This is a genomic window from Absiella sp. AM09-50, from assembly GCF_003433845.1.
GTDB lineage: Bacteria > Bacillota_I > Bacilli_A > Erysipelotrichales > Erysipelotrichaceae > Hoskinsella > Hoskinsella hominis.
Genome location: NZ_QVFI01000020.1, coordinates 416 through 58,086 on the forward strand (window position 1 = coordinate 416; position 57,671 = coordinate 58,086).

Annotated in this window: 60 protein-coding genes, 1 riboswitch and 1 other annotated feature (1 of these 62 cut by a window edge); of the genes, 7 read left to right on the plus strand and 53 right to left on the minus strand. The window is 36.4% G+C overall.

Going from position 1 to position 57,671, the window contains the following annotated elements; genetic code table 11:
* Window positions 1-244: 244 nt before the first annotated feature.
* The 4 genes from DW114_RS15015 to DW114_RS15030 form a co-directional block, all read right to left on the minus strand.
* Window positions 245-1,696: a glycoside hydrolase family 1 protein gene (locus DW114_RS15015; protein ID WP_117454558.1), complete on the minus strand. Its 1,452-nt coding sequence runs from the start codon at window positions 1,694-1,696 to the stop codon at window positions 245-247.
* 115 nt (window positions 1,697-1,811) lie between these two features.
* Window positions 1,812-3,017: an ABC transporter permease gene (locus DW114_RS15020; protein WP_117454559.1), complete on the minus strand. Its 1,206-nt coding sequence runs from the start codon at window positions 3,015-3,017 to the stop codon at window positions 1,812-1,814.
* The gene (locus DW114_RS15025; protein WP_158552297.1) at window positions 3,018-4,151 is read right to left on the minus strand and encodes an ABC transporter permease; all 1,134 of its coding nucleotides are present in this window, start codon (window positions 4,149-4,151) and stop codon (window positions 3,018-3,020) included. It lies immediately after the preceding gene.
* Window positions 4,152-4,162: 11 nt separating this feature from the next.
* On the minus strand, window positions 4,163-5,095 hold the full coding sequence (locus DW114_RS15030; RefSeq protein ID WP_117454561.1) for an ABC transporter ATP-binding protein: 933 nt from the start codon (window positions 5,093-5,095) through the stop codon (window positions 4,163-4,165).
* A 161-nt stretch (window positions 5,096-5,256) separates the two neighbouring features.
* Between DW114_RS15030 and DW114_RS15035 the strand changes: the two genes are divergently transcribed.
* Together DW114_RS15035 and DW114_RS15040 are read left to right on the plus strand one after the other, a co-directional pair.
* Complete coding sequence (locus DW114_RS15035) at window positions 5,257-6,315, plus strand: sensor histidine kinase (protein ID WP_117454562.1); 1,059 nt, start codon at window positions 5,257-5,259, stop codon at window positions 6,313-6,315.
* Window positions 6,312-6,929 (plus strand): response regulator transcription factor, encoded by a 618-nt coding sequence (locus tag DW114_RS15040; RefSeq protein WP_117454563.1) that lies wholly within the window; start codon window positions 6,312-6,314, stop codon window positions 6,927-6,929. Before DW114_RS15035 ends, DW114_RS15040 begins: the two co-directional genes overlap by 4 nt.
* Before the next feature lie 19 nt (window positions 6,930-6,948).
* Here DW114_RS15040 and DW114_RS15045 read toward each other — a convergent pair whose 3' ends face one another.
* The 11 genes from DW114_RS15045 to DW114_RS15095 all read right to left on the minus strand — a co-directional run bounded on the left by DW114_RS15045 (window position 6,949) and on the right by DW114_RS15095 (window position 16,615).
* A complete protein-coding gene (locus DW114_RS15045) occupies window positions 6,949-8,580 on the minus strand; it encodes an AAA family ATPase (protein ID WP_117454564.1) in 1,632 nt (543 codons plus the stop codon).
* A gap of 352 nt (window positions 8,581-8,932) precedes the next feature.
* Entirely contained in the window at window positions 8,933-9,271 is a 339-nt protein-coding gene (gene rbfA, locus DW114_RS15050; protein ID WP_117454565.1) for a 30S ribosome-binding factor RbfA, read from the minus strand.
* 14 nt (window positions 9,272-9,285) lie between these two features.
* Window positions 9,286-11,139 (minus strand): translation initiation factor IF-2, encoded by a 1,854-nt coding sequence (gene infB, locus DW114_RS15055; RefSeq protein ID WP_117454566.1) that lies wholly within the window; start codon window positions 11,137-11,139, stop codon window positions 9,286-9,288.
* Between the two features lie 8 nt (window positions 11,140-11,147).
* Window positions 11,148-11,435 carry a L7Ae/L30e/S12e/Gadd45 family ribosomal protein gene (locus tag DW114_RS15060; protein WP_117454567.1) on the minus strand — a complete coding sequence of 96 codons (288 nt, stop codon included), beginning with the start codon at window positions 11,433-11,435 and terminating at the stop codon, window positions 11,148-11,150.
* Window positions 11,428-11,688 carry an RNase P modulator RnpM gene (gene rnpM / locus DW114_RS15065; RefSeq protein ID WP_117454568.1) on the minus strand — a complete coding sequence of 87 codons (261 nt, stop codon included), beginning with the start codon at window positions 11,686-11,688 and terminating at the stop codon, window positions 11,428-11,430. Before rnpM ends, DW114_RS15060 begins: the two co-directional genes overlap by 8 nt.
* 23 nt (window positions 11,689-11,711) lie before the next feature.
* Window positions 11,712-13,397, minus strand: a complete 1,686-nt coding sequence (gene nusA, locus DW114_RS15070; RefSeq protein ID WP_117454569.1) for a transcription termination factor NusA — start codon at window positions 13,395-13,397, stop codon at window positions 11,712-11,714.
* Window positions 13,398-13,413: 16 nt separating this feature from the next.
* Entirely contained in the window at window positions 13,414-13,881 is a 468-nt protein-coding gene (rimP, locus tag DW114_RS15075) for a ribosome maturation factor RimP (RefSeq protein WP_117454570.1), read from the minus strand.
* Window positions 13,882-14,076: 195 nt separating this feature from the next.
* The gene (locus DW114_RS15080) at window positions 14,077-14,682 is read right to left on the minus strand and encodes a hypothetical protein (protein WP_117454571.1); all 606 of its coding nucleotides are present in this window, start codon (window positions 14,680-14,682) and stop codon (window positions 14,077-14,079) included.
* A gap of 152 nt (window positions 14,683-14,834) precedes the next feature.
* Window positions 14,835-15,005 (minus strand): 50S ribosomal protein L32, encoded by a 171-nt coding sequence (gene rpmF, locus DW114_RS15085; RefSeq protein WP_117454572.1) that lies wholly within the window; start codon window positions 15,003-15,005, stop codon window positions 14,835-14,837.
* A 15-nt stretch (window positions 15,006-15,020) separates the two neighbouring features.
* A complete protein-coding gene (locus DW114_RS15090) occupies window positions 15,021-15,530 on the minus strand; it encodes a YceD family protein (protein WP_117454573.1) in 510 nt (169 codons plus the stop codon).
* A 155-nt stretch (window positions 15,531-15,685) separates the two neighbouring features.
* Window positions 15,686-16,615 (minus strand): alpha/beta fold hydrolase, encoded by a 930-nt coding sequence (locus DW114_RS15095; protein WP_117454574.1) that lies wholly within the window; start codon window positions 16,613-16,615, stop codon window positions 15,686-15,688.
* Between the two features lie 99 nt (window positions 16,616-16,714).
* Between DW114_RS15095 and DW114_RS15100 the strand changes: the two genes are divergently transcribed.
* Window positions 16,715-17,791, plus strand: coding sequence for a nucleotidyltransferase family protein (locus tag DW114_RS15100; RefSeq protein ID WP_117454575.1), 1,077 nt, complete (start codon window positions 16,715-16,717; stop codon window positions 17,789-17,791).
* The gene (locus DW114_RS15105; protein WP_117454576.1) at window positions 17,788-18,360 is read left to right on the plus strand and encodes a YdcF family protein; all 573 of its coding nucleotides are present in this window, start codon (window positions 17,788-17,790) and stop codon (window positions 18,358-18,360) included. The genes DW114_RS15100 and DW114_RS15105 overlap by 4 nt, the downstream gene beginning before the upstream one ends.
* A gap of 24 nt (window positions 18,361-18,384) precedes the next feature.
* On the opposite strand, the gene DW114_RS15110 is transcribed toward DW114_RS15105, so the two are convergent.
* The 7 genes from DW114_RS15110 to DW114_RS15140 form a co-directional block, all read right to left on the minus strand.
* Window positions 18,385-18,885, minus strand: coding sequence for a helix-turn-helix domain-containing protein (locus tag DW114_RS15110; RefSeq protein ID WP_117454632.1), 501 nt, complete (start codon window positions 18,883-18,885; stop codon window positions 18,385-18,387).
* Between the two features lie 110 nt (window positions 18,886-18,995).
* Window positions 18,996-19,481 carry a GNAT family N-acetyltransferase gene (locus tag DW114_RS15115; RefSeq protein WP_117454577.1) on the minus strand — a complete coding sequence of 162 codons (486 nt, stop codon included), beginning with the start codon at window positions 19,479-19,481 and terminating at the stop codon, window positions 18,996-18,998.
* A complete protein-coding gene (locus DW114_RS15120; RefSeq protein WP_117454578.1) occupies window positions 19,481-21,682 on the minus strand; it encodes a RelA/SpoT family protein in 2,202 nt (733 codons plus the stop codon). Before DW114_RS15120 ends, DW114_RS15115 begins: the two co-directional genes overlap by 1 nt.
* A 41-nt stretch (window positions 21,683-21,723) precedes the next feature.
* Window positions 21,724-22,239 carry an adenine phosphoribosyltransferase gene (locus DW114_RS15125; RefSeq protein ID WP_117454579.1) on the minus strand — a complete coding sequence of 172 codons (516 nt, stop codon included), beginning with the start codon at window positions 22,237-22,239 and terminating at the stop codon, window positions 21,724-21,726.
* A gap of 53 nt (window positions 22,240-22,292) precedes the next feature.
* Complete coding sequence (locus DW114_RS15130) at window positions 22,293-23,903, minus strand: single-stranded-DNA-specific exonuclease RecJ (RefSeq protein WP_117454580.1); 1,611 nt, start codon at window positions 23,901-23,903, stop codon at window positions 22,293-22,295.
* Window positions 23,904-23,996: 93 nt separating this feature from the next.
* Complete coding sequence (secD, locus tag DW114_RS15135) at window positions 23,997-26,282, minus strand: protein translocase subunit SecD (protein WP_117454581.1); 2,286 nt, start codon at window positions 26,280-26,282, stop codon at window positions 23,997-23,999.
* On the minus strand, window positions 26,279-26,569 hold the full coding sequence (locus DW114_RS15140) for a post-transcriptional regulator (RefSeq protein ID WP_117454582.1): 291 nt from the start codon (window positions 26,567-26,569) through the stop codon (window positions 26,279-26,281). The genes secD and DW114_RS15140 overlap by 4 nt, the downstream gene beginning before the upstream one ends.
* 196 nt (window positions 26,570-26,765) lie before the next feature.
* Here DW114_RS15140 and DW114_RS15145 point away from each other — a divergent pair, with 196 nt between their 5' ends.
* Complete coding sequence (locus DW114_RS15145) at window positions 26,766-28,067, plus strand: oligosaccharide flippase family protein (RefSeq protein WP_117454583.1); 1,302 nt, start codon at window positions 26,766-26,768, stop codon at window positions 28,065-28,067.
* Here DW114_RS15145 and DW114_RS15150 read toward each other — a convergent pair.
* Window positions 28,048-28,710, minus strand: a complete 663-nt coding sequence (locus DW114_RS15150; RefSeq protein WP_117454584.1) for a DUF421 domain-containing protein — start codon at window positions 28,708-28,710, stop codon at window positions 28,048-28,050. The genes DW114_RS15145 and DW114_RS15150 overlap by 20 nt on opposite strands.
* Before the next feature lie 60 nt (window positions 28,711-28,770).
* Between DW114_RS15150 and DW114_RS15155 the strand changes: the two genes are divergently transcribed.
* Entirely contained in the window at window positions 28,771-29,127 is a 357-nt protein-coding gene (locus DW114_RS15155; protein WP_117454585.1) for a TIGR04086 family membrane protein, read from the plus strand.
* On the opposite strand, the gene ruvB is transcribed toward DW114_RS15155, so the two are convergent.
* From ruvB to DW114_RS15245, 18 genes are all read right to left on the minus strand, one after another.
* The gene (gene ruvB / locus DW114_RS15160) at window positions 29,124-30,137 is read right to left on the minus strand and encodes a Holliday junction branch migration DNA helicase RuvB (protein ID WP_117454586.1); all 1,014 of its coding nucleotides are present in this window, start codon (window positions 30,135-30,137) and stop codon (window positions 29,124-29,126) included. The genes DW114_RS15155 and ruvB overlap by 4 nt on opposite strands.
* A gap of 3 nt (window positions 30,138-30,140) precedes the next feature.
* Window positions 30,141-30,722, minus strand: a complete 582-nt coding sequence (ruvA, locus tag DW114_RS15165; RefSeq protein WP_117454587.1) for a Holliday junction branch migration protein RuvA — start codon at window positions 30,720-30,722, stop codon at window positions 30,141-30,143.
* A 16-nt stretch (window positions 30,723-30,738) separates the two neighbouring features.
* Entirely contained in the window at window positions 30,739-32,133 is a 1,395-nt protein-coding gene (locus DW114_RS15170) for an MATE family efflux transporter (protein WP_187426208.1), read from the minus strand.
* Between the two features lie 76 nt (window positions 32,134-32,209).
* The gene (locus DW114_RS15175) at window positions 32,210-32,776 is read right to left on the minus strand and encodes a hypothetical protein (protein WP_117454588.1); all 567 of its coding nucleotides are present in this window, start codon (window positions 32,774-32,776) and stop codon (window positions 32,210-32,212) included.
* Complete coding sequence (locus DW114_RS15180) at window positions 32,773-33,363, minus strand: hypothetical protein (RefSeq protein WP_117454589.1); 591 nt, start codon at window positions 33,361-33,363, stop codon at window positions 32,773-32,775. Before DW114_RS15180 ends, DW114_RS15175 begins: the two co-directional genes overlap by 4 nt.
* Window positions 33,364-33,438: 75 nt before the next feature.
* The gene (locus DW114_RS15185) at window positions 33,439-33,996 is read right to left on the minus strand and encodes a nucleotidyltransferase family protein (protein WP_117454590.1); all 558 of its coding nucleotides are present in this window, start codon (window positions 33,994-33,996) and stop codon (window positions 33,439-33,441) included.
* Window positions 33,986-36,262: a xanthine dehydrogenase family protein molybdopterin-binding subunit gene (locus tag DW114_RS15190; RefSeq protein ID WP_117454591.1), complete on the minus strand. Its 2,277-nt coding sequence runs from the start codon at window positions 36,260-36,262 to the stop codon at window positions 33,986-33,988. The genes DW114_RS15185 and DW114_RS15190 overlap by 11 nt, the downstream gene beginning before the upstream one ends.
* A complete protein-coding gene (locus tag DW114_RS15195) occupies window positions 36,259-36,723 on the minus strand; it encodes a (2Fe-2S)-binding protein (protein WP_117454592.1) in 465 nt (154 codons plus the stop codon). Before DW114_RS15195 ends, DW114_RS15190 begins: the two co-directional genes overlap by 4 nt.
* Window positions 36,714-37,484 carry an FAD binding domain-containing protein gene (locus DW114_RS15200; RefSeq protein WP_243205884.1) on the minus strand — a complete coding sequence of 257 codons (771 nt, stop codon included), beginning with the start codon at window positions 37,482-37,484 and terminating at the stop codon, window positions 36,714-36,716. Before DW114_RS15200 ends, DW114_RS15195 begins: the two co-directional genes overlap by 10 nt.
* A 5-nt stretch (window positions 37,485-37,489) precedes the next feature.
* Window positions 37,490-38,260 carry an ABC transporter ATP-binding protein gene (locus DW114_RS15205; protein ID WP_117454594.1) on the minus strand — a complete coding sequence of 257 codons (771 nt, stop codon included), beginning with the start codon at window positions 38,258-38,260 and terminating at the stop codon, window positions 37,490-37,492.
* On the minus strand, window positions 38,257-39,225 hold the full coding sequence (locus DW114_RS15210; RefSeq protein WP_117454595.1) for a FecCD family ABC transporter permease: 969 nt from the start codon (window positions 39,223-39,225) through the stop codon (window positions 38,257-38,259). Before DW114_RS15210 ends, DW114_RS15205 begins: the two co-directional genes overlap by 4 nt.
* A gap of 1 nt (window position 39,226) precedes the next feature.
* Entirely contained in the window at window positions 39,227-40,222 is a 996-nt protein-coding gene (locus tag DW114_RS15215; RefSeq protein ID WP_117454596.1) for an ABC transporter substrate-binding protein, read from the minus strand.
* Window positions 40,219-40,737, minus strand: a complete 519-nt coding sequence (locus DW114_RS15220; protein ID WP_117454597.1) for a nucleoside-triphosphatase — start codon at window positions 40,735-40,737, stop codon at window positions 40,219-40,221. Before DW114_RS15220 ends, DW114_RS15215 begins: the two co-directional genes overlap by 4 nt.
* Window positions 40,727-42,046: a uracil-xanthine permease family protein gene (locus DW114_RS15225; RefSeq protein ID WP_117454598.1), complete on the minus strand. Its 1,320-nt coding sequence runs from the start codon at window positions 42,044-42,046 to the stop codon at window positions 40,727-40,729. Before DW114_RS15225 ends, DW114_RS15220 begins: the two co-directional genes overlap by 11 nt.
* Window positions 42,047-42,102: 56 nt before the next feature.
* Window positions 42,103-42,204, minus strand: a riboswitch (purine riboswitch).
* 30 nt (window positions 42,205-42,234) lie between these two features.
* Window positions 42,235-42,987 (minus strand): exodeoxyribonuclease III, encoded by a 753-nt coding sequence (xth, locus tag DW114_RS15230; RefSeq protein ID WP_117454599.1) that lies wholly within the window; start codon window positions 42,985-42,987, stop codon window positions 42,235-42,237.
* 115 nt (window positions 42,988-43,102) lie between these two features.
* Window positions 43,103-43,711, minus strand: a complete 609-nt coding sequence (locus tag DW114_RS15235) for a DUF4352 domain-containing protein (protein ID WP_117454600.1) — start codon at window positions 43,709-43,711, stop codon at window positions 43,103-43,105.
* A 91-nt stretch (window positions 43,712-43,802) separates the two neighbouring features.
* Window positions 43,803-44,510, minus strand: coding sequence for a protein kinase domain-containing protein (locus tag DW114_RS15240; RefSeq protein WP_117454601.1), 708 nt, complete (start codon window positions 44,508-44,510; stop codon window positions 43,803-43,805).
* A gap of 97 nt (window positions 44,511-44,607) precedes the next feature.
* Window positions 44,608-45,663: a serine/threonine-protein kinase gene (locus DW114_RS15245; protein ID WP_117454602.1), complete on the minus strand. Its 1,056-nt coding sequence runs from the start codon at window positions 45,661-45,663 to the stop codon at window positions 44,608-44,610.
* A 65-nt stretch (window positions 45,664-45,728) separates the two neighbouring features.
* Here DW114_RS15245 and DW114_RS15250 point away from each other — a divergent pair, with 65 nt between their 5' ends.
* Complete coding sequence (locus DW114_RS15250; protein WP_117454603.1) at window positions 45,729-46,148, plus strand: hypothetical protein; 420 nt, start codon at window positions 45,729-45,731, stop codon at window positions 46,146-46,148.
* Between the two features lie 38 nt (window positions 46,149-46,186).
* Here DW114_RS15250 and DW114_RS15255 read toward each other — a convergent pair whose 3' ends face one another.
* The 12 genes from DW114_RS15255 to ftsY form a co-directional block, all read right to left on the minus strand.
* Window positions 46,187-47,953: a DUF885 domain-containing protein gene (locus DW114_RS15255; protein WP_117454604.1), complete on the minus strand. Its 1,767-nt coding sequence runs from the start codon at window positions 47,951-47,953 to the stop codon at window positions 46,187-46,189.
* Window positions 47,954-48,051: 98 nt separating this feature from the next.
* The gene (obgE, locus tag DW114_RS15260; RefSeq protein ID WP_117454605.1) at window positions 48,052-49,341 is read right to left on the minus strand and encodes a GTPase ObgE; all 1,290 of its coding nucleotides are present in this window, start codon (window positions 49,339-49,341) and stop codon (window positions 48,052-48,054) included.
* Between the two features lie 60 nt (window positions 49,342-49,401).
* Window positions 49,402-49,686, minus strand: coding sequence for a 50S ribosomal protein L27 (gene rpmA / locus DW114_RS15265; RefSeq protein ID WP_117454606.1), 285 nt, complete (start codon window positions 49,684-49,686; stop codon window positions 49,402-49,404).
* Between the two features lie 2 nt (window positions 49,687-49,688).
* A complete protein-coding gene (locus DW114_RS15270) occupies window positions 49,689-50,003 on the minus strand; it encodes a ribosomal-processing cysteine protease Prp (protein ID WP_117454607.1) in 315 nt (104 codons plus the stop codon).
* Window positions 50,004-50,006: 3 nt separating this feature from the next.
* Entirely contained in the window at window positions 50,007-50,318 is a 312-nt protein-coding gene (gene rplU / locus DW114_RS15275) for a 50S ribosomal protein L21 (RefSeq protein WP_117454608.1), read from the minus strand.
* A 13-nt stretch (window positions 50,319-50,331) separates the two neighbouring features.
* Window positions 50,332-50,406: a sequence feature (ribosomal protein L21 leader region), on the minus strand.
* A 108-nt stretch (window positions 50,407-50,514) separates the two neighbouring features.
* On the minus strand, window positions 50,515-50,994 hold the full coding sequence (locus tag DW114_RS15280) for a GNAT family N-acetyltransferase (RefSeq protein ID WP_117454609.1): 480 nt from the start codon (window positions 50,992-50,994) through the stop codon (window positions 50,515-50,517).
* A 6-nt stretch (window positions 50,995-51,000) separates the two neighbouring features.
* Window positions 51,001-54,072 carry a DNA polymerase III subunit alpha gene (gene dnaE, locus DW114_RS15285; protein ID WP_117454610.1) on the minus strand — a complete coding sequence of 1,024 codons (3,072 nt, stop codon included), beginning with the start codon at window positions 54,070-54,072 and terminating at the stop codon, window positions 51,001-51,003.
* A 50-nt stretch (window positions 54,073-54,122) separates the two neighbouring features.
* A complete protein-coding gene (locus DW114_RS15290; protein ID WP_117454611.1) occupies window positions 54,123-54,773 on the minus strand; it encodes an HAD family hydrolase in 651 nt (216 codons plus the stop codon).
* Window positions 54,774-54,821: 48 nt separating this feature from the next.
* Complete coding sequence (locus DW114_RS15295; protein WP_117454612.1) at window positions 54,822-55,769, minus strand: DHH family phosphoesterase; 948 nt, start codon at window positions 55,767-55,769, stop codon at window positions 54,822-54,824.
* A complete protein-coding gene (locus DW114_RS15300; protein ID WP_117454613.1) occupies window positions 55,769-56,965 on the minus strand; it encodes an acetate/propionate family kinase in 1,197 nt (398 codons plus the stop codon). Before DW114_RS15300 ends, DW114_RS15295 begins: the two co-directional genes overlap by 1 nt.
* A 14-nt stretch (window positions 56,966-56,979) precedes the next feature.
* Window positions 56,980-57,294, minus strand: a complete 315-nt coding sequence (gene ylxM / locus DW114_RS15305; RefSeq protein ID WP_117454614.1) for a YlxM family DNA-binding protein — start codon at window positions 57,292-57,294, stop codon at window positions 56,980-56,982.
* Window positions 57,287-57,671, minus strand: the final stretch of a protein-coding gene (gene ftsY / locus DW114_RS15310; protein ID WP_117454615.1) for a signal recognition particle-docking protein FtsY. It continues 593 nt past the right edge of the window; only the last 385 of its 978 coding nucleotides appear in the window; its start codon lies off the right edge, out of view; it ends in the stop codon at window positions 57,287-57,289. Before ftsY ends, ylxM begins: the two co-directional genes overlap by 8 nt.

Consider the following 57,671-nt stretch of genomic DNA (forward strand, 5'->3'; position numbering starts at 1 on the left):
ACAAAAAAAGCCGATTTTCATCAGAAAACCGACTATATATTATCCTATACATTATGAAACATATAATTGTAGAGATACATCTATGACTCCCATGTAACGTTTATTATAATACTACATTTGTGGTCTTTTATCAACCAAAATATTACATTATTCTATTCATTTTTAGACCGATAAGATATTCTTATGATGTAAGCGGTTTAAAATAGTGCAAAAAGAAAAGGTCTGTAATTAGACCTTTTACGTGTTATAAATCTTTCCCATTGGTTTTTATGACATTTTGATACCAATAGAAGCTGTCTTTCTTATAGCGGTTCAATTTAGCGGTTGTATCATCTTCTTCACGATCAACATAGACAAAGCCATAACGTTTTTGATATCCGTTTAACCAGCTCAACAAGTCTGTAAATGACCATGTGCAATATGCCCATACATCACAGCCATCATCAATTGCTTTCTTTAATTCTTTTAGATGTGCTTCTAAGAATGCAATACGATATGGATCATGGATGACATTGTCTTCTTCTAATTTATCAAAAGCACCTAATCCATTCTCACTGATGACGATTGGTAAATCATAACGTGATGTGATATCTCGACAACACATACGAATACCCATTGGATCAATTGTCCAGTCCCAATCTGTTTTCTCCAGATATGGGTTAGATGGTTTCTTGTATAATCCAGGAATGCCTTCTTCTTTGGCAGTTCCCTTTTTTCCTGTCGTGTTGACTTCGGTACTCATACCAACACCATCGATTGGGTTATATTCTATAGCTGCTGTTTGATAATAGTTTACTCCCATAAAATCGATCAGTGCTGCGGCCTGCTTCATGATTTTTTGATCCTCAGCTTCCATTTGGATATGGATACCATTACTTTCTAAATAACGAATGGCTGCTTTTGGATAACGGCCATATGCATACACATCCATCCAGAAATAGTTCTGTAAATCATCATAATCTGCTTTTGCCATTGCGTTAATTGGTTTACAATCCCATGCATAGCCTGGTGTATACGCAAAGCTTGCGCCTACATGTGCATCTGGATAGCGTTTCTTTAATTCTAGTACACTGTATGCATGTGCCATATTCGCATGGTGGTTTACCTGATAAAACATCTTCTGGTCCATGACTTTTCCAGGAGGATGCATACCTGTTAACCAGCCTAAGGATGTAAATACGTTTTGTTCATTCATCGTGATCCAGTAGTGTACACGATCTCCAAAGTGCTCAAACAGGGTTGTTGCATAACGAACGTAATCTTTTACAATCTGACGATTTTCCCATCCCCCATATTGATCCTGTAATGCCTGTGGCATATCCCAATGATATACAGTAACCATTGGTTCAATACCATATTTGATACATTCATCAATGATGGCATCATAAAATGCCAAGCCTTTTTCATTCACTTCTCCATTTCCATCAGGTATGATTCTTGTCCATGCGATGGAGAAACGATAGGTCTTTAAGCCTGCTTCTGCCATTAAGGCAATATCTTCTTTAAAACGATGATAATGATCTACCGCAAGATCACCGGTGGTAGCCTTAAAGGTTTTGCCTGGAATCCTTACAAATTGATCCCAGTTACTGACACCTTTTCCATCTTCACTTGCGGCCCCTTCTATCTGATAAGCAGCACTTGCACTGCCCCATAAGAAGGTTTCAGGAAAACCATTACTTTCTTTAAAATACATGATGTAACTCCTCCTTTTTCCTCTTAACGAAATGATAGCATTTTCATTTGGTGCTTTTCAAGTAGGTTATGCATTTTTCTATAAATTATACAAAAAAGAAGCAGTTGCCTGCCTCTTATGCCTGTTCTCCTGCACTGATAAATGCTTCCTGGGTTTTACGATTTCGCATGATCAATAATGCAATCATAAAGCATGCGATTAAGAATAATACTTCTATTCCCATATAGGATAATATATCATAAAACTGTTGTCCATTAAAATCGTTTAAGTTTGCCAAGGTATCATTTGTTTTTACATACCAGTAGGTCGGGATAAAATGTGAAATCGTCAATATGGACTCACTAATCAACGATTGTGGCACAAACGCCCCACCTAAGAATGCACTGCCTAAAGATACGATATTGGTAAGTCCATTTAATGCCTGTCCAACATGTGCTTTATTTGACAACAAACAGCTGAACAAGAAACCAACGCTGACACATAGCATACCATAGATATACAGATTCAATCCATAAAAGAACCCTTGTAAAGTCCACATATCACTATTTGGCAGAAACATGATCACAACCATAAAGACTGCCCATAGTGCACTGCCAAATAAGATGTTCGCAACAAATAATGAGAAGTTTCGCTTGTTGCTGCTGATGGGTGATACCAGATCTCTTTTTTGAAGATTTGATTTAAAGATTGTTGTCATAATCAGACCAACACTCAACATGGTTAAAGCCATAAAGATATAGGATGCATAATTAAAGAAGCCGCTGCGAAGTGTTTGAGATATATTCAATTCTTCATTAGAACGCATGGAGATATCTAACTTGGTATCCACACTTTGTCTGGCTTTTTCATTTAGTTGTGATACTTTTAAAGCAGGATCACTTTCATGATAGATGTGCATGGTGGATAGATAGGATTCTATTTTCATTTCCAGCATGCTTGCATTTACTTCATCTGGTCTGGATGTACAAGCGATATTGGTATCTTTACCTGCTAATAAATTATCTTCAAAACCTTTCGGTACTTCTACGATAAAAGACACAAAGCCATAAAACAAAGCATCTTCATGATCTTTTTTTGTATCACCTACATCTTTGATTTCTGCGATATCCTGCATATAGCTCTTTAAAGCATTGCTGGCTTCACTTTGATCATGATCTACCCATACGATATCCGGCTCAACTTCCTGAAATATCGTTGTTTGTTTACTATCTCCCAGAAAACTTGCATAGATGAAAAATACAGTAATAAAGATAGAAAAATAAATCATCAAAGGCTTTCTACAAGATTTTACCAGTTTCCAATATAATTTTAAATGACTCATTTATCTCGCCTCCAGACTTTGATAACTCTTTTTGCGTATCAAGAAGAAACTTATGCTGTAACATACAATGATCAAAATGATAAGGGAAAAAACATTTGTATAGAAGCGCTCATCAATTCCATAGTAATAGATACTATATAATCCATCAGTAATCATTGCGACTGGATTGATATAATTCACAAATGGAATATATAACTGTACTAGATATTTGATTTGTACCATCATCATACCCGAAAGAAAACTGCCCAGCATCGTAATAGAAGTCAATAATCCATCTTTAAATCCAAGTGTCTGAGTAGTTGCACATCCAATCAAAGTTCCTAAGGCATTGCCACTTAAACATCCTGCCAAAAGGATTGCTAATATCGCAAATACATGTTCTCCAAATGCGATATCCAAAACACCTGCCATATAAGAATACACGATTAGGATAAATACCATTTCAAACACCATACATAACAGAAAATCTGTAAATAGATATTGTATCTTATGAATCGGTGTCATTGCCAAACGGGCTGCCCTGCTGGATTGATTGGCTTGTATATCATAGATGGCATACATAGACCATTGTCCACCAAATAAGCAGACCATCGCTAGTACTGTATAGAAGAATACAGAACTTAAATCGTGATCTTCAATATCATTTTGTGTAATATAATTTTGTGTCTGATGAAATAAATTCATGATTTCATCAACACTTTTTCCCTGCATCATCAAATCCTTTACAACCTCTGCTTTTTGCTCGTATTCGGTAAAGAAAGATTTAATGATCGTTGTATTGATATTATTTTTATTGACTTCGATTTTTATACTTTCTCCATCAGAAATCACACCATCCACTTTTTTATCATCCAGCAATTGTTTTGCTTCATTTTCTGAAACGATCTGCAAATCAAACATTGATTTATCGTTCATCTGTACAGAAGACAACGTATTTTTTAATGTTTCATCCTTTTGATAATATGCTGAATCCACAACTGCCAAAGAAATGGTTTTAAATTCATCGGGATCATACGCACCCCTTAATACACTGGCGAATAAGGTCGTTAGGATCAAAGGAAATGCCAATGTCCAAAACATCAGTGATTTATTTTTTATCATGCAAAGAAATCGATATTTCATAAGAGATAACATTTCCATCACCTCTAATCACGTAGCTGTTTTCCGGTTATTTCAAGGAAAACATCATTCAGGGTTGGTAATTGGGAATAGACTTTTCCAAAGCTGATTTCATGTCCGGATAGATAATCCAGCAGATTCATTAGATTATGCTTGCCTTCCATAAACTTCACCTGTAAATTATGTGCGTTGTATTGTACAGCAAATACGTTTGCGATTTCTTTGATTTCAGATAACTGTTGTTCATTTAATTCAATTTGTTCAATATCTATGCGTTCTTTTAATGTAATACTTGCTTTTAGCTGCTCATTGCTGCCTTCTGCGATGACTCTTCCTTTATCCATAATGATGATACGACTACAGATTTCTTCTACTTCTTCCATATAGTGTGATGTATAGATAATGGTCGCTCCTGCATCATTTAATTTACGGATACCTTCCAGAATAGAATTACGACTTTGTGGGTCTACGGCGACAGTTGGTTCATCCATAAAAATTAATTTCGGCTGATGTGCAATACCACATGCAATATTTAATCGTCTAAGTAACCCTCCACTTAGCTTGCCAGGGCGAAATTTACGGAAGTCTTGTAAAGACACAAAATCAATGGCTTCCTCTACTAATTGTTTACGTCGTGCTTTATCTTTTACATACAACCCACAAAAATAATCAATATTTTCATATACCGTTAATTCATAAAATACCGCGACTTCCTGGGGAACGATGCCAATCATTCGCTTGCTTTCTATTGCATCTGGATGCATGGGTTTATCAAATAACTGGATTTCCCCTTTATCATATTTTAATAAAGACAACATACAGTTGATAGCTGTTGTTTTCCCGCTGCCATTTGGTCCTAACAGTCCTATGATTTCCCCTTCTTCTACTTCCATATGGAAATGATCTAATGCAATCACATCTTTATATCGTTTGACAAGATTGTTTATTTTAATAATCATGTTGATCTCCTCACTTTCTGATTCCAGTATACAGGATAATCTGGATATATCATAGTGAAGGAAAGCATGAGTTGAGATGACAAATGTCACAAAATCTTCATGCAGATTGTCTGTATTATGAAAACATGATAAACTAATAGCAAGTGATAGGAGGTGGGCCCATGAATGAAATTATTAATTTAATCATCTTGTTTTTTTATGGTTTCATCTTTATGTATATGGATAACCTGCAATTATATTCTATACTGCCACTACTTTGTGCCATCATCTTATGTAGTATTGGTTTGTTGTATCCTAAATATAAAAAATTATTGCTTTTATATTTGATCATAAGTTTTATCTTTCCAGACTTTATATATTTTGTGCCCTGTACTTTCTATTTATGGATCAAAGATCGTAAGCTACATCCAGATGAAATTTTATTTCTCATTCCTTATCTTATATCCTATTCAAAAATACATCATATCTTCCTCTTAGCATGTGCCTTATGTTTATCTTATATTTTAAAGGTCCGCTATATTGAAAATGAAGAATTAAAGAAAAGCTATTTGAAACAGCGTGATGCGACAAAGGAATTGGCAAATTTGATTGAAGAAAAGAATAAAAATTTATTATTAGCCCAAGAGCAGGATATTCATATCGCTATATTAAATGAACGAAATCGTATTGCCAGAGAGATCCATGATCATGTTGGACATTTATTAAGCAGCTCCCTCTTACAGATTGGCGCATTACAGGCAATCAATCAACAAGACAATATGAAAGCTCCTTTACAAGATTTAAGAAGCACAATATCACAGGGCATGGATAATGTCAGAAACAGTGTACATGATTTACATGATGATGCATTGGATTTACATATCGTTCTACAAAAGCTTTGTGAAGAGTACACCTTTTGTAAGATACAGTTAGAATATGATATCGTACATCCATTTGGCAATACCATGTATTATCATATCTTAGCCATTATCAAAGAAGCCTTACACAACATTACAAGACACAGCAATGCCAATATGGTATCCTTAACATTAAGGGAACAGCCTGCTTTTTATCAGTTGATCATTCACGATAATGGCACAGATATTTATATCAAAAAAGAAGGAATCGGCCTTCAAAACATGAAAGATCGCGTAGATCAGATGCATGGCTTTTTCAACATTTTAACAGATGATGGATTTCAAATATTTATCACGATACCAAAGGAGGATAAAACAGTATGAATGTATTAATTGTAGATGATGATAAGCTGGTGTGCAGCTCATTAAAAACGATATTAGAGGCCAAAGGTGTCACAATCGTTGGTACTGGAAATAATGGACAGGAAGCTATCGCTTTATATGATGAGTTTTTACCAGATGTATTATTGATGGATATTCGTATGGAAGGGATGAATGGTGTAGATGCCAGTGAAACAATACTAAAACAGCATCCTGAAGCAAAAATATTATTTCTGACAACTTTCAGTGATGATGAATATATTGTAAAAGCCTTAAGCCTGGGTGTCAAAGGCTATATACTGAAACAAAATTTTGATAGTATTATTCCTGCGCTTGACGCAGTATTCTCTGGTCAAAATGTATTTAATACAGAAATCATTAGTAAACTTCCTTCCCTGCTGGCGAAGAAAAGCGATGCGTCTTTTACTTATGATTTAAGCGAACGAGAACTAACCATTATTGAACTTGTCGCAAAAGGACTTAATAATAAAGAGCTGGCAGATACGTTGTTTCTTAGTGAAGGAACGATTCGCAATTATCTGAGTACATTATTAAATAAATTAGATTTGCGTGATCGTACACAATTAGCAATTTTCTACTATCAGCATTTACAGTAAAGGAAGCCATGGCTTCCTTTTATCTGATTTGAAATATTATTTCTGCTTGTTTACCTCTTTGTCCGATTCCAACATATATAACCTCACCATTTAATTCTGTCGCATAATTTAAATCTATTATTTGTTGTATTGCTTCTTGTGCTAAAGTTTTCAAGCACTTATCCTTTTCTTTTGTATATTTAAATTCAAGAATATAGTTTGGAAAAGATATGTTTTTACTTTCTAAAAGAATATCATATCTTCCTAGTCCAGCTTCACGATTAGAATTAATCTTATAACTATTGTATAAATAAGCACAAAGACCAAGAAATAACATATGGCAACTATTTTCATCAATAAAATCATGATATGATGAAGTTTCCATGATATATGTTTGATAATATACTCTTATCTCATCGAAATTTTTCATCTTAAATGCTGTTTCTAATCCAAATAAAATTTGATTATCTATATGTAGATAATGTGCAGTAATATCTTTAAAATCTTCTCTTACTTCTTCATTAGGTATTTTAACTTTATAAGTATCCCGATCAATTGTTTTAATAATTGTTAGATAACCACTATTTATTAAAAGTGCCCAAAGTGTTGCATCTTTTATATCTTCATAATATGATGTACTCAAATCTGCATTTACTATAGTTTCTCCGTTCGCAATTAATTCATTATATTTCATTGAGAATATCGTACTACAACAACCTAATGCCTTTTTTACCATAACATTATTACTACTATTTTTCCAATAGGTATCTAATTTTTTTTCACTAGCATAATTAGAGATAGACCATGGGTTATATATTTCAATTCCACCTATACGATATCCATCATATAAATCCTTTACTTCTTTTGTAAAATCTAATCCAAAATACTCCAAAAACATTTTTGCTTCATTTTCCAGCAATCCGAAATATATTGCATATTTTTCATGATTCACTCCATAAACAGACAGATTATTTAAACCACTAAAAATATTTTCTTTGGCAATTCTTTGAATTCCAGTCAACATAGCCTTTTTTAAATAATCATTTCCTTTTAATGAAGTTATCAAAATAGCTGCTAACCCACTATGAACTTCATCATAATAACCGTGATTATGAGCTTCAATAAATGGTGTATCATATTCATCAATTAATAGAATAACTTTTTTTCCATAATATTCATATAAAAATTGACATAGTAGTTGTAAACAATCATTGATATCTGTTAATTCCATATTGTTTTGATTTTTTAAGCCTTGCCATACCAATTTATATTCTTCTTTTGTATTATTTGATAAATGTTCATATATAAAATCAAAACGTTTATATTCATCAAACAAGGCCTTTTTTAATAATTTAATGGCATCTTCTTTCTCACCTTTTGCATTTTTAAAACTCACAAAAATAACAGGATATTGATTTATCTCATTTGCACATGCTGTTTGCATGATTTTCTTATCTTCAAATAAAGATTTAGTGTTTTTCGTGATATCTAAAAAACTAGCAAGCATAGACATATTTAATGTTTTTCCAAAACGCCTTGGTCTTGTAACTAAAGCCACTTTTGCATCACTATTTAAAAATTCTTGAATAAACAATGTTTTGTCAATGAAAAAGTGATTTTCTTCTATTAATGTTTGAAAATTATCTTCACCTAAACCAACTGTTTTTCTCATAAACTTACCACCTCTTTACGCATTATATCACAATTCATATACAGTTTTCTATTGCTATTATTTTATTTTCTATTTATGTTAGTGAACTACTCCCTGCTTTATAGCTGTGGGCTTCTGGCTTATCCATTATTTGTATAAGCTAGAATTTTTTTGTATCTGTATCTGAAACATTTTTACATAAGATACACATAACTGGTACGTTCACTGTACCTCTAAAGTCATATTTAGACTGTAATCAGATATTTTCATTTCCAAAATATAATCCTTTAACATCTCATCTCTTTCATTTGTAATAATCTTATTTGCTCATGCAATTATAAAAAAACGCATAGCTATTGCCATGCATTTTTCATTACTTATTCATCTCATACAAAATCTTCTCGATTTTATTTCCTCTTTCCAAAGAATCATCAATCTTGAATTGCAGTTCAGGAACTTTTCGCAAAGTCATACGTTTCGCAAGATTCGTACGAATAAATCCTTTACTACGCTCCAATGCTTTCATACCAGCTTCTTCTCTTGCTTTTTGTCCAAGGAAAGAAACATATATTTTTGCGATAGATAAATCATTTGTGACGGTAACATCTGTAATGGTAATAAAACCGATTTTTGGATCTTTTAATTCAAATTGAATAATTTCACTGACTTCCTTTTGGATAATGCCAGCTACTTTTTCTGCTTTTAATGTCATATTATCACCTAATGTTATTCTGGATCAACCTGCTGGTCTTCATACGCTTCAATGATATCTCCAACTTTGATATCGTTGAAGTTTTCAATTGTCAAACCACATTCAAATCCACTGTTTACTTCTTTTGCGTCATTCTGGAAACGTTTTAAAGAACCAAGTTTACCAGTGTAAATAACAACACCTTCACGTATTAAACGTACACCACATTCTTTCTTTAAGCTTCCATCAGTAACCATACAACCTGCAATGGTACCGACTTTAGAAACTTTATAGATTTGACGTACTTCTGCCTGTCCGATAACGACTTCTTCATATACAGGAGCAAGCATACCTTTCATGGCACTTTCCATTTCTTCCAATGCTTTATATATAATGTTATGCAGACGAATTTCTACGCCTTCTTCTTCAGCTTTTTTACGAATATTCGCACTTGGACGTACATTAAATCCATAGATTACTGCATTAGATGCACTCGCAAGCATAATATCAGATTCTGTGATAGCTCCGGCAGTTGAACGAATAACGTTTACCTTAACACCCTGTACATCAATTTTTTCCATACTTGCACGTACGGCTTCTGCACTACCCTGTACATCCGCTTTGATAATGATGTTTACTTCCTGGATATCACCTTGTTCGATCTGACGGCTTAAGTCTTCCAAAGACATTGCACTGGAAGAATTACGTTCCTGATCAATACGTTTTGTTAATCTTGTTTCCGCAATCTGACGGGCTTTCTTTTCAGAGTCAAATGCTTTGAAAATATCACCTGCGATAGGTACATCATTTAAACCAATAATTTCAACTGGTGTTGATGGAAGTGCTGTTTTAATTTCACGTCCACGATCATCTGTCATCTTACGTACACGACCAAATGCTGTACCAACAACGATGGCATCACCTGTGTGTAATGTACCACTTTGTACAAGCAATGTTGTTACCGGACCTCTACCTTTATCAAGTTTCGCTTCAATTACAGTACCTGTTGCTAATTTGTTTGGATTTGCACGGAAGTTATATACTTCAGATACAACCAATACAGTTTCCAATAAATCACTTACACCTGTACCAAACTTCGCACTGATATCCGCATAAATTGTATCTCCGCCCCATTCTTCAGGCATCAATCCAAGTTCACTCATTTCAGATACGATACGTTCTCTGTTTGCTGCTGGTTTATCAATTTTATTAACAGCAACGATAACAGGAACACCTGCTGCTTTGGCATGGTCAACTGCTTCTTTTGTCTGAGGCATTACACCATCATCAGCCGCAACAACGATAATTACAAGGTCAGTAACCTGTGCACCACGCGCACGCATTGCTGTAAATGCTTCATGTCCTGGTGTATCTAAGAATGTAACTTTTTTACCTTTGACATTTACCTGATAAGCACCAATATGCTGTGTAATACCACCAAATTCACCTTCTGTAACATGTGTTTTACGAATGGTATCCAATAATGTTGTTTTACCATGGTCAACATGTCCCATAATTGTTACAACTGGTGGACGTTCTACCAATAAAGATTCATCTTCTTCCACGTTATTGATCATTTCTTCAAAATCACTTTCTTCAATAACGATTTCTTTATGGCATTCTACATTCCATTCCATACATACAAGTTCGATGGTTTCATCATCTAATGTAGAGTTGATGGTAACCATGGTTCCCATCATAAACAATAATTTAATAATCTCGCTGGCGTTGCGATTCAATTTTTCCGCAAGTTCTCCAACACTCAGAGGTCCACTATAAGTGATTTCCTTTACTTCAATACGTTCTTTCTTTGGAGCAAAGTTATTGTTCTTTCCTCTGTTATTGTTGTTCTTTCTGTTTCCGTTTCCTTTTTTCTGTTGTCTTGCCATAGTATCACCTAGCCTTTCAAGCAAGTATGAAGCTGCTGCGCTAAGCCTTTATCCAAAATAGCGACTGCTTTACGATTTCCCATCAATTCCGCAAATTCAACTGCATCCATGAAGGAATATGGAACACCATAGTATTCACATTTATTCAACAGCTTATTCTTTGTATTTTCCCCGATATCCTCTGCCAGAACGATCAACTTGATTTCATTTTTAGGAAACTTCTTAAAAATGATTTCCCCAGTCGCTGTTTTTCTGGCACGCTGCGCGATTCCTAAGTATCCGCTGGCATTACTCATGAGAGAACATGCCTTTCAATGTTTCATAGATTTCATCAGGAATTTCACATTCCAGTGATCTAGCCAAAGATTTCTTTTTTTTCGCTATTTCTACTGCTTCTACGCTTCTTTTCAAATATGCGCCACGTCCGTTTTTCTTTCCGGTTTCATCTATTTCAACGACACCTTCAGGTGTACGAACGATACGTATCAATTCTTTTTTCGGGAGACTTTCAAGGGTTGCTACACATTTACGCATAGGAATCTTTTTCATAAGTATGCTCCTTTCTCTATGAATTACTTATCGTAGTATTCATCGTATTCATCAAAATCGATATCATCATGAATCCAGTCGTTTTCTTCTTCTTCCATCTGTTCACGCTCGATTTCCGCAAGTTCTTCTTCAGAATAAATTGGTTTCATTCCATAATCTTTCTTGTTTAAATCGAAAGTAGCCTTACGACGTGGTTCTTCTTTTTCTTCATATTTCTTATATTTTGGTTTTGCTGCAACTGCTGGTTCTTGTTTCGTTTTTGCATCTGCAAGCTCTTCAAATTTAGATTTGTATTCTTGTTTTTCTTTTACATTTAAACCTTCTAAACGCTGTTTTTCTTTTGCAATACGTGCAGCCTTTTCTAATTCTGTTTCTTCTTTTTCTTCTTCTGGTTCCACATATTCATCCATGATTTCTGCAGTATCTTCATCCATCACGATATCAGCTTTTTCTGGTTCCACTGTAGCTTCTACAGTATCATCGATTTCTTCTTCGATTTCATCTGCTGCAACATCAAACTGTACACCTGCTTCATCGATATCCACAGCATCCTGTTCTTTGCTTTCTTCAAACATTTCCTGTTGTGCAGCTGCTTTTTCTTCCGCCTGACGAGCCAAGAATTCTTCTCTTTGTTTGATTGCGATATTCTTCCAGTCAATACCCATTGCATCTACATCACTCTGTGCTTTGATATCAATCTTGCTGCCAGTTAATTTTACTGCAAGACGGGCATTCTTACCACGTTTACCAATGGCAAGTGATAATTGATTATCTGGAACAACAACCAATAATCCACCTTTCTTTTCTTCACTTGGAATAACAGCTAATACTTCAGCTGGAGATAATGCATTTTTGATCAATTCACTAACATCTTCGCTCCATTCAAAGATATCAATTTTTTCACCATGTAACTCATCAATGATGACCTGTACACGCTGTCCTCTAGGCCCAATGCATGCGCCAATTGGATCAATGTTTTCATTGTGTGAATACACTGCCATCTTTGTTCGTTCTCCGGCTTCACGTGCAATTGCCTTTATTTCAATAATACCCTGATAGATCTCAGGAACTTCTTTTTCAAACAAACGTTTTACTAAAGTCGCATCGGCACGAGAAACTAATACCTGTGCTCCTTTGGTTTCCTTATTTACTTCTATAATGACGACACGGATCATCTGTCCTTCTTTATAGCGCTCATTTGGAATTTGTTGGTTCTTTGGCATCAATGCCAATGTTTTTCCAATATTTACAACACAGAATTTTTCTTCGACAGATTCGATAGTACCAAATACCATTTCATCAACTTTATCACAATATTCTTCATAAACAACTAATTTTTCAGCTTCACGGATTTTTTGTTTCATAACGTTCTTCGCTAAAATAACAGCTGCTCTACCTAAATTAGCGATACTTACTTCTGTTTCTACTAAATCACCAAGTTCAAATGCCTGATTGACTTTTTTAGCATCTTCTAAAGAGATTTCTAATTCATCATCTTCCACTGTTTCTACAACTGCTCTTTGCTGATAAACCTTAATATCTCCTGATTTTTCGTTAACATCTACACGTACCAATGCATCAGGAATTTCTATGTGTTTACGGTATGCTTTTGACAATGCTTCCTGTAATGCTTCAATAACGATTTCTTTTGATAATTTGCGATCACTTTCAATTGCCTGCATGGCAGCCATAAAATCTTTTAACTTCATTTTTTTGCTTTCCTTTCTAAATTTTTACAGATAAACGAATCAATGAAATGTTATCCAGTTCGATTGATACTTTTCGTTTCACAGCTTTATCCATATATTCAATCAGCACTTCGTTTTCTTCCATAGATTTCAGATAACCTTTTACCTCATCCATGCCAGCCTTTGGATTTCTCAGTTTTACATAAACGTACTCTCCAATCGCTGCTTTGATTTGTGCTTCATCCTTTAATTCACGTTCTGCGCCAGGTGAACATACCTCCAGGAAGTATTCTGCGGATATCAGATCAGCTTCATCCAGACATTCAGAAATCTTTTCAGACATGTCTGCACAAGTATCAATATCCATGCTGCCATCATTTCGCATAATTGCGATCTGTAAGATACGCATGTTTCCTTCGTTATGCCACAGCACTTCATATAGTTGGATTTCTTCTTTTTCAAGAATCGGCGCTACAAGCTCTTTGATCTTTTGAATCTGGTCCATCATGTTACCTCCTTTACAAACATAATGAAGGAGTGGGCATGACCCACTCCGTTTGAAGTATCTGTAGATAATATACCACGGTTATGAAAAAACTTCAAGATTTTTTCATAAATTGCCGATATTTTTAGACTATATTTCCTTTTCTAATCCTGATTATGTCAAATCATGCATGAATCTAGGACTTTATCACTATTTCTATGACACAAACGGCTGTAATCCTGTATGAGGCTGATTAAGCACTTCATCAAAAATAATCTGGTCAAAATCAAGTACCAGAGTTTCTTTTTGATGGTCTTGATAAGCTATTTCTATTTTCAAATGCTTCATCCTTTTCTCTATCGTTGGTTCATCATTCATGACATCCATACAGATATCATATTGAAATGCTGTATAATCTTCTATATTTTCCATAGCAGGATAGGAAACATTTTGAAAAATCTCATTGCTTTGTGACAAGGTTATCATACCGATTTTGGTATCATTCATATAGGGCAAAACAGATGCATCAGGTGAAAAATATATATCGCCAAATCTTTTTACCTTTGTAGAAGATGGCGCAATAATGATTTGATATACATAAACATCATATCCTGATGTTTTACGATAAAGCTTAGCTGCCTTTAACAGCTTTGCCTGAAATGCATCACCTTGTGTTTCTGCTAATGCTTCCGCATAGAAATACTGTTTCATTGATGTAGATAATTTTCCTGTATCCACATGGATCCTTGTGTAAGTTTCTTCCTTTTTTTGACAACTGCTCATCAAACATAACATACAAATCAAAATCATCATTTTCTTCATAAGTCTTTTCCCCTTTTATATCTTTTATTATATAAAGAAGATATCACATTAACAAGCATGGAAATGTATGACTTTTGTATCACCCTAACACAAAAAACATACACTGCATATCAAAAAAGGGTAGAAAAAAACCAGATTGCTCTGGTCCCTTACTATTTTTCAACGATTGTTTTTCCGTTGTACTCACCACATGAACACATTTTGTGTGGTTGTTTGTATTCACCGCACACTGGACATTTCACCAATGTAGGTGCAGCTAATTTATAGTGAGTTCTACGTTTTGCTTTTCTTGTTTTTGAATTTCTTCTCTGTTGTACAGCCATGTTAGCACCTCCTACTTAATCTTCCAATTTGAATTCTTTCAACTTTGCTAAACGAGGATCGATTTCATCCTTTTTGGACAATTCATAGTCTTCCTCTTTGACAACTTCCCAACCGTCACCTTTAGGATACTGTTTTAATCCCTTTTTGACAACCTTTAAAGGAACCTCCATCAGTATCAATTGAAAGATCACCGGTAATAACTCTACGACATCACCTTTAACTTCGTGTACATCTTCATCATTTGTTTTATCAAAAGAGAACACTTCTAAAGATTTTGTATGGAAATCATATTCTACATCCTCTAAGGTTATAGAACACGGTACTATCATCACTCCACTGATATCCAGATCTGCAAATACCCGATCACTTTCTGTATCGTAATGAATATTTCCTGATACCGTAACATCTTGTAATCCCCTGATCTGATGCATTTTCGCAAATACTGTCGGATCAAATGAAATCGTATCATCTAGTTCAATGGTACCATTTGGTGCCTGTAACAGTTCAGCTTTGCTCCATTTCAAAAGAATCACCTCGTTGTCTGACCTACCCTATTATAAGGAAAATCTTGCATAAAGTCAACTAATTTCGCATATACATAGGCTAGCTTATATATTAAATCACAAAAATAAGGTAAATGAAAGACTTTTTTTCATTTTTTTCAAGAATTTCTTATCATTTACTGTTTGCGTACCAGTTCATAGAATGCCAAAACATCTTCATAGACTTCTTCTTTGATATCTTCATTCAATATCTCATGACGTTTTCCTTCAAATAATCGTGCGCTCACATTTGTATAGCCACGCTCTTTCATAAAACCGGCAGCTTGTTTAAATTTCGTTTCATTTCCAATACATGGGTCCTCACTGCCTGCGATAAAGCGGATTGGTAAATCTTTATGTTTCATTGCCCAGCCATTTGCATCGTATACATCCATCATGATCGTAAACAGATTTTCAAAGCCGTTTAATGTAAAGATAAATCCACATAATGGATCTTCATCATATGCCTTTACCACGTTTTGATCACTACACAGCCATACGTTTTCACTGCCATCTTCTGAAAAAGCTTTATTATTAGAACCAAAGGCCATCTTTTGAATCAGTGGACTGCGATAGTGCTCGCCTTTTATCTTTTCCATCGCTTTCACAAGCAGTTTGCCAGCCTTCGCTGCCTTATTTTCACTTGGAGAGCCACAAACCACAAGTGCGTCAATATCATCATCGTATCGTTTACAATAACAGCGTACCAGTAAAGAACCCATGCTGTGTCCAAACAGGAAGAATGGAGCATCTGGATATTGTGTTTTTAAAAGCTTGGTGAGCTGATGAATATCTTCAATTAAATAATCCCCTGTTTTATCATGAAAATAACCCAAATCATCTTTAGAAGCTATACTTTTTCCATGACCACGATGATCATGCATCACACATACATAGCCATGTTGTGCTAAAAACTGCATGAATGGCAGGTAGCGTTCTTTATGCTCCGCCATCCCATGTACCATCTGAATCACACCAACAATCGGTGTATCCGGTACAACTTTTACAGCTGAGATGATTAGTTGATCCTGTTCGCTTGGAAATGTAAATCCTTGTATCTTTGCCATAGAGAATCCTCCTTTTGTTTCATTGTATCATAATTGTAAAAGTTATGATATAATTTCGGGTAGTGTGGTACCCTATTTTAGACGAACAGGAGAAATTGTATGAAAGTTACAGGTATTGTTAGTGAATATAATCCTTTCCATTATGGACATCAATATCATATCCATAAGACAAGAGAACTTACTCAATGTGATGTGCTCATCAATGTAATGAGTGGACATTTTGTGCAAAGAGGAGAAGCATCCCTTGCTTATAAGTGGGATCGTGCACGCAAAGGGATTGAAGAAGGTTGTGATATCGTTATCGAACTTCCTTATATCTATGCGACGCAGAGTGCGGATGGTTTTGCCTATGGTGCGATTCGTTCTTTACAACTGGCAGGTGTTGATCATATCGTGTTTGGCAGTGAAAGCAATGATCTGGATGCATTAAAACAGATGGCAGAAATCACCCCAGCATATGATCCCAGTAAATCTTTTGCGCAAAGCACACAGATGCAAAGCAATGATATATTAGGTGTTGCCTATATGAAAGCGTTAAAGGATACAAACATCACACCATTATGTATCAAGCGTACAAATGGGTATCATGATCTTGCAGTCAAAGGCAATATCGCAAGTGCTACAGGAATCAGACAGCGGTTTCTTCAAAAAGAAGATGTAAGCTTTTTAACCCCGTTATCAGAAGCATTACACGCATGCTTTGCGATGGAGCATTATTATCCTTATTTACAGATGTTGTTATTCACACAGGCAAAACAACATTTAGAAAGCATTTTCTTAATGGAAGAAGGTCTGGAAAACCGTATGATTACATGTGCAAAACAATGTACAACGATGAAATCTTTCGTGGATGCCTGTATCTCAAAACGATATACCCGAAGCAGAATACAGCGAACAATTCTTCAGATATTGACCCAGACAACAAAGCAAGAAGTAAAACAGCTGTCGGATTTACAACATATTCGTATATTGGCAATGAATGAAACCGGCCGTGCCTATATAAAACAATTGAAGAAAACAGAAGTCATAATTGCCAGTCGTTTTAATCAGATTCCAAAAGCGTATCGAGAAATGGATTTAAGGGCAGCATCTGCGTATGCTATTCCTTTGTCTAGTGAAGAACGTTTAAGCTTCATAAAAAAAGAACTACAGTCTTTTATACAGGTGGGCTTATGATGTGGTTATATATCTTCATTGTATTGCTTGTTTTACAGTTACCTATCTTATATTTCTTTCCAACACCGCCAAAAATGAAAAAGGGTGTGATCTATGATGTATGCATCGTGTTAGGCTGTCCAACCAAAGATGATGGCAGTATTTCCCGTATGCAGAAAAGCCGTATGGATAAAGCAATTGCCTTATATCAGGAAGGAAATGTAAAGCGCTTATTGATCAGTGGTGCTGGTGTACGCAATCATTTTGTGGAAGCAGATGTGATGGCAGATTATGCACGCAGCTGTGGAGTACATGCATCTGATATTCTAAAAGAAAAGAATGCACGTAATACATATGATAATCTTCGATATGCGAAGATGTTGTGTAAGGCGCATGGCTATCAGCACATCGTGGTCGTATCCAGTTGTTTCCATATACGAAGAAGCAGTTTCTTTGTGCGCAAGTTCTTTAATGAATTTGCGATGTGTCCAACGGATGGGAAAGAAAAAATAAAGCATTATATTTCAGAGTATTTCCGTATGTGGAATACCTTGTATTTTGAAATCAAATTAAAGATAAAAAACAGGTGACACATTGATACGTGTTACCTGTTTTTATAGTATTCCCTGTTTCCATAAATATAAGCCAATGACACCACCAATCCCTGCGCCAATCACACGAACACAAAGCTTTGTTCGATCAATGGATGCTAGCTTGTTTTTTAGTTGGGTGATGTTTATAGCCATCGGTTTATGATGGGGATATTTTATCAAATAGAAGCCAGCGATAGGTATCATGGCGCCACCTATCAAGCCTCGTATAAAGCCTCCATCTAATACAAACTGGATGGCTGCGCCAATGAAAGAGCCACAAGCAATGATATCTGCTTCACGCAATGTTTTGTGTGTATGAAGATCTGATTCCTCTTTCAGCAAAGTATCAATAGAAACATCAAAAAGCCTTGAGATGGCAATGATGTTATTGATATCCGGCATGCCATTGTTTCCTTCCCATTTTGCGATTGCCTGTCTGGATACATGTAATACTTGTGCCAGTTCTTCTTGAGAATAGCCTTTTTGAGAACGTAATGTTTTTAACTTTTCTGCAAATGTCATTTTTATCACCGCCATTATTTTAGCATATCCCCTCATTTTTTGTCAGCAACCATACGTGGCATTTGCGCTACCCTTTGTGGACATAAGAAAAGATGCAGATAATTCTGCATCTAAAATGGGTAATGATAAAGTGCGGTTGTAAATTCAGAAACAAATTGTCCTGTTTTCAATAATTTGAAGCCATTTCGTTCATACATCGCACGAAGCTTCGTTTTCTTTTCACGTACGTCAATCCGTACTTCTGGATAGCCTTCTTTTCTTCCCTTTTCCTTGAAAAAGGTAATCAGCGCATCCGCATATCCTTTACCGGAATGATGGGGATGTACAACGATTTTATGAAGATAAAGGGCAGCCCCTTTTGGCTCATCTGGCCAATATAATTCATCGATATCAACGATAAAGCATCCGCCAACAATTGTATTGTTTTCTTCTGCTACATAATAATCGTCAATCGTATATAATTGTGAAAAGCATTCCCAGCTTACCTGTTCTAAACGCCACTGATGCATGTCATGGCCATCGTTATATAATACACGATCATGATACATGGCTTCTATTGCGGGAATATCTTTTGTTGTCGCTTTACGAATCTGCATTACTGAATCACTCTTTCTACGGTGCGTACACTATTGATTTTTCTTAAATTTGCCATCAGTGTATGAAGATGTTCGGCGTTTTCTACAACGACCGTCATTTTTGTGGTAGCACTGATCTGGTCTTCATCTACAGTAGAATCTACATGTTGTAGACCTGCCTTGCATTGTGATACCACTGTCACAATATCACTTAACAGATAATTACGGTCGCTGGAATGAATGATCAGCTTGACTTCATAAGTTTTCTGTTCAAGATTTTCATCCCATTCCACGGCAATCAAACGTTTCTTTTCATTGATGACGTTTGGACAGTCGCTGCGATGTACCTTGACACCGGCGCCTTTGGTGATATATCCAACAATATCATCTCCTGGTACAGGTGAGCAGCAATTTGCCAGTGTGATTTTCATCGAATCAATGCCAGCCACTCGAATACCAGTACTGCTGACTTTACGTTTACGATCCTGTCGGTTAAACATACGCTGTAATTCTTCATTATCAATCGGAACACTTGTTTTGTGTTTTACCAAACGATCAATAACCGCTGGCAAAGATACCTGTTTTACCCCAATCGCAAACATCAGATCCTGATAAGAATTAAAGCTTAAGCTTCCGGCGATACTTTCTACTTTCTTTTGATCGGTATAAGTTTCTACATCAAGATTACGTTTTTTCAGTTCATCCTGAAGCATTTCTTCACCTTTTTTGATATCCAGATTGCGTCGTTCATTTTCCTGTTTTTGGAAGAAGGAACGTATCTTATTTCTGGCATGTGCACTTTTAACAATTTTGATCCAGTCTTCACTTGGCCCAGGTGATTGTTTACTTGTACGAATGGATACAACATCGCCTGTTTTCAATTTGGTATTTAAAGGTAACAGCACTCCATTGATGGTTGCGCCAACGGTATGATGCCCCACCTCTGTATGTACACGATATGCGAAATCAATCGGTGTAGAACCATTTGGCAAAGCAATTACTTTTCCTTTTGGTGTCATACAGTATACATTCGCTTCAAAGATATCCTTTTGTAGAAGATTCATATACTCCATAGAATCATCATTGACATCATCACTCATCACACTGAAATCTTTCAGCCAGTGCAATTGTTCTTCGATTTCTGACTGGTTGACTTCACGTCCGCCATTCATATTTTCCTTGTAACGCCAATGTGCAGCAATCCCTTGCTCCGCTACTTCATCCATCGATTCTGTACGTATCTGTATTTCAAATATATTGCCATCATCCGCAACGATGGTACTGTGTAAGGATTGATACATATTCATCTTTGGCATAGCGATATAATCTTTGAAACGACCTGGTATCGGGCGATATTTCGCATGTATATACCCTAATATTTCATAACATGCCGTATCACTGTCTGTAATGATACGAATCGCCAATAAATCTAGAATTTCTTCAAACCGTTTGTTTTTGGTTTTCATCTTTTTATAAATACTGTACAGATGTTTACTACGTCCAAAGATACGATATTGAATATGATGATCATCCAGCAGATCACTGATTTCTTTGATCATCCGCTGTACCTGTTCATCACGCTCTGCTTTACGTTTTTCTACCAATCGCGCAATTTCATAGTATTTCTCTTTATTTAAGTATTGAAATGATAAATCCTCCAGCTCATTTTTGATATCGCTGATACCTAGACGATGTGCAATTGGCGCATAGACATCCAATGTTTCTGCGGCAATCTTTTTCTGTTTTTCCGGCGTCATATATTGTAATGTTCGCATATTGTGCAAACGATCTGCCAATTTAATCAAAATGACACGCACATCTTTTGCCATCGCAATAAAAATCTTTCGATGGTTGCTGGCAAGATATTCTTTTTCATCCTTAAATTTAAGATTCCCTATTTTTGTGACAGAATCAACTAAAGATGCCACTTCATTTCCAAACATCTCTGTGATTTCTTCTAGTGTAACATCGCAGTCTTCCACCACATCATGTAAAAGACCAGCCGCTATCGTTCTAGGCCCTGTCCTTAACAACGACAAAATGTACCCGACTTGTATCGCATGGATAATATATGGTTCTCCACTTTTACGATATTGTCCGGTATGATTCTTCTCAGCACATAAATATGCCCGTGTGATCAGATCGATGTTTTCTTCTTTTTTGATGTACTTTTTAACTTCCGACATCATTTCGTCAAAAGTTACCACCTGACTACTTACCATACACTTATCACCCACATTCTAAAAAAGGGGAACACCCCTTCTTATTCGTAAGACATCAAAGCAAATACAGGATATTCCTTTAAATGCTCTCTGCCGTTTAATCCAGCCAGCTCTATCAAAAAGGCACATCCGGCAACGACACCACCCAGCTCTTTTACCATCTGAATGGTTGCATCCACAGTACCACCGGTTGCAAGCAGATCATCAACGATCAATACACGCTGTCCTTTTTTGATACTGTCTTTATGTACCTGCAGCTCATTGCTGCCATATTCCAAATCATAAGAAACACTGACTGTTTCTCTTGGAAGCTTTCCTGGTTTACGAACAGGAACAAAACCGATTCCAAGTTCATAAGCAACCGGACATCCAAAGATGAATCCTCTTGATTCAGGTCCAACCACAACTTCTGCATTTACTTCTTTTGCGAATGCAATGATTTCATCACATGCTTTTTTAAATACATCACCATCTGCCATTAATGGTGTTACATCACGAAATAAAATGCCATCCTGTGGAAAATCTGGAATATCCGCAATATAATCTTTATAATTCATAAAGTAATAGCCTCCTTAAAATACTTCTTCATTATAGCAAATTTAAAAGGCATTTAAAATGCCTCTCTTACAAAAATATTCACTTTTTTCTTTCCCATGAAACGATTTATGGAAATTGTTCCAATAAAATTCATAGATTTTCTTTCAAAAAATGTATCATATGCTGTCTTATCATGAAACAATACTGCTTCTACTGTTTCATTGATGACCCATTTGACATGCTCTCCATTTCCCATTGGCTTGATTTGTTCAACCGCTACATTTTGAAGATAGAATAATGGTTCATCAAAGCCATGACCAAAGGGTGCCAGTTTCTGCAGGCTTTCTACCTCCAGAATACTGACCTCCTGAATTGTTAAAGGAATGACTTCATATTCATCTTCACAAGGTGTGATACAGGTTTTGGCTTTTTCATTTAAATAATCCTGTACATCCTGTTTATTTTCAATTCGAAAGCCAATACCAGCTGCTGCTTTATGTCCTCCATAACTGTCTAATACATCCATACATTCATCAAAAAATGTGGTTAGATCCAGATACCCTTGTGATCGGATACTGCCTTTTAATAATTCTTCATGTCTGCTTAATACCATGACCGGCTTTTTGATCTCTTCTGAAAGTTTTCCTGCCACAAGGCCTACAATACCTTCATGGAAACTGTCATGATACAACATCTGAAAATCATATTCGGGATGAATTAATGATTTAGCTGTTTCTACCATTTCATCACTCATTTTTTTACGATGTTCATTTAACTGCTGGATTTGTTTGGACACACGCTGTATTTCTTCTGCATTTTGAAGCAGTAAATATCTGACCATATTATTCACATTGACCTTATCTGCTAAACGCCCCATGACGTTTAATTTTGGTACGACCTGAAAAGCAATCAATGTTTCATCCCATTTGGGATAACGATCATTTGCTAATGCCTGAATTGGTTTACAGACACCCTGTTTTAAATACTGGATTCCAATACGTACAATATCTCGGGTTTCATTTTTTAATGTCATTACATCCGCAATAGAGGCAACTGCTGCCAGTACAATGTGTTCTTTGATATCTCCCAATAAAGCACGGGATATCTCTAAAGCCACACCAGCACCGCTAAGATATTGAAATTCCTCGCCCATTGTAAATGGGTGTAGCAGTAAAGAAGCTTCTACTTCCGCTTCTTCCATATCGTGATGGTCAGTGACAATGACATCCAATCCCCGCTTTTTTGCCTCTTGTAAAGCATCAAAAGCTTTCACTCCATTGTCTACTGTAATCAATAAGCGATATCCTTTTTCATCTGCCATCTTCACGGTATCAGGATGTAAACCATATCCTTGTTTAAATCGATCAGGTATATAAAAGCCACAGGCAATGCCAAACTGGCGCAAGGCATCAAATAATATCGTCGTCGCACAGATGCCATCTGCATCATAATCGCCACAGATCAACACTTTTTCATGATTGGCTTTTGCCTGCTTAATACGTGCAATGACTTCTGGCATATGTATCGCACACATCGGATCATGTAGGATGGGGGCAGATAAAATCTGGGATATCTGTGTATAGTCCAACTGTTTAGCGGACAACACTTTCGCACATAAATGGGAAAGATGTAAGGTATTTTGTATTTCTTCTGTTTTTGATATATCTTGTAATGTTATTTTCATGTAATTTATCACCTTGTCTATTGTATCATAATTCTTACAAAAACTCGTCAGAAATGCTAAAAGAAAAGATGGCGCATGTCCATCTTATTCGTTTTAGTAATCATTCATTCCTGGAATGATCATTTCTTCTATATCTTCTTTTTTACGTTTTTTCTTTGTATGCTTCTTAGGCTTGTGGTGGATACGAATCTGATACCACAGCTGTGCTGCGATAAATAAAGATGATCCAGCACCAAAGAACAATCCTATGAATAACATCAAACAGAATGTATTGATGGCATTACTTCCCATCAACAACAATGTGATAACTGGCATCATCGTTGTTAATGTAGAAAGAATAGAACGTGTTGCTGTCTTCTGCAATGCATCATTAACAATTTCTTTATATCTTTCTTTTGTGATAACTTCATGCTTATTAGCTTTTACATTGTCACGTATTCTATCAAATACAACAATTGAGTTATTAATAGAATAACCAATGATCGTTAGTAATACCGCGATAATTTCTGTATTCATTTCCAAACGCAGAATTGCACAGAATGCTATCATGACCAACAAGTCATGAATCAGGGCAACGATACCACTGATTGCATAATCCCATTTGAAACGGAATGAGATATAAATCATAATACCGATCCATGCCAGAATAGAAATCAAGAATGCATTTTTCACTAACTGACGTCCAATAATTGGTGTTACGGTATTGTCATTTACATCATGATGATAAATATCTTTCAGACTTGCTTTAACGCTGTCCATTTTTTCTGTTTCAATTGCTTCTTTTACGAATACAGTTGCAGTTGTATCGCCTTTTCCATTGATCTTAATACTCTTAGTATTGATACCAAGATCTTTTAACTGGTCTTTTAATGTAGATGCGTTAATTGCATCATCACTTACCACTGTGATTTTTGTACCACTAGTAAAGTCAATGCCAAGATTTAAAGCTTCATTGCCATTAAAGCCATTGAAAGCCATAAAGCCGATACCAATCACCAATACACTGATTGTCACAGTAATAAAGTATCTTGCTTTTCCAACAAAATCAAATTTTGCGAATTTTCCATAATAGAAACGTTCTTCACCTTTGTTTACATCTGGTACACGTGTTTCTTTTACACCAAACAGTTTTAATTTACCATCCAGACATCCACTGTCAACCAACATCTTTAAGAAGAATTTTGCCACAAATACGATCAATAACAATGTAGAAATTGTAGATACAATCAACATTGTCGCAAATCCTTTGACACTTCCTGTACCTAATAAATACAGAATCAGTGCGGAAATAAAAGTTGTGAACTGAGCATCAAAAATAGTAATAAAAGATTTACTTGTTCCTTCATAGAAGGCTGTTTTTACACTTCTTCCAGAATACAATCCATCACGGATTCGTTCAAATGTTAAGATATTGGAGTCTGCCGCCATACCAACACCCAACACTAATGCAGCAATTCCAGATAGTGTAAATACACCACCCATCAGATTATAAATCAGGAATACAACAAATACATAAACAGCAATGGTGATTGCGGAAATGATTCCTGGTAACTGATAGTATAAAATCATAAACAACATAATGGCAATTACACCTACTGCACCAGCCATCATTGTGGATTCAAAAGCATTCATACCATAGTCTGCTGTTACTGCATTGGTATATTCTTCACTCATCTTCACTGGCAAGGAACCAGAATTGATCAAATCTTTTAATTCTGTTGCCTCTTCTTTTGTAAAGTTACCAGAGATTTGTACAGTATTGCTGTTTAATCCTTCTTTTACAGTTGCCGCAGAAACATAATTTGGTTTTTCTGTCTTGCTTTCTGCTGCATAGGAATCTTTTGTTTCATCAAAGTCTAACCATGTTACCATCAGATTGGAGCCAGTGCCCATTGCAGCAACCTTCTTTGTAGCTTCATAGAATTTCTCTGTATCTTTTACTTTTAGATTTACAAGATAACGGCCGTACTCATCTGTTCCAAGTGTTGCGCCGCCTTCTTCAAGTACGCTGGCATCCATCAACAGATTGTCGTTGATATCACGGAATGTCAGGTTAGCTGTTGTTGAAATGATACGTCTTGCTTCATCTGCATCTTTAACACCAGCCAATTGTACACGAATCTGATCATCACCTTCGACTGTGATTTCAGGTTCGTTGACACCTAATACGTCAATACGCTTGTTAATGGATTCTGCTACAGCTGTCATATCCGGCAATGTTTTGCCTTCTAACGGTGTGATTTTATAAAGAATTTCAAAACCACCCTGCAGATCCAGTCCCAATCTCATATTTTTTGCAATCCATGGACTTCCAAAAATCATCATTACCACAACGGTCACAATGGAAATACCAAAGACTACCAAACGGGATTTTTTCATTGCTTATCTCCTCCAAACAAGTCATCAAAGTCATTAATCTTCATTTTAGAACCCGCAATGATCGCCTCCGTAGACAAATAGGCAACCACTTCGTTTGCATCGATTTTCATTACATCATCTATGGCTTCATGAAAGCTTTTGGGCTTTTGAAACTTCCATTTTGCGATTAATGCACTTTCTACATGCTGATATGTTAAAGAAGACAACTGAGTTCTCTGAAGTTCGCTTGTTTTCAGGGTAATCGCTAATTTCAGATATTTATCATCAATGTTATTCTGAATCTCCATAGTCTCCTCCTCAATATCGCTGTTTAATATTATAGCATTATTTTATTTGATTGCACATTGTTTTTTTAAATTTTACATATCCTTATGTATCTTGCCCTCATGTACCATCCTATGTATACACACTTTCTTTTATGTATATGTGCCATTTACATATTTTAAAAATCTGTTCATATACTGTATCGAAAGCAGGTGCTTTATGAAAAAAACGATCATCCGATCTACTTTCTATCTTGTCATATTATCCGTTATCGCCAAGGCATTATCCTTTATTGTCCGTATCCTATTAGCCCGCAAGTTAAGTGGCGATGCTATGAATTATTATTCTCTCGCCTCTTCTACCATGGTATTTATGATCACCCTTGCTCAAATGGGTATTCCCAATGCCTTAAGCAAGGTCATTGCCCAAAGTCACAATCCTCATAAACCATTAAAGGCAGCTATCTTTTTATCTGTCTGCAGTAATGTGATTATTATCATGTTGTTTCTGTTTGCCATTCCTTTTATGGCACATGTGATATTAAAACAGGATGTGATTCTGCCTGTTTTATATGCGATATTGCCTTTGATTCCAATTGTTACGATATCCGGCATATTAAAAGGGTATTTATTTGGCATACAGCGTCATATGTCTGCGACTGCATGCCAGTTGTTTGAAGAAGGCAGCCGTATTATCTTTCTGTTGATCATCTTTGATCGATATCCTTTGCTGGATGCTGTATCCATGGCACGTTTGGCGATGATATCCATTAGTGTTGGCGAAGTATTTAGTTCTATCTACATGTTGTTATCATTATTGATAAAAAAAAGAACACCGCTTCATGTTCCTGCCTTATTCCATGATCTGCAACGAAAAAACTTTGATGAAGTCTTACATGTATCCATTCCTATGACAGGCAGTCGCCTGATTGGTTCGCTTACCTATTTTTTAGAACCGATTGTCATGGTTTATGGTTTATCTGCCCTACAATCCCAGGCGATGATCAATGCTTATGGTTCTGTGAATGGCTATATTCTTCCCATCATTACCATGCCTTCCTTTTTGACCATTACCTTAAGCAACTTTTTATTGCCTTCTTTTACGTATCATTATACAAGACATCATGAAGCACAGGCGAATAAGCTGTTTACCACTATTTTAGGATGTTGTTTTCTTGTGGGGATGGGATGCAGTGTCATTTGTTATTTTTATAATGAAGAATTGTTACAGCTGTTTTATCATACAAATAAAGGCGCATTATTGTTGAAACAGATGGCTTGGCCTTTTGCATTATACGCCTTGCAGCCACCTTTATCCAGCATGCTTCATGCCCTCTCTTTAAGTAAAAAAACCGTATCAGATACCCTGGCAGGTTCCCTGATACGGATTGGCTGTGTTGCTTTTCTTTCTTCCCAGATTGGTCCTGCAGCATTAAGTATAGGGATCACTGCTGGTATGCTAGTCACAACCCTTATGCATGCATTTCGTTTGTTCTTTGCTTTTAGAAAAGCGTATTCCTAGATTTTATTTCTTTTTTAATCACAAAAAAGCCATTCTTCTGCCAAAGGCATAAAAACACATCAGACATGTTTTCTATGCCTTCTTTTTCCAGCTCTCGCTTTAACCAGGCACTGTCTTTATGTAAATCCTTTAATGCTTTCTCATTCACGGTTCCATCACTGATCAAAGGATCTGGATGTTTGACTTTACATTTATCCTTGGCAAGAATGCTTAATGTACCATTATTTTCTAATACCGCAAAAGCTACTTCATCTGGAGAACACAGATCCTTGCTTCTGATCTGACTCATTAAATCATCCATGCTGTAACGATTTTTCTGCATAGCTTCCTGATTTATATGACCATTATGAATCAAAATAACATCTTTACCATCAAATACATCTCTGGCTTTTTTACTTTTCAATAAGAACCAGGAAATAACAATTTGTAAAAACGCCAGTGTAAAGATAGGTACTAGTGATTTCATAATACTTTCATCCGCATCTGTAATACTGATAGCTAGTAATTCACTCATAACCAGATAAATGACGATATCAAATACACTCAATTCCCCTACCTCTCTTTTACCCATTAAACGTAATGCAATCACGATGACGATATACACCACAAAACATTTGACCATTAAATTAAGATATTCCTGCATTTGTCTTCCTCCTTGCATAGTTGACCACATTCACACATAGAATACATTGAGGTGAAACACTTGAAACAGATATGTAAAATATCATTGGAGTCTGTTGCACTCCTTTGTGCATCCACATTGTTATTTTCTCTTATTTTTGCGGCTTTATACTATTTTATGCTGATATCTACTTCCACCTTCCATATGGCTAACTGGATATGTGGGGTAATTGCATTTGTAATCGGTGGTGTTTTTCTGGGGATATTGGCACAAAAAAAAGCGTTGTTACACGCTTTTGTGATTGCTTTATTGCTTTTTATTTTATGTATGTTGCTTTCTCATAGCTATGAATTTATGTCTATTTTACAAACATTGAGTAAATGTTTGGCATATATTATTGGCTGTATGATTGCCTATGCAAAGTTTAAAAAAGCTTAATCCTCCAGCACAAACAGACCTTCTCGTAAGTCATAGCCTAAATGCTGGTATGCTTTTTCCGTCACAACACGTCCTCTAGGTGTACGGTTGATAAAACCAATCTGTAAAAGATATGGTTCATACACATCTTCCAGTGTCATTGTTTCTTCTCCAATACTGCTGGCAAGAGCATCCAGACCAACAGGTCCACCTTTGAAACGTTCAATGATACCCTTAAGATATTTATGGTCAACGGCATCTAAGCCTAAGTGGTCAACTTTCAGTTTATCAAGTGCCATTGCGGCAATCTCTAATGAGATATAGCCATCATTCATCACCTGTGCAAAATCTCGCACCCTGCGAAATAAACGATTGGCGATACGTGGTGTTCCTCTGCTTCTTCTAGCGATTTCCAAGACTGCTTCTTCATCGATATCGGTATCCATGACACGAGCAGTTCTTCTTAAAATCTGCATCAGTTCCTCCAAGGTATAAAATTCCAATTGGGAAACGATACCAAAACGATCACGCAAGGGAGCTGTTAAATCACCTGCACGTGTCGTTGCACCTACCAATGTAAACGGTGGTAAATCCAAACGGATGCTTCTTACGGATGCACTGTCTTTTCCTACCACGATATCAATGCAGTAATCTTCCATGGCAGGATACAGAATTTCTTCTACCTGTTTAGGAAGACGATGAATTTCATCGATGAATAACACATCTCCAGCTTCTAATGTAGATAAGATTGCGGCTAAATCGCCGCTTTTTTCTATGGATGGTCCACTGGTTGTTTTGATATTGCCACCCATTTCATTTGCTAGAATATAGGATAAAGTTGTTTTCCCAAGTCCTGGAGGACCATACAACAATACATGGTCCAATGCTTCATTTCGCTGTTTGGCTGCTTCAATAAAAATTGACAGATTTTCTTTTAACTGTGTCTGTCCGATATATTCCTTCAGGCTTTGTGGACGCAAAGACGCATCTTCATCAAAGCTTTGATGTTCATTTGATAATACTCGCTCCATTTGCTAGACTCCTTTTCTTTTCGCTAACATTGTCAAAGCGCTTCTTACATACTGATCAGAAGTTTTATGATCTAACGCTAATAATTCTTTTTTGATGCTGTTTAATTCACTTGTCTTATATCCCAGTGCTTTTAAAGCCTCGATTGCATCCGCAAGTTCCAAGTTTTCTTCTACTTCGATTTCACTTACTTCTTCCACTAATTTGCCTTTTAAATCTAATACAATCTGGGAAGCTGTTTTTGCGCCGATGCCAGGCAGTGATTTCAATTTCTTCACATCATTTTGTTCGATTGCCATGATCATTTCCTTCGCAGGACATACGCCCAGCATTGCTAAAGCGGTTTTTGGTCCTACTCCCTTAACTGATATCAGCTGTAAGAATAAATCATGTTCCTCCATCGTTGTAAACCCAAACAGGGTCAGTGCGTCTTCACGAACATGCATATATGTATACAATGTCACTTCGGCGTTTAATTTCACTGCCGCTGGATTAGAGATATATACACGATATCCCATCCCGTTATTTTCAATAATCAAAGAATCATTGGTATAGCTGTGTATTACACCTTTTATAAATGCTATCATACTTATCACCTGCCCTTTATTGTACCATAGACATCTCTTCAAGACTAGCGATTCTGTCATCTCTTGCTGGAAGTTTTCGATACACACTGACAAGCATCGTAAGAAAGCTTGCACTTCCTCCTATAAAATTACTGATCGGTTCTGCCAGAAATACGCCCATCACACCAAGGGATGGTATGGTAGGAAGCCATAAAGTCAATGGCACTACGATGATGACTTTACGAAATAAAGAGAAGAAGATTGCCTGTCGGCTTTTATTTAAAGCCACAAAGCTTGATTGTCCACAGAATTGAAAAGCCATCATAAAATAGCCAAAATAATACAACCGTACTGCCGGTACACCTTTTTCAAGCAGTAATGCATCATCATTAAATATTTTAATAAAGATATCTGGTATCGCCAGAGTGATTAACCACATGATCACCATATAGCTGACACAGACGACACTCATAAAGCGAATACATTTTTTTACCCGTCTAAAACATCCTGCGCCATAATTAAAGCTCATAACCGGTTGGGAACCATTGGTGATTCCACTAACCGGCATCGTGATGACTTCACGGATGGAATTTAAAACGGTCATGACACTGATGTAAATATCCCCGCCATATTGTTGTAAGGTCGCATTACATACAATTTGTACAAGGCTGTTTGTGATAGCCATCACAAAACCAGACATTCCTAGTGTTATAATTTCTTTAACAAGACAAAGCTTTAAATGCATGGATTCACGTTTTAGTTTTATAATCGTATCCCCACCGCTTAGAAAATACAATACCCATAGCGCAGATACAAATTGTGAAATAATTGTCGCAATCGCCGCACCTTTGACACCTAAATCAAAGACAAAGATAAATAATGGATCTAATACCAAATTTAAAATGGCGCCTATGAGTACCGTATACATACCCGTTTTGCCAAAGCCCTGTGCATTGATAAAACTATTCATACCCAAAGAAATCATCACGAAGATACTGCCACATAAGTATATAGAAATATAATCGTTGGCATATGAGAATATCGTATCACTCGCACCAAATAGATAAAGGATTGGCTCCTTAAATAAAAAGATCACAATGGTCAATATAATACCACATATAATTAATAACGCAAATGAATTCCCCATGATTTCTTCTGCTTTACTCTGATTGTTTTTTCCCCGTTCAATGGAAAACAGTGGTGCACCACCCATACCAATCAGATTCGCAAAAGCTATGACAATTGTGATAATTGGAAATGTGATACCCACCCCAGCTAATGCATGGCTGGCCACATGTGGCAAACGACCGATATACACACGGTCAATGATGTTGTATAACACATTGATGAGTTGTGCTAATGTCATCGGCACTGCTAGATTCAGTATATTTCTTGAAATCTTTCCTTTTGTAAAATCATTTTTTTCCATCATAAAACACTCTTTTCTATCCAAATTTACGTTTATTATATCACGTATGTCAATCGTATGATAAGGAAAGAAAAAAGTGTTACAGTGAATCAATGATCATTTCAAATAGCTGGCCCAGGTGAAATATTCCTTTCGATACGCCATAAAAGAAGTTTATGATCAAAATCATGATTGCCCCCAGCATCAAACTACCTGCAAGTGAGCTTGGCAGTTTACAGAAAAAAGATATACACAATAAGATCATCATGGCGATATTGACACTGATCAGCTTACGATATAAAGTTTCTTCATATCTTCTTAACACATGCAGAAAATTGGTTAGATTTCCATATTGGTCTTCAATACCCAGACTTGTAATATCCTTTGTATCAAATGGATGCTGTGTTATAATCACTGTATCTTTTATTTTGCGTTTATGATTATGTAAGTCTGTTTCAATTGCTTCTATCCCTTTATGATATACAACATCATTTATATATCCATAAGCTTTTAAGCTTTTTAAACGTTCTAACTCCATAGCAGATTCGACACATACGATCATTTTTTTATGATGATCTGCGAAATACTGGAATAATTCCTCTACTTCTTCACAATGCATGATATAGGCATCGACATATATCCATTGTTTCCACGTAAAGTTGATCATGAAAGCTCCCACCAATCAAACATTTCCAATAGAAATGCACCAATGGTATACACACCGCGATACAAACCAAAAAGAAAACTTATGCCAATGCAGATTGCGCACATAACGATATATAAAGGACCATTTGGCATTGTCAATACTCCATGATATACAATCTGTGTGATGATAAATACACAAAGCAAGACAATGGTTGTCAAAATGGTAAACAACATACGATCATACAAAAATTTATAATGAATAAAACGTTCCGGACTGCCATATTCCACAATGGTATCCACCTGTTCAACACCAGGCATCCATTCATGTGGATCACCCATAATCGATACACACAGCGATTGTTTAATCTTATGATATTTTGCGATATCAGGTGTCATTCCCCATATTCCAATATCCATATTCTGAACAGCATATGCCATATAATCAAATAACTCATGCTTTCTCATTTCTTCTTCCTCTTGTTCATCCTTGACTACTAATACCATTTGTATGTGACGTTTGGCAAACAGCTGAAATAAATCTTCTGCATTGGATGCTAAAAATACATCCACACCAATATACGCACGTTTTTTCCCAGCAAAGTTAATCATACCCGACCCTTCTTTCTGCTTTATATAAAGTATATACCATAAATAGCATATGCACAACAAAAAAATCTGAAGACTTTAAAAAATCTTCAGATTTGCTTTTGTATCAACATCATATAGCTCATGTTCATCCACTTCCCACAATATGCATGCTTCTTTATGACGGTGCACCACTTTTTTTCCACCAACATCTCCCACCAGCGATAAAAGCTCTTCATAATACGCAGCTGGAAAAATAATTGGGTTTTTTATAATACCATGTGTAGATGCACACAAAATATGGGTGCCATCAAAATGCTCACATAATGCTTTGATGCTGTCGGTCTTCAACCATGGCTGATCTCCTGCCAAAAACATACAGCCATCAGATGTTAGACTTGCTTCTAATCCAAGATGCAGGGAATATGAGATTCCTTTTTCAGGACTTGGATTATATACCACAACAAAGTCGTATTGTTTCGCTAATGCTTCTACTTTTTTATATTGTGTCACAACAATAACTTGATCAAAACATGCTTTGGGGATATGTTGAAACACATGCTCCACAAGAGCGATTCCATGATATGGATATAACAGTTTGTTTTCCTGAAACCTTGTACTGTTTCCAGCAGCTAAAATGACTAAATTAATCTTCATCCTGTTTCAGTAATACTTTTTCAGCAGTGATTGGCAAGGTTCTTACATGCATGCCGCTTGCATGGGCAACAGCTGAAGCAATCGCAGGAGATGGTGTATTGATGACAACTTCTCCAATGGATTTTGCGCCAAATGGACCACTGTCTTCATAGCTGCTTTCAAAATCTACACGAATTCTTCCTACATCCAAACGTGTCGGTATCTTGTATTGCATAAAGGAATTATTACGCATTTTTCCTGTATCGCTATAGGTAACATCTTCATATAAAGCCATTCCTATTCCTTGTGCGATACCACCTTCTACCTGAATTCTGGCAAGGTTTGGATTGATGATAGTACCACTATCCACAACCGCAACATAATCCACCATAGTGATTTCACCTGTAAGTTTATCCACGTCAACCTCGGCAATACCTGCCATAAAAGGAGGTGGAGATGTTGGTGAACAATGGGATGCATTTGCAATCAGACAAGCACCTTTGCCACCCGCAAAACAGATATTCGCAAAATCTGACAAGCTCATTTCTTTACCATCTTCAATTGCATATATTTTTTTACCATCAAAGCTGATATGTTCTTTTTCTACCTCCATCAATACAGCTGCTTCTTCTATGATTTGTTTCTTTAAGACTTCACAGGCTTTTACCACAGACATTCCTGTCACATAAGTAGTCGCAGAAGCATAAGAGCCGGTATCATATGGGGATGCATCGGTATCTACACCTTGTGTTACAATCTGATCAACATCACATTCTAAACATTCTGCGGCCATCTGTGCCAAAATTGTATCACAGCCCGTACCCATATCTGTTGCACCGATTGCCAGAGTATAAAAGCCATCATCCTGTAATTTGATAATAACAGAAGCGATATCCACATTTGCAATTCCACTTCCCTGCATAGACAAGGCAACCCCTAATCCACGCATCTTATCTCCCATATCACGCACGATGCCTTTTTCTTTCCAGCCAATCATATCCATGGCTTTCTTCAGGCAGCGATCTAATGCACAGGCATTTAATTGTTCTCCATAATACTGTGGCATGACTTCGCCTTCTTTAACCATATTCATAAAGCGTAATTCACATGGATCCAAATGCAAAGCTTCCGCAAGTTCATTGACTGCGGATTCCACCGCAAACTGTCCCTGCGTTGCGCCATATCCTCGATATGCCCCTGCCTGCATCGTATTGGTATATACAACATCAAAGTGGAACCGTGATGCTAGCATATGATTATAAATTGGCAAGGATTTATGACCACTTAATCCAACGGTTGTAGAACCATGTTCTCCATAAGCTCCGGTATTGGACAACGTATGTAAATCAATCGCAAGGATTTCTCCGTTTTGTTTTGCGCCAATCTTTACATGCATTTTCATTTCATGACGAGAATTGCTGGCAGTAAAAGTTTCTTCTCTTGTATAAACGATTTTACTTGGTTTCTTTAGTTTCCATGTCACAAATGCCGCAAAGATTTCACAACAGCCTGTCTGTTTTGCGCCAAAGCCTCCACCGATTCTTGGTTTTACAACACGTATCTTTGTTTTAGGAATACCCAAAGCATTTGATAACATACGGCGAACATGGAAGGGCACCTGCGTAGAGCTGACAACATTCAAACGATCAAATGCATCTACATAGGCATAAGAACGAAATGTTTCCATCATTGCCTGCGCATTGGCTTTGGTATGGTAATCACGTTCAAGGATAATATCACACTGATCAAATGCAGCATCTAAATCACCAACAACACTTTCATCGTGTGAACAGATATTACGCATCCGCTCATTTCCAATTTCACAAAGCGTTTTATAATTATCTTCTGGATGTACGATGACTTCATTATCGATTGCTTTTGTAAAGTCAAGAACAGCATCCAGCACTTCATATTCTACTTTGATTAATTTTAATGCTTTATTGACACATGCTTCATCTTTCCCTGCAACGATAGCAACTTCATCCCCTACATAACGAACAACATCTTCCAAAATCTGACGATCATATGGAGATGGTTCTGGGAAGGTCTGCCCAGCTAGGGTAAAACGCTCCTGTGGTACATCTTTATAGGTATAAACAGCTTCAATACCAGGCACTTTTTCTGCAAGTGTGGTATCGATCGATTTAATTTTTGCATGGGCATGAGGAGAACGTAGTAATTTAATGATCAGACAGTCTTTTAACGCAAGATCATCACAATAAACCGGCTTCCCGCTTAATAATGCATACGCGTCTTTTTTTACGATGGGCTGATTCACATATTTCATGCTTTCCCCTCCTTATCTCTTGCCAGGTATTTTTCAACAGCACGCAGCTGTCCCATATATCCTGTACAACGGCATAAGTTTCCGGCAAGGTAATGATTGATTTCATCAACATTTGGATGATCTAATTCTTTATCCATGGCAAGTACGTTCATGATAAGTCCAGGGGAACAAAAGCCACACTGTTCTGCGCCTTCATTTGCCATAAATACCGCAAACTCATGTGCTTCCTTTTCCAAGCCTTCCAATGTTGTGATTTCATGCCCGTTTGCACGTGCCACAAGCATGCCACAGGATAGAATCGGTTTTTCATCCATCCAGACAGTGCATAACCCACAATTACTCGTTTCACAGCCTCTTTTCACACTGTAACAGCCATGATCTCTTAAAAAATCTAGCAGCAGCATATCATCCTTGATATCCTCTTTGATCATGGTACCATTCACTTTGATCATTACCTGCATACACATCCTCCTAACTGCTTCATTGCTTTTTCCAAGAATGCATTTTTTAATGCTATACGATATGCCTTGCTACCACGCATATTATCCGCAAACAAATCATCACAAATACTTTGTTTCATCGTTTCTACATCACAATCCAGCGGGAAATCAAAACGCATGGCACGTTTTGGTCTTGCGCCAATACTGATACGATAAGCATCTTTTGTCTTTGCGATTGCCATATTCAAGGTAGAAATATCTGTCGCACTTTTTCGCATACACAGAAATAATGTTTCTAATTGCTCCTTGCGAATATAAATATGTGTTAAGATATCACGTTCATATTTCATTTGAGCATAGTCTTTGATATTGACTTTTCCTGTATGATACAGATATACATCACAATCCAAAACAAGTAAAACACTTAGAATATCAGAGAATCCAAAACGTGAATACAGCGAACCACCCAAGGTTGCCATATTACGAAACTGCACCCCTACGATATCCTGAAATGCACTTTGAAACAGCCCGTCGGTAAGTGCATTAAGACCTGGATGTAATTCCAGTTCACGAAGCGTTGTCATTGCGCCGATTGCAAAGCCATGTTCATCTTCTTTGATTTGATCCAGTCCTAAATCAGATAAATCAATACCTGTTGGAATACTTCGCTCCTGCATCTTCAACCACATCATTCCGGCGATGATCTGATTGTTTTTGTTTTTGGTTAAAAGCGTATATGCTTCTTCCAGACCTTTTGGTTTTACATATTGTAAAATTTGCAAATCACTCACTCCTTCCATATTAGAAATCCTTTTTCTATCATATTGCTCATTGTAAAATGATTGCCATATAATTCATTATAATATCGCAGACATTCTTTTTCCATATCATTTGTTTCTTTTTTTAAATGTGCCTTTAATTTACCTTTATGTAACAGGATGATTTCATCCCCATATTGCAAGGCAAGGTTAGGATCATGAATCGTTAATACAATGGTTTTTCCTTCTTTACATAATCGCCTTGTTTCCTGTAAGAACATATGCTGACGTTTAAAATCCAGATAGGTGCATGGTTCATCCATAATCATTACACAGGCATTTTGAAGGAAAGCTCTGGCAACATAGACCATTTGTAACTCTCCACCGCTGATTTCATCCAGACGTTTTCCTTTGATATGTGTTAAATGAAATTTTTCCATCAAAGCATTTACCTGTTCGTATTGGGCATTTGATGGAACCTCAAAAATTGATAAATGACGTGAACATCCTGCCACGATACAATCCTCTACACGCATATCCATTGCCAGTTCTTTGATTTGGGGTACATATGAAAATATCTTAGCGCGCTCTTTTTCTTGCATATGGGATATATGCTGATGCTGATACAGGATATCTCCCGTATACGGAAGCTGTTGCAGCATACTCTTGATCAAAGTTGTTTTCCCACTGCCGTTTTCACCCAATACCATTAAGATCCTGCCTTGTGGTATTTGAAAACTGATATCTTGTAAAATCTTTTTGTCAGAAAGTGTGACAGAAACATGTTTTACATCGATCATATAGGAAACCTGCCTTTCACAAATAAAACGATCAAAAAGACTGCCCCAAAGAAACTTGTCAGGATACTGATGGGCAGCTCCATCGTAAAAAGACTTCTTGCCAGCGTATCACATAACAATAAAAAACAAGCACCACATAAGAATGTGATTCCCATATTCTGATAAAGTGCTTCCTTGCGCAGCAATCGGATAATATGTGGCACTAGAAGTCCCACCCAGCTTACCATGCCGGCAATCGATATCACACAGGATACCATTAAAGTTGACAAAAGCAATGCCGTAAAGCGAATACGTTTTGCGTTGATACCAAGCGTATTTGCTTCTTCTCCAAATGATAACATTTGAATCTGCCAGCGCAAGATGTACACCCCAAGAAAACTAAGTGATACGATAACTGCCGTGATACCTACCTGTGTCCATGACGCATCATTAAAGCCACCCATCAACCAGTATTCAATACTTGCTAACTCATGCATAGGATCTGCATTGATTTTTAAAACCATTAAAGCACTGGTCATCATCGCCTGCATGATCAATCCGGCTATCACCAGATTTAAAATACGATTTCCTTTGACTTTGCCTGCCAGATAAATTGTAAATAATACAGTCGCAAGTCCTGTGATAAATGCAGATAGTTCAATCAGATAAGTGTTTTGGGAAAACAATATCGCAATAACTGCGCCAAGAGAGCACCCAGAGCTGGCACCAATCACATCACCTGATGCTAAGGGATTCTTAAAAATCGTCTGATAGATGATACCCGATAGAGCCAGAGCACCTCCACATATACAAACAAGCAGGATTCTTGGCATACGGATATTCCAGATTACACTTTGTATCATGGCATCCCCTTGATGAAACAACGCTTCTATCATCTGAGAAAGTGATAAAGGATAACGCCCACAAGCAAAAGATACCAGTATCAACCCTGTCAATAGCGCAAGAAATCCTGCTTTCTGTTTCATATTATAAGCCTAAATCCTTTGCGTCTACATCGATCTGATAAAACTTTTGATAGAAGACTTTCGCTTCCTTGATCACATCCTCTTTAGAAACCTTTTCTGGATATAATACGGATGCCATATATAATTCTCCTAAGCAGGAAGAAAGATTTGGTGTATCCCATGTTTCCAGTTTGCTTGGAAATTCATATACCTGTTTATCTTTCACTGCCTTTATATCACGATACGCTTCATCATAGAAGCCATTGATATCTGCACCTTTATTCTCCACAAAGATATATGCTGGATTTTTCTTCAATAATTCTTCCTTATTGATTTTCATCCATGTACTATCTTTTCCTTCCTTCATCACATTGACACCGCCAGCTTTTTTTATCAGTTCTCCCTGAAACATGTGTTCCCCACTTGCTTCCAACAATTCACTTCCAGCAAAATAAACAAGCTTATCTGGAGTTGTATCCAATTTTAGATATTTTGCTTCTAATTCATCACGGTATGTAAAATATGCATCTGCTTCATCTTTTGCGCCTGTTACAGCAGCAATGATCTTGATTGCTTCATCATAATCACTCATTGTTTCTGGATTCAGAATAATGACCTTCATACCTAATTCTTCCAATTTATCAATATAGCTGGATAAGCTGTTTGGTAAAAAAACAACATCCGGTTTGGCTTTCGCACATTCTTCTACGTTGAATGATTTTTTATTGCCCATTGCTGGTAAGTCTATGACCTGAGGGGCTGCTTTTTTATAAATCATACGTTTATCTGCTTTCATTTCCACACCGACTAACTTATCTTCCTGCCCTAGTCCTATCAATGTAGAAGTAGCGATATAGTATCCGCTGACTACTTTTTCAGCTGGTTTTTCCAATGTTACTTCACGACCCGCCTGATCTGTAATCGTAATATTGGATGCTTTTGAAGCCTCGCTTTTCCCACATGCTGTTAATGTCAACAATAAACAAACAGCGAATAGTCCTTTACATAATCGTTTCATGATCTGTCCTCCCAAATTCTTTTTGCACTTGCTTTGATATCCTGATATGACAATTTATCAAAATCCAGAATAACAACATCATCACGCATTTTTATTTCCTGTATATATTGTATCTCACATTTCTTTAAAACACCAAAGATATCTCGTTTTTCTGCGATGCTTTTTTTTAATTCAGATAGAAACAGCTGTTCATCTTTTTCTAATCTTCCTATTTCATCTAAAATCAAAACATGAGCAGGCAGCTGTCTGCTTTTTCTTAAAATTTCTGTGCCAAAGGTGTCAAATATTCCAGGAATCACTTCATTATATGTATCATGTTGAATAGAAAAACGCTGATTATTTTCTTCAACATCTACAAATGCATGAAGATAAAACCCCTTCCGTATGCCTTGTTCATAAAAAGGAAGTGTCTGAAAGCCACATGTGCTTAACTGACACTCCTTGATGATCTCATTGATACAGAAAGACTTGCCTACGCTCTTCTCTCCTGTCAAAAAGACTTTTTTATTCTTCATTTGAAACTTCGTTTTTATCCTTTGGCAAAATCAAATTCAATATGGTTGCGATCACAAACGTCATAATGATACCATTCTGTGCAAAGATATTTCCTACCCAGCTTGGCAATTGATCCAATACTGCAGGTACATTACCAATACCAACACCCAAACCAATCGCTAATGCGATGATCAAACCATTACGTTCATTTAAATCACAACGTGCAAGTGATTGGATACCACTTACTAAAATCATAGCGAACATGATAACTGCAGCACCACCCAATACAGATTGTGGCATGATAGAGAATAAAGCACTTAGCTTTGGACAGAATCCACAAAGAATCAAGAATACTGCGCCCGTCATGATGACAAAACGATTCACGACTTTCGTAACTGCGACAAGGCCAACATTCTGAGAGAAAGAAGTATTTGGTAGTACCCCAAAGATAGAACCTAATACACTTCCCAAGCCATCTGCCATAACACTTCCCTGTAATTCTTCATTGGTTGCTTCACGTCCCAAACCACCATTGGCAACACCACTAGTATCACCGATAGTTTCAACAGTTGTCGCAATAAACATGATACCCATGGCGATAATAGCCTGTGCATTGAATTCAAACGCAACTGGCATAAAGGCAGGAACAGCGATCCATGCAGCTTCTTTTAACTGTGTGAAATCTACCATACCCAAACAGATTGCTAAAATATATCCGGCTACGATTCCAATCAGAATAGAAGCATTATTGATAAAGCCTTTAAACTGTTTTGCAATCAGAATAACAATAATAACGAATGTACCTACCATCAAATGGTGAACACTTCCAAAATCAGCAGCTCCATTGCCACCACCAAAATAATTGATACCTACTGGCAATAATGATAAACCGATAGAAATAATTACCAGACTTGTCACGATTGGTGGAAACAGTTTACGAAGCGGTTTGATGAAATATCCCATTACCATTTCAAAGATACCGCCAACAAAGCTTGCGCCCATCAGTGCACCATACCCAAATGCAGCACCAATTGCTTTCGCAGTACCGATAAATCCTGAACTAGTACCCATAACGATTGGCAATCCACTACCAATTTTCCAGAATGGATATAGCTGAATCAATGTAGCTACCCCGGCTACAAACATTGCATTCTGAATCAATGTCATCTTTAATGCACCACTCATCTGTAACATACCACAAATGATAATTAGTGGTGATACATTTCCCAAGAACATTGCCAGAATATGCTGAATACCTAACGGCAGTGCCTTTCTTAAAGGGACTGTCCCATCTAATTCATAGATGGTGTCTTTTTTCTTTTCTTCCATATTTTCTCCTTTACACATAAAAAATTCTCGTACACTACGAGAATCAACACATCTTTATAAAAAAAGCGTTGATCCATAGTCCTCAAAAGTACGGTCTGAGGGTAGAAACGCTTGCACCATCACAGCAAGCTTATACGAAACAACGCAATTTTACCATAGATTGTAAAAAAACTCTACTGCTTTATTGTTTAAAAATCAATTTCTAAAGAAACCGGACAATGATCACTGCCAAATACATCTGTATGAATTTTTGCTTCTTTTATTTTATCTTTACTTTCTTCACTGACAAGGAAATAATCAATTCTCCATCCAGCATTCTTTTCTCTTGCTTTAAAACGATAACTCCACCAGGAATATTCTACTTTATCTGGATATAAGTAACGATAGCTGTCCACAAAACCACTATTCTGTAAGATTCTCATCTTCTCACGTTCTTCATCAGAGAATCCTGCATTTTTACGATTTGTCTTAGGGTTTTTTAAATCAATTTCTTCCTTGGCAACATTCATATCACCACATACAATAACTGGCTTGGATTCATTTAATTTATGCAGATATGTCTTAAAATCATCTTCCCATACCATACGATAATCTAAACGTAATAAACCATCTTTTGAATTTGGCGTATACACTGTCACAAGATAAAAATCTTCATATTCACATGTAATCACACGACCTTCATGATCATGTTCTTCAATACCTAAACCATATGTCACATGAATTGGTTCCTTTTTTGTGAAAACCATTGTACCGCTATATCCTTTTTTCTCAGCACTGTTCATATATTGAAAATATCCTGGTGTTTCAATTTCCAATTGACCCGGCTGCATTTTTGTTTCCTGTAAGCAGAAGATATCTGCATCTATTTCCTGAAAGAAATCCATAAACCCTTTACCCATACAGGCACGAATTCCATTCACATTCCATGATACCATTTTCATAAAGTCTTACCTCCATCATCTGGTATTATGATAACGGATTTTGATTAGAAATGCCAGTGTTATACATAGAAAAAATCCGCTATTTATTTCATTCAATAGCAGACTTAAGCTTTTTCTAATTTAATTTAAAATATCCTTTCTCAGTTCCCCATGCACCTGTTTGAACTTGAAGTTGTAAATTAGATGATTTTACTGTGTTTTCTGAGATATCAAATATCACTTTTCCTGTTAAAGAAGCATCTGGATTGATTTCCTTAAATATAATACTGTCATCTTCAAGATAAATTGCATCTCCTGAGTCAGTTTTAAATGTTTTACTACCATCTACTAAGTTGAAGAAAGAATCTGCAACTGTCAATGACTTATCTCCATGATTTGTGATTTTTACAGTAAGTATCATAAATTCATTTTGTGCAGCTACTCCAAAATATTCATCACCAATATGATCTGTAACATCTTTTGATACAACTGTATATTCTACTTTTCCAACCTTCTGAGTATCGCCAATCCCATATACTTTTTCTTCTTTCTGTTCTTCTTTTTTTTCTTCTTTCTGTTCTTCTTTTTGTTCTTCTTGGTTATCTTTTTTATCCTCATTTTTTGAAGTTTCTTGTTGCTTTTCTTCTTCCTTTTTTTCAGAATCGCCTCCTCCAGCAGCACCACCAATTACACCGATTGCTAATAAAACAATTAATGCTATTTGCCATTTCTTTAATTTTTTCATTTCATTCTCCTCGCTTTCCTTTGATGAAAAAACTTTTTACATGATTAGTATAATAAGTTGTTGATTTTTTTTGGTATGCCATTGGCATACTTTACCATTTTTTATGATGAAAGCTTTGTAAGAAATCTTTTTTCATATCCTCCACACAAAAATAACGCTTTGATATATCTAACTGTGTACTGATATTCACAACAGGAGATAACACTTTTTCTATCTGATTTCTCTCTTCACTGACTTCTATTATTTCCTTCAACAATATTCCCAAAGCATAAATATCACTTTGTTGGTTTGATTTTCCCTGATATTGTTCTGGTGCAGCATAGCCAATGCTTCCTCGTTTTAATATATCCAGACAATCTGCATAATAGAGTTTGGAAATCTCAAAGTCAATCAATGTGATATGTCCCTGATAAATCAAAATATTTTCTGGCTTGATGTCACGATGAATGATTGGTGGAGAAAGATTATGAATGTGAGAAATCACAGAGAATAGCTGAAGCATGATGGATTCCACTTCTTTGGGATAAAGTTTTCGCTGACTGATTTGAAAATCCAAGGTACACCCATTGATGAATTCTTCGATTACAATAGTTTTATCATAGCTGTAAGTATAATCCATGACGTTTGCTAAATTTCTGTGTGGGTCTTGTTTCAAAGCTTCATATAATTCAAGATCTTGATGATTACGAATAACCTTTTTTACATAGAACAGATTTTCAATCATATGTTGTACCAAAAAGATATCCTTTTCTTCACTATGAAATAGCAAAGCAACTTCATCATATAATTCCTGCCTCATCACACAACCTCATTTCATACCTTTGAAAGTATAATCAATTATTTCCATAATTTGGTATGCTCAAAGCAGACAAAAAAAGCCTGTATCAACGTACAGGCTAGATTATGTTATCCAGTATTGTGGATAACATGGCTAAGATAAAAACGATGACAAAAGAAGCTAACATCCATACCAGAATGCCATTCATTATCCTGATCACTTTATACTTTGATTTATAAAATGGTAAAACTTCTAAGATGTTTCCTACATTCATTGGGACCCACATCACAAGGATCAATACGATACAAAAGGCTGCCCTCAACAGAAATAACTCTATGGCTGAGGTCTGATTTTTACTTTCCATTTGCATCGATAATATAATACACAATCCATAGACGATAAAAATACCTGTCTTTTTCACTAAAGATTCCCCTTTTATAAAACCTGGTATACTAAAGGCGGAAACTGGCTGTGTTGTAAACTTTTTTCCAGAACACTTATCAAAATCTCTTTTTAACTGCTCCACGCTTTGATATCTTTGACTAGGCTCCATTTCCAGGCAACGTTTAATAAGTGCGTGATATTGTGATTCAAGCTGTGCTTGTTCCATAAGCTCCTTCACCAAAACACCAAGTGCATATATATCACTTCGCTGATCAGATTGTCGAAAACCATATTGTTCAGGTGCTGCATAACCAACACTGCCGATAATCTGTGTATCACGGCGTTTCCCTTCCTGATATTTACGGGCAATTTCAAAATCAATCAATTTCACATGACCTTTTTCCAGCATGATATTTCCAGGCTTGATATCCCGATGAATAATAGGTGGTGTCATATGATGTAAATGAATCAGAACATCAAAAAGCTCTGAACAAATTTGTTGAATTTCTAGTGATGATAAATTTCTTGCACTTAATGCATACTCCAAAGTTGTGCCATTGATGAATTCTTCAATTAAGATGAATGCATCTTTTCGTTGTTCATAATCTATCACATTTGCCATATTGGGATGAGGATGTTGTTTCATTTGTTCATAAATGGTGATATCCTCAATTGGTGGACAGATTTTTTTCACATATAAAACATGTGATAGCTGGTCACGAACTAAATATATCTTTTTTTCGTTTGTTTCATTCAATAAGGTAATGATTTCATACAGAGATTCTCGCATGTGTTTTCCTCTTTTTCTTGCTTTATTTCAAATTTGATTATATCATATAATACAGGTGATTATGAATGGAAACTAGAGATTTAGAGGAAATACTAAAAAAAGCAAGCGTTCTGGAAAAGGACCGTGTCTTATCCAATATACAGGAAATATCCTTTGTGGATTATATTAATCAGTTGATGATTGATAAGAATTTAGAAAAATCTGATATCATACGTGACAGTCAGATTCCAAGGACTTATGCTTATCAGATATTTCAAGGCAGTAAACAGGCAGGACGTGATAAAGTTATTCAGTTAGCTTTTGCGATGAAATTAGATTTAGATGAAACCAATCGTTTCTTGACAATTGCGCATCACAATCATTTATACGCAAAACAACAGCGTGATGCGATTATCATTTTTGCGATATCCAAGGGTTATGATCTGATGCAGACAAATGAATTGTTGGATGAATTTCATCACGAATTACTTGGTGATTTCAATTAGAAAAACAGCGAATGAATGAATCGTTCGCTGTTTTTCTATTATTTTGCATTTTTAATATATTCATCTACATTGCTTTGTACAACACTAAATGGTGCACTTCCACTCTTCAATAATGCTTCATGAAAATCTTTATCTTTAAACTTGTCACCAAGTTTTTCCTGTGTCTTTTCTTTGATTGTTGAAAATTCTTTATATCCTACATAATAAGGTTCAAATGCAGCTGGATTTGCCTGTAACTGAGCATACTGCTTCTTCATACCATCTTCATCAGCCGTTAAGCCCATACTGTTAAAATAATCTGAGAACTGCTTGAAATCCCAGCCTTCATAATGAATACCGATATCCGCAACAATGACTGCGGAATAGCTAGCTAATTCATTTAATTTGATCATTTCCAACACATCCTGATCAATATCCTTCAGATATTTGAATGCATAATATTGTGAATAAACTGCCCATCCTTCGGTATAAGCACTAGAAGAAGCCATCGTTTTACACCAGTTTGGCAAGCTTGATTCATACATATAAGCATATTGGAACATGTGTCCAGGGAAGCCTTCATGTGCAACTGTATAATAATTGTTAATCGTATTTACATCCCCTGTTTTAGGGTTTACACGCAGCTGTTTTGGTGTTGTGCCATCTAATGGAGGTATATTGAAATAGGCTGCTACTCCACTTGAAGAGGCGATTTCTTCATTGATTGGTTCAATTTCATAATCTAAATCTTTTACTTCAGGGAAATCATCTGCCAGTTTAGGACGGATATAATCTAAAATTTCCTTATAGCTTTTAAATGAAGTGGTAGGTAAATCCCCCATAACTGCTTCTAAAACTTTTGAATTTTTCATCATTAATTTTCGCATATTATCAAGTTGTTCATCAAAATCACTTGACATCATCTTCTTTACATCTTCTACCGATTTATCAGAACCGATGCTAGCTTTTAGCAGCAAGGCATAATATTCTTTACCATTTTCAAATTTTGCATAACCTTCATTATTATTTGCTTTTTTCACATCTTTCATCAATTCACTGATTTCTTTATATGCGGGAAGGAAAGAAGAAGTAAACGCATCTTTTAATTCCTTCTTGTATTGGCTTGTTTTTTGATCATCCAGTTTTAAAGCATCAATCGATGTGTTCATAGAAGTAAGGATACTGCTGTTTTCTCCTGCTTTTATGATATTGTCACAATACTCTTTTACATCTTCTGTATCTGTCATCAACAGGCCTTTTTCCACCTGGGTTCTTGTGTACTGAATGATACTGTCCATATAAGGCTTTACATCTTTCACAAGTAAGATCAAATCCTTTACATCCTGTTCATCACGCAATGTCCAATCAGAGAATAATGTTGGCAACTGATAATGGATGCCTGTCATACTGCCAAATAATTGCTGATAATAATCAAATTTTTCATCATTTAATGCTTTATCAATTTCTTCCTGATATGCATAGGTATCATAAATCTTTTGTTGTTCATCAGTTAAATGACTGCGTTTAAATTTTTCAAATGCATCCCAGCTTTTCTTTGCATTTTCTAAAGCCTCTTTTTGACTTTCTTCATCTACACGTGTTCCAAGATTTACTTCTACCTTAGTTTTATCCACACCATATTTTTCAGGCTGTTCCAAGTATACGTGCATGGTTGTATAATCTGATTCCATTGCTTCCACAAATTCTTTTTCGATAAAAGCATCAAATTCTTTTTGTTCTTCTTCATGATTTGTAGAACAACCAGCTGTAGAAAAAACGATCAATGCCGCCAATACGAGTGAAGATATTTTTTTAAACTTACTCATAAATTTCCTCCTTATTTTCTTTTATTATACTTTATTTTCTAATGATATACAACTACAAAAAAAGTACCCTTATACAGGATACTTTTAGCTTTTATGAATTATTCAACGAATTCAAATTCTATATCACAGATAGCAACACTATCGCCATCTTGACAACCAGCATTACGTAAAGCTTCATCAATGCCCATTTTACGCATTTTACGTGCAAAACGCATGATATCTTCATCATTATCCAGTTTACTCATCTTAAAGGCTTTTTCTAATTCATCCCCAGTCAACTCCCATTGGCCATTCCCTAAGTTATGTATTTCAAAGGCAGGCTGTTCTGGTTCAAATTTATATAATACACCTTCTGCTTCTGCGTCCACATCTTCATCATTGAATAATGGGAACTGTGGTGTAGTTTCTAGCAGATCAGCTGCACGATATAATACAGGCTCCAGTCCTTCTGCAATAATTGTTGTTGTTTCAAAAACTTCAACATCTGGATATGCTTCTTTGAATCGTTTCAGATTTTCTTCAGCATTTTCTAAATCCATTTTATTTGCGATAACGATTTGTGGACGTTCCATTAAACGATATTCGTAATTAGAAAGTTCTTCATTGATGATACGATAATCTTCTACAGGATCTCTTCCATCGTTTGCGCCCATATCTACCACATGAATGATAACACGGCATCGTTCGATATGGCGTAAGAATTGATGACCTAAACCTTTCCCTTCGCTTGCACCTTCAATTAATCCGGGTAGATCGGCCATGACAAAGCTTCTGCCATCTGGTACCTGTACCATTCCAAGATTTGGCGCAATCGTTGTAAAGTGATAATCTGCGATTTCCGGTTTTGCTTTTGATACTACACTTAATAGTGTTGATTTTCCAACGGATGGAAATCCTACCAGTCCAACATCCGCTAATACCTTCAGTTCCACCTGAACATCAAGCTCCTGTCCTGGTTCCCCAAGTTCACTGTATTGTGGTGCAGTATTTTTACTGGATTTAAAATGGAAATTTCCACGTCCGCCTTTACCGCCTTTTGCGACAATTTCCTTTTGACCTTTTCTAGTCAGATCCGCAATGATTCTTCCGGTTTTTGCGTCTTTTACAAGTGTTCCAAGTGGTACTTTGATGACACAGTCTGATCCATCAGCACCATGCATCTTTTTGGTTTTTCCATTACCGCCATTTTCCGCAGCCATTTTTTTATTATAACGAAGATCCAATAATGTCGTTTTTCCTTCATCTACCATAAAAACGATATCACCACCGGCTCCGCCATCACCACCGCTTGGTCCGCCATATGCTACATATTTCTCTCTACGGAATGCCACAATGCCATCTCCGCCTTTTCCTGCTTTTACATGCACCTTGACTCTGTCTACAAACATACACGACACCTCCTTACTATTCTGTCCAAAAATAAAATCCCCAATCGGGGATTTCTTACATTAAGCTGCTGGATATACAGACACTTGTTTTTTGTCTTTACCTAAACGCTCAAATTTAACAACACCATCCACTTTAGCGAATAATGTGTCATCTCCACCTTTGCCTACATTTGTACCTGGGTGAATTTTTGTTCCACGCTGACGGTAAATGATTGAACCTGCAGTACAGTGCTGTCCATCAGCAAGTTTCGCACCAAGACGTTTAGATTCTGAATCACGACCATTCTTAGTAGAACCTACTCCCTTTTTAGATGCAAACAACTGAATATCTAATACGAATTTCATAATCACACCTCCTGTTCGATTATTGTGATATATTGACTATATGTTTCTTGTAAAGTCTTTAATTGATATATCAGAGCCTCTAATAGTATCTGATTATGATCACAGACTTTTTTAACCAAAATTTCCACGTGTCCTTTCTTCATTAGAAAGTCACATGTTTCAGGGGCCATTTCACCTAAAGCATTCATCATTCCAACAACAATACTACTTGCTCCAGCACATACCAGATCTTGTCCTTCTTCGGCAAAATCCGCATGTCCCTTCATCGTAAGTGATATCACTTTGTTTTCTTTATGCTTTACATTGACCTTTACCATAAATTAAGCCTCGATTGATTCGATAGTTAATTTTGTGTATGGCTGACGGTGTCCCTGTTTACGGTGAGAGCTACCTTTTTTAGCTTTGTATTTGTAAACGATAATTTTCTTAGCTTTACCCTGTTTTTCAACCTTAGCATTAACCTTCACACCTTTTACGTATGGAGTACCAACACGAGTTGTTCTGTTTGAATAAGCTACTACTTTGTCAAATACTACTGAATCTCCTTCCTGAACATCCAGTTTTTCAACAAAGATTACAGATCCTTCTTCAACTTTGATCTGCTTTCCACCTGTTTCGATAATTGCGTACATAATCGCACCTCCTTCTTGTTTTAAGACTCGCCAAATAAGGTGATGAATATCATACTTAATACCTTATGATGAGCGGTTGTAAATCCAATTAGGACATACAACACGTAGTATATTACCATATTTGTTCACATAACGCAAGGTAATTTTTGCATTTTTTCATATGAAATCCCCCATTATACGCACTTTTTTATAATTTTTAAAACTCCAGGATCATATCATACCAAACAACATTCCCATGTGTAGAATCACTGATTCCCATATTGCGGTATCCAAAGCTTTCATAAAAACCAATCAGATGTTTTTTACATGTTAAAATCAAGCCTTTTCTTCCCTCTGCTTTTGCCTTTTTTATGAATGCATGCATGAGCAGTTTGGCATAACCCTGGTGTTGATAATCAGGATGTACATCTAATCCAAATACGCTTTGATAATCTCCATGGGGATCATGTTTTTGCACATCAGCATATAAATCATCTGTAATGGTTTTTTGATTTGTGATACAGCCATTGATCATGCCGATGATATTTTCTTCAACTTCTAACAATAGAAAGCTGTTTGGAAATGTCTGTATCCTTTGTTTAAGCGAACTTTCATCAGCAGCTTCCTCTTTGGGAAAACATAGTGCTTCAAGGGAAGCTGCAGCGGATAAATCCTGTGGTGTTACTTCTCTAATCATTCTATCTTACCTTTCAATTTTCGTCAGTTTTTTTACAAGACAGGAATTTTCTTTATCAATCACACCTTCTACATAAAGATAGTTTCCTTTTACTAGATTTTTTTCATGCACCTCGTATATATTCGGCATGCATACCAAATCGAATTTTCCTGTTTCGTCATTTACTGCCACAAACATCATCATATGTCCGTTTTTCGTACGAAATGGCTTGCATTTTTCTATCTGACAGATAAACTTCACATACCCTCGTCTTTCCTTAAAGAATACGATAGGACGAAGCTGTGGATCGATTTTGTTTCTTAATTCTTCAATTGGATGTGTTGTCAGATAAAAGCCAAGGTATTCTTTTTCTTTTTCTGCGCGAACAGATGTATTTTCTTTTAGATATGTCATGGCTGGTTTACTAACAAGATCAAAATCCAATAATATTTGATCTTCATCTTCGATTTTTACCAAGTCCCCATAACGGATTGCGTCATCCAGACTTGCGACCATAGAAACACGGTTGATTTTAAAATCATCCAGTGCGCCTGCATGAATCAATGCTTCCATCGTTTTTTTATTGATACGATATTTCATCATGCGTGCCACAAAGTCAAAGAAATCTAAATAAGGCCCATGTTTTTTTCGTTCCTCAATAATTGGCTGTGCTACTGTTCTGCCAATTCCCTTGATTCCAATAAGTGGATAGCGCAAGGCATCCTGTTCAATATGATACGTTAATTCACTTGTATTGACATTTGGCAACAGAATTTTAATATTTCTTTTCTTTGCCTCAAATACATAAGCATTGGTTTTACTATCAGCCCCAATCACACTGTTTAATAAGCTGTTAAAGAAATATAAAGGATAGTTGGCTTTTAAATACGCCAGCTGATAAGCAATCATTCCATATGCCACACTGTGAGAACGGTTAAATCCATAATTGGCGAATTTCATGATCAAATCATATACATGCTGTGCCAGCTGCAAGGTGTATCCTTTTGAAACAGCACCCTTGATAAAATCTGCTTGTAATTTGATTAATTCATCACCTTTTTTCTTACTGATAGCTTTTCTTAAGTTATCAGCTTTCCCGAGTGAAAAACCTGCCATCTTTGTGGCTACCTGCATGATTTGTTCCTGATAGATCATAATGCCATAGGTATTTTCAAGAATGGGTTTAAGATCTGGATGGATATAATCGATTTTTTCTGGATGTTCTCTGCGGTCTAGATATTCTGGGATATTTTCCATTGGACCTGGTCGATATAAAGCTATTGTTGCGACAATATCTTCAAAGTTACGAGGTTTCATCTTACGAATCAAATTTTTCATTCCATCACTTTCCAGCTGGAATACCCCGATGGTATCCACATCACGAATCAATTGATATGTCAATGCATCATCTAATGGTATCTTCATGATTTCTAGTTTTTGCACTGCTGTTTCATTGATATGATGAACGATTTCATCAATAATCGTCAGATTGCGCAATCCTAAAAAGTCCATTTTGATCAGGCCCAGTTCCTCTAGATATTCCATGGTAAACTGACTGGCCCGTACGCCTTCATCCACATCAATCAGTGGGCAGACATTGTCAATATTTTCATTTGATAAAATGATACCAGCAGCATGTAAAGATGCATGTCTTGGCAATCCTTCCAGGCGCAAAGCTATGCGGAATAATCGTTTATATTTTTCTGATGAATTGATGCGTTCTTTGAATTTTGCACTTTCTTCATATGCACCTTTTAATGTGATTTTTAAACGGTTTGGTACCAGCTTGCATAAGATATCAATTTCACGTAATGAAAAATCCATCGCTCTGCCTACATCACGCAACACCTGCTTTGCGGCAAGTGTATTGAATGTGATAATATGTGCTACACAATGTGCACCATATAACTGCGTTACATAATCAATGACTTCATCACGCCGGTTATCTGGAAAATCGGTATCAATATCAGGCATGGATACACGCTCAGGATTCAGAAACCGTTCAAACAAGAGATGATATTTGATAGGATCGGCATGGGTAATGCCCAGACAATAGGCCACAAGAGATCCGGCTGCACTGCCTCGGCCAGGACCGATATAGATATCCTGGGTTTTCGCAAAACGGATAAAATCCCATACAATCAAAAAGTAATCTGCATAATGCATAGAGATGATGACATCTAATTCATAATTTAAACGCTCGATATATACTTTGGGAATGGATTGAAAATTCATACGCTTCGCTAATCCCTTATGACATAACTGACGTAAAAATTCTTCACTGCTGATGCCATAACGATTGGAGAACTCTGGCAGAACAGCTTTTTTTAGATTCATTTGCACATTGCACATCATTGCGATTTCTTCTGTCGCAATCAATTCTTCATCATCGTATAAGGCTTTCATTTCATCAGGTGAGCGAAAATATCGTCCAGAACTGCTGTTTAATGTTTTATCATCTAAGGATTTTCCTTGATCAATGGCACATAAGGTACGATAGCATTCTTCATCCTGCATATCTTCATAATACACGCGTGATAATGCCGCAAAAGGAATCCCGACTTCACGACAGATTTCTTTTAAAATCTGATTTTTCTTTTTTAAAAGACCAGAATCATTTCGGGCAATGGATACATAAAAGCTCACAAAATATTGTGTACAGGCATGTAGATATTCTTTTAAACGATCTCTTTTCTCCTGTAACAGCATGGTTTCCATTGCATCACTGTCCCCACCGGTTAATACAACACAATCCTTTGTATAAGTGCTTAAGTGTTCAATATCAATTGTTTCATGTTCTTCTGTATTCAAATATGTAGATAATTTTAATAAGGACACATATCCTTCATCATTTTTCGCAAGCAGGACAAAATTGAAGACATCGTCATCGTATAAGGCATCTACTTCCAGCCCAAAGATTGGTTTTATGCCCTCTTTTTGGCAGGCATGATAAAATGACATTGCGCCATGCATAACGCCTTTATCACAAAGCGCCACTGCATCATAGCCATGTTTTTTTGTATTTTTTATAATTTTATCAATGGTCAGTGTACTGTTTAATAATGTATAACAGCTTCTGACATGTAAATGTACGCTCAATGTCTTCACCTCACTCTTATTGTAACATAATTCGCAAGATTATGTATACTTTACGCTTCTTTTTTGATATATTCTAAAAAAGCAGGGATATCTTCTATGATCACATCTGCGCCGGCTTCTTCAAATTCTGTTTTGTTTCCATAGCCATATAATACCGCAATACAAGGTAATCCATTTTCTTTTGCGCCAAGGATATCATGTTTACGATCACCAACCATGATAGCATCTTCTTTTTGAATGCCATGTTTTTTTAAGGCATAGGCAATGACATCACCTTTTTTACTGCGTGTACTATCCATACTTGCGCCACAAATATCTTCAAAATATTCTCCTAATTGAAAGTGTTCCATAATCTGTTTGGCAAATACTTCTGGTTTACTGGTTGCGACATAGCATTTCTTTCCCTGATTCTTTAATGTTTGTAGAAGTTTTGTGATGCCTTCATATACTTCATTTTCAAACAAACCGGTAACTGAAAAGTATTCACGATAATATGTGATTGCTTTCTCTGCATCTTCTTTACTCATATGGTAATACTCCATAAAGCTGTCTAACAAAGGCGGTCCGATAAAGATACACAGATCATCTAGATGAGATACATGAATATCAAATTTGGATAAGGCATACGCAACTGATTTTGTGATTCCTTGTTTTGGATCTGTCAGGGTACCGTCCAGATCAAATAAATATACTGATTTCATAAGTTTTTCCTTTCTTCTGATATAAGAAAAGGGCAAAAATCTGCCCTTTTATGCTTCGTTGATACGATCAAGAATTTCTTGAATGATCGTTTGAATTTCTTCATCATCAAGATTTTTTACACCACATGCGAACCGGTGTCCACCGCCATGATGCTTCATTGCGATATCGTTGATGGTTGTATTTCTTGAACGAAGACTTCCGTTGTATCGTTTGATTCCCTGTTCATCAATTTCTTTTTCCACGAATAGTGCCCATGCTTTAAAATCATAAACTCCACCGAATACAAACACTTTTTCTTTTGCTTCATTAAAGGATAAGCCAAAGCGTTCATAGTCTTCTTTGTGAACGATGATATATGCTAACTGGCCGCCTGCCACCTGGCAGTTGGAACGCAAGAAATTTTCATAATGAAACTGTTGTAACGATGTAGAGAAGTTTTCTTCATTAGAACGCTGTACATCCACCCCACAGGATAACAGATATGCGCCTGTGGAAAGGGTTTGAGGTGTAGTGGAAGGAATAGAATAACGTAATGTATCCGCAATCAAACCACTATATAAATATTGTGCAGCAGTTTTTGATAACGTCATGCCTTCTTTCAAAAACATGGTTGCCAAGATTTCACAAGTAGCCCCTGCCATATCTTCAATATATTCTTCATCCGCAAATTTTTCTACGAAAATATGGTGATCGACTTTTAAGCGATATGCAGCAGTCTTCCATCTTCCATCATCAATTCTACTGCCATTGGCAGTATCTAATATGATTGCTAATGATTGCTTCACAATTTCATCATCTACAATATCACTTTCAGGAAAATTTGAAACTTTACTGCCATCATCATTTCCTAAAGCATATACCTTTTTTTCAGGATATGTATCATTGATCCATTGTTTTAGTCCATATTGTGAACCAAGTGCATCTGCATCAGGTGAAACATGACGGTATATGGTAATGATATCATAGTCTTTGATTAGTTCTAATATTCGATTCATTATGCATTCATTAAACGGTAAGTATCACGAGCAATCATCAGTTCTTCATTTGTAGGGATCAACCATACCTGAATGTTACTGTCTTCTGTTGAAAGCAGAACTTCTTTGCCTCTGGATGTTGCGTTTAATTCCTGATTTAATTTTACACCAAATGCTTTTTCTAAACGAGCACAGATCAGTTTACGCATATTTGTGTCGTTTTCACCAATACCACCTGTGAATACGATTGCATCTGCGCCACCTAATTGTGCATAGTATCCACCAACTACATTGATTACACGGTTTACATAAACTTCTGTTGTTAAGATTGCGGCAGGATTTCCTGCTTTACAAGCATCTTCGATATCACGTGCATCTGAACTAATGCCGCTTACACCTAACATACCTGATTTTTTATTCATGACATCATCCATTTCATCTGGTGTCATTCCTGTTTTCTTCATCAAATACGTAACGATTGCTGGGTCGATATCTCCACATCTTGTACCCATCATAACGCCTGCAAGTGGTGTGAATCCCATAGAAGTATTCACAGATTTACCACCATCAACCGCTGTGATGCTTGCGCCATTTCCTAAGTGACAGGTAATGATTTTTGTATCTTCAATGTTTTTATTCATCAATTCAGCACAACGCAAGGATACATATTTGTGACTAGTACCGTGGAAGCCATAACGACGTACTTTATAGTTTTCGTAATATTCCATTGGTAATGGATAGATATAGCTTTCTTTTGGCATTGTCTGATGGAAAGCTGTGTCAAATACAAATACATGTTTGCAATTTGGCAGATTTTCCTTAAATGCGTTATATCCAATTAGTCCTGCTGGATTGTGTAAAGGCGCTAAGTCATTTAATGAAGTAAACTGTTCTACTACTTCATCTGTAACAGGTACTGATTCTTTGAAGATTTCACCACCGTGTACTGCACGATGACCAGCACCAACGATTTCATCTAAGCTTTCTACGATTTTGTATTCTACAAGTGCTTCCAGTAATAACGCAACTGCTTTTGTGTGATCTGGGATTGGTAATGTTTTCTTGATCTTTTCACCATTTACCTTGATGGTAAACATTGCGTCCTCAAAACCGATTTTTTCTACGATTCCACTTGTCAAGACTTCTTCGCTTGGCATTTCAAATAACTGAAATTTTAATGATGAACTTCCTGCGTTCACTGAAATAATTTTTGCCATAATTTCCTCCTGATTTATTCGATTCTTTCCAATTCTTCTATCAATGATAGAACGTTATCGTTTCCGACCGTTTTTATTTTATCATAAATTTGACGTCTTGTTTCATAATTCTTCACAAGATGCAGTTTTTTTTCGTAATCCAATAGGATTTTTTCGCTTCGCTTCACATGATCGCTCACTGCTGCTCTGGATATATGTAGTGTTTCACTGATTTCAGAAAGTGAAAAATCCTCTTTGAAATACAGCGACATAATCTCTTTTTGTTTATCCGTTAGTAGATTTTCATAAGCATCCAGTAAAGCATTCATTTCTTCCGTCTGCTCAATCATCCTCTAACAAATCCTCACAGATGCCATACAGATAGGAATCAATATCAAATGGGCGTAAGTCATCTTCTTTTTCACCCAAACCAATGTATTTAACAGGCAAGCCTAATAAATCACGTATCGCAATAACGATACCGCCTTTGGCAGTGCCATCCATCTTTGTTAAAATGATGCCGGTCACATTGGTTGTTTCTAAGAATATCTGTGCCTGTGAGATTCCATTTTGACCTGTTGTCGCATCTAATACCAGCCACACTTCATGTGGTGCCCCTGGAATTTCACGTTCACAAACACGACGCATTTTTTCCAGTTCCTTCATCAGATTGGCTTTGTTCTGTAAACGACCAGCTGTATCGCCAATCAATACATCCATCTGGTGT

What these genes read in the sequence shown, in the direction of transcription:
- DW114_RS15015 (WP_117454558.1), bottom strand. Translation starts at nt 1,696, where the DNA reads ATGTATTTTAAAGAAAGTAATGGTTTTCCTGAAACCTTCTTATGGGGC.
- DW114_RS15020 (WP_117454559.1), bottom strand. Translation starts at nt 3,017, where the DNA reads ATGAGTCATTTAAAATTATATTGGAAACTGGTAAAATCTTGTAGAAAG.
- DW114_RS15025 (WP_158552297.1), bottom strand. Translation starts at nt 4,151, where the DNA reads ATGTTATCTCTTATGAAATATCGATTTCTTTGCATGATAAAAAATAAA.
- DW114_RS15030 (WP_117454561.1), bottom strand. Translation starts at nt 5,095, where the DNA reads ATGATTATTAAAATAAACAATCTTGTCAAACGATATAAAGATGTGATT.
- DW114_RS15035 (WP_117454562.1), top strand. Translation starts at nt 5,257, where the DNA reads ATGAATGAAATTATTAATTTAATCATCTTGTTTTTTTATGGTTTCATC.
- DW114_RS15040 (WP_117454563.1), top strand. Translation starts at nt 6,312, where the DNA reads ATGAATGTATTAATTGTAGATGATGATAAGCTGGTGTGCAGCTCATTA.
- DW114_RS15045 (WP_117454564.1), bottom strand. Translation starts at nt 8,580, where the DNA reads ATGAGAAAAACAGTTGGTTTAGGTGAAGATAATTTTCAAACATTAATA.
- rbfA (WP_117454565.1), bottom strand. Translation starts at nt 9,271, where the DNA reads ATGACATTAAAAGCAGAAAAAGTAGCTGGCATTATCCAAAAGGAAGTC.
- infB (WP_117454566.1), bottom strand. Translation starts at nt 11,139, where the DNA reads ATGGCAAGACAACAGAAAAAAGGAAACGGAAACAGAAAGAACAACAAT.
- DW114_RS15060 (WP_117454567.1), bottom strand. Translation starts at nt 11,435, where the DNA reads ATGAGTAATGCCAGCGGATACTTAGGAATCGCGCAGCGTGCCAGAAAA.
- rnpM (WP_117454568.1), bottom strand. Translation starts at nt 11,688, where the DNA reads ATGAAAAAGATTCCTATGCGTAAATGTGTAGCAACCCTTGAAAGTCTC.
- nusA (WP_117454569.1), bottom strand. Translation starts at nt 13,397, where the DNA reads ATGAAGTTAAAAGATTTTATGGCTGCCATGCAGGCAATTGAAAGTGAT.
- rimP (WP_117454570.1), bottom strand. Translation starts at nt 13,881, where the DNA reads ATGGACCAGATTCAAAAGATCAAAGAGCTTGTAGCGCCGATTCTTGAA.
- DW114_RS15080 (WP_117454571.1), bottom strand. Translation starts at nt 14,682, where the DNA reads ATGAAGAAAATGATGATTTTGATTTGTATGTTATGTTTGATGAGCAGT.
- rpmF (WP_117454572.1), bottom strand. Translation starts at nt 15,005, where the DNA reads ATGGCTGTACAACAGAGAAGAAATTCAAAAACAAGAAAAGCAAAACGT.
- DW114_RS15095 (WP_117454574.1), bottom strand. Translation starts at nt 16,615, where the DNA reads ATGGCAAAGATACAAGGATTTACATTTCCAAGCGAACAGGATCAACTA.
- DW114_RS15100 (WP_117454575.1), top strand. Translation starts at nt 16,715, where the DNA reads ATGAAAGTTACAGGTATTGTTAGTGAATATAATCCTTTCCATTATGGA.
- DW114_RS15105 (WP_117454576.1), top strand. Translation starts at nt 17,788, where the DNA reads ATGATGTGGTTATATATCTTCATTGTATTGCTTGTTTTACAGTTACCT.
- DW114_RS15110 (WP_117454632.1), bottom strand. Translation starts at nt 18,885, where the DNA reads ATGACATTTGCAGAAAAGTTAAAAACATTACGTTCTCAAAAAGGCTAT.
- DW114_RS15115 (WP_117454577.1), bottom strand. Translation starts at nt 19,481, where the DNA reads ATGCAGATTCGTAAAGCGACAACAAAAGATATTCCCGCAATAGAAGCC.
- DW114_RS15120 (WP_117454578.1), bottom strand. Translation starts at nt 21,682, where the DNA reads ATGGTAAGTAGTCAGGTGGTAACTTTTGACGAAATGATGTCGGAAGTT.
- DW114_RS15125 (WP_117454579.1), bottom strand. Translation starts at nt 22,239, where the DNA reads ATGAATTATAAAGATTATATTGCGGATATTCCAGATTTTCCACAGGAT.
- DW114_RS15130 (WP_117454580.1), bottom strand. Translation starts at nt 23,903, where the DNA reads ATGAAAATAACATTACAAGATATATCAAAAACAGAAGAAATACAAAAT.
- secD (WP_117454581.1), bottom strand. Translation starts at nt 26,282, where the DNA reads ATGAAAAAATCCCGTTTGGTAGTCTTTGGTATTTCCATTGTGACCGTT.
- DW114_RS15140 (WP_117454582.1), bottom strand. Translation starts at nt 26,569, where the DNA reads ATGGAGATTCAGAATAACATTGATGATAAATATCTGAAATTAGCGATT.
- DW114_RS15145 (WP_117454583.1), top strand. Translation starts at nt 26,766, where the DNA reads ATGAAAAAAACGATCATCCGATCTACTTTCTATCTTGTCATATTATCC.
- DW114_RS15150 (WP_117454584.1), bottom strand. Translation starts at nt 28,710, where the DNA reads ATGCAGGAATATCTTAATTTAATGGTCAAATGTTTTGTGGTGTATATC.
- ruvB (WP_117454586.1), bottom strand. Translation starts at nt 30,137, where the DNA reads ATGGAGCGAGTATTATCAAATGAACATCAAAGCTTTGATGAAGATGCG.
- ruvA (WP_117454587.1), bottom strand. Translation starts at nt 30,722, where the DNA reads ATGATAGCATTTATAAAAGGTGTAATACACAGCTATACCAATGATTCT.
- DW114_RS15170 (WP_187426208.1), bottom strand. Translation starts at nt 32,133, where the DNA reads ATGATGGAAAAAAATGATTTTACAAAAGGAAAGATTTCAAGAAATATA.
- DW114_RS15175 (WP_117454588.1), bottom strand. Translation starts at nt 32,776, where the DNA reads ATGATCAACTTTACGTGGAAACAATGGATATATGTCGATGCCTATATC.
- DW114_RS15180 (WP_117454589.1), bottom strand. Translation starts at nt 33,363, where the DNA reads ATGATTAACTTTGCTGGGAAAAAACGTGCGTATATTGGTGTGGATGTA.
- DW114_RS15185 (WP_117454590.1), bottom strand. Translation starts at nt 33,996, where the DNA reads ATGAAGATTAATTTAGTCATTTTAGCTGCTGGAAACAGTACAAGGTTT.
- DW114_RS15190 (WP_117454591.1), bottom strand. Translation starts at nt 36,262, where the DNA reads ATGAAATATGTGAATCAGCCCATCGTAAAAAAAGACGCGTATGCATTA.
- DW114_RS15195 (WP_117454592.1), bottom strand. Translation starts at nt 36,723, where the DNA reads ATGCAGGTAATGATCAAAGTGAATGGTACCATGATCAAAGAGGATATC.
- DW114_RS15205 (WP_117454594.1), bottom strand. Translation starts at nt 38,260, where the DNA reads ATGATCGATGTAAAACATGTTTCTGTCACACTTTCTGACAAAAAGATT.
- DW114_RS15210 (WP_117454595.1), bottom strand. Translation starts at nt 39,225, where the DNA reads ATGAAACAGAAAGCAGGATTTCTTGCGCTATTGACAGGGTTGATACTG.
- DW114_RS15215 (WP_117454596.1), bottom strand. Translation starts at nt 40,222, where the DNA reads ATGAAACGATTATGTAAAGGACTATTCGCTGTTTGTTTATTGTTGACA.
- DW114_RS15220 (WP_117454597.1), bottom strand. Translation starts at nt 40,737, where the DNA reads ATGAAGAATAAAAAAGTCTTTTTGACAGGAGAGAAGAGCGTAGGCAAG.
- DW114_RS15225 (WP_117454598.1), bottom strand. Translation starts at nt 42,046, where the DNA reads ATGGAAGAAAAGAAAAAAGACACCATCTATGAATTAGATGGGACAGTC.
- xth (WP_117454599.1), bottom strand. Translation starts at nt 42,987, where the DNA reads ATGAAAATGGTATCATGGAATGTGAATGGAATTCGTGCCTGTATGGGT.
- DW114_RS15235 (WP_117454600.1), bottom strand. Translation starts at nt 43,711, where the DNA reads ATGAAAAAATTAAAGAAATGGCAAATAGCATTAATTGTTTTATTAGCA.
- DW114_RS15240 (WP_117454601.1), bottom strand. Translation starts at nt 44,510, where the DNA reads ATGAGGCAGGAATTATATGATGAAGTTGCTTTGCTATTTCATAGTGAA.
- DW114_RS15245 (WP_117454602.1), bottom strand. Translation starts at nt 45,663, where the DNA reads ATGCGAGAATCTCTGTATGAAATCATTACCTTATTGAATGAAACAAAC.
- DW114_RS15250 (WP_117454603.1), top strand. Translation starts at nt 45,729, where the DNA reads ATGGAAACTAGAGATTTAGAGGAAATACTAAAAAAAGCAAGCGTTCTG.
- DW114_RS15255 (WP_117454604.1), bottom strand. Translation starts at nt 47,953, where the DNA reads ATGAGTAAGTTTAAAAAAATATCTTCACTCGTATTGGCGGCATTGATC.
- obgE (WP_117454605.1), bottom strand. Translation starts at nt 49,341, where the DNA reads ATGTTTGTAGACAGAGTCAAGGTGCATGTAAAAGCAGGAAAAGGCGGA.
- rpmA (WP_117454606.1), bottom strand. Translation starts at nt 49,686, where the DNA reads ATGAAATTCGTATTAGATATTCAGTTGTTTGCATCTAAAAAGGGAGTA.
- DW114_RS15270 (WP_117454607.1), bottom strand. Translation starts at nt 50,003, where the DNA reads ATGGTAAAGGTCAATGTAAAGCATAAAGAAAACAAAGTGATATCACTT.
- rplU (WP_117454608.1), bottom strand. Translation starts at nt 50,318, where the DNA reads ATGTACGCAATTATCGAAACAGGTGGAAAGCAGATCAAAGTTGAAGAA.
- DW114_RS15280 (WP_117454609.1), bottom strand. Translation starts at nt 50,994, where the DNA reads ATGATTAGAGAAGTAACACCACAGGATTTATCCGCTGCAGCTTCCCTT.
- DW114_RS15290 (WP_117454611.1), bottom strand. Translation starts at nt 54,773, where the DNA reads ATGAAATCAGTATATTTATTTGATCTGGACGGTACCCTGACAGATCCA.
- DW114_RS15295 (WP_117454612.1), bottom strand. Translation starts at nt 55,769, where the DNA reads ATGAATCGAATATTAGAACTAATCAAAGACTATGATATCATTACCATA.
- DW114_RS15300 (WP_117454613.1), bottom strand. Translation starts at nt 56,965, where the DNA reads ATGGCAAAAATTATTTCAGTGAACGCAGGAAGTTCATCATTAAAATTT.
- ylxM (WP_117454614.1), bottom strand. Translation starts at nt 57,294, where the DNA reads ATGATTGAGCAGACGGAAGAAATGAATGCTTTACTGGATGCTTATGAA.